This is a genomic window from Streptococcus mitis (assembly GCF_946190065.1).
GTDB classification, from domain to species: domain Bacteria; phylum Bacillota; class Bacilli; order Lactobacillales; family Streptococcaceae; genus Streptococcus; species Streptococcus mitis_DE.
In genome coordinates, this window is record NZ_CAMHZD010000001.1 from 57,672 (window position 1) to 115,342 (window position 57,671).

At 39.8% G+C, this 57,671-nt stretch carries 51 protein-coding genes, 1 tRNA gene and 1 riboswitch (2 of these 53 cut by a window edge); of the genes, 43 read left to right on the plus strand and 9 right to left on the minus strand.

The genetic code is table 11. The features are described from left to right. Both OCF96_RS00300 and OCF96_RS00305 read left to right on the plus strand, forming a co-directional pair. Positions 1-172: the 3' portion of a type II toxin-antitoxin system RelE family toxin gene (locus OCF96_RS00300; RefSeq protein WP_004239453.1), read on the plus strand. It extends 83 nt beyond the left edge of the window; the window shows 172 of its 255 coding nt (coding positions 84-255); its start codon lies off the left edge, out of view; it ends in the stop codon at positions 170-172. 42 nt (positions 173-214) lie between these two features. Further along, positions 215-892: a potassium channel family protein gene (locus OCF96_RS00305; RefSeq protein ID WP_000566124.1), complete on the plus strand. Its 678-nt coding sequence runs from the start codon at positions 215-217 to the stop codon at positions 890-892. A gap of 37 nt (positions 893-929) precedes the next feature. On the opposite strand, the gene OCF96_RS00310 is transcribed toward OCF96_RS00305, so the two are convergent. Both OCF96_RS00310 and OCF96_RS00315 read right to left on the minus strand, forming a co-directional pair. Continuing rightward, complete coding sequence (locus tag OCF96_RS00310) at positions 930-1,277, minus strand: DUF6568 family protein (RefSeq protein WP_000434630.1); 348 nt, start codon at positions 1,275-1,277, stop codon at positions 930-932. A 111-nt stretch (positions 1,278-1,388) separates the two neighbouring features. Beyond that, positions 1,389-3,107, minus strand: a complete 1,719-nt coding sequence (locus OCF96_RS00315; RefSeq protein WP_261444600.1) for a phospho-sugar mutase — start codon at positions 3,105-3,107, stop codon at positions 1,389-1,391. A gap of 152 nt (positions 3,108-3,259) precedes the next feature. On the opposite strand from OCF96_RS00315, the gene OCF96_RS00320 reads away from it, so the two are divergent. The 9 genes from OCF96_RS00320 (at position 3,260) to OCF96_RS00360 (ending at position 17,339) form a co-directional block, all read left to right on the plus strand. Further along, complete coding sequence (locus OCF96_RS00320) at positions 3,260-5,161, plus strand: ABC transporter ATP-binding protein (RefSeq protein ID WP_261444602.1); 1,902 nt, start codon at positions 3,260-3,262, stop codon at positions 5,159-5,161. Positions 5,162-5,224: 63 nt separating this feature from the next. Further along, entirely contained in the window at positions 5,225-7,183 is a 1,959-nt protein-coding gene (gene ligA, locus OCF96_RS00325; RefSeq protein WP_261444603.1) for an NAD-dependent DNA ligase LigA, read from the plus strand. A 116-nt stretch (positions 7,184-7,299) separates the two neighbouring features. Next, positions 7,300-9,579, plus strand: coding sequence for a type I pullulanase (gene pulA, locus OCF96_RS00330; protein WP_143952050.1), 2,280 nt, complete (start codon positions 7,300-7,302; stop codon positions 9,577-9,579). 313 nt (positions 9,580-9,892) lie between these two features. Then, positions 9,893-11,821 carry a 1,4-alpha-glucan branching protein GlgB gene (glgB, locus tag OCF96_RS00335; RefSeq protein ID WP_049550961.1) on the plus strand — a complete coding sequence of 643 codons (1,929 nt, stop codon included), beginning with the start codon at positions 9,893-9,895 and terminating at the stop codon, positions 11,819-11,821. Next, complete coding sequence (locus OCF96_RS00340; RefSeq protein WP_049550962.1) at positions 11,811-12,953, plus strand: glucose-1-phosphate adenylyltransferase; 1,143 nt, start codon at positions 11,811-11,813, stop codon at positions 12,951-12,953. Before glgB ends, OCF96_RS00340 begins: the two co-directional genes overlap by 11 nt. Continuing rightward, positions 12,943-14,082: a glucose-1-phosphate adenylyltransferase subunit GlgD gene (glgD, locus tag OCF96_RS00345; protein ID WP_049550963.1), complete on the plus strand. Its 1,140-nt coding sequence runs from the start codon at positions 12,943-12,945 to the stop codon at positions 14,080-14,082. The genes OCF96_RS00340 and glgD overlap by 11 nt, the downstream gene beginning before the upstream one ends. Continuing rightward, positions 14,079-15,512 (plus strand): glycogen synthase GlgA, encoded by a 1,434-nt coding sequence (glgA, locus tag OCF96_RS00350; protein ID WP_049544250.1) that lies wholly within the window; start codon positions 14,079-14,081, stop codon positions 15,510-15,512. Before glgD ends, glgA begins: the two co-directional genes overlap by 4 nt. Before the next feature lie 58 nt (positions 15,513-15,570). Next, positions 15,571-16,215 (plus strand): phosphoserine phosphatase SerB, encoded by a 645-nt coding sequence (serB, locus tag OCF96_RS00355; protein WP_261444604.1) that lies wholly within the window; start codon positions 15,571-15,573, stop codon positions 16,213-16,215. Positions 16,216-16,223: 8 nt separating this feature from the next. Continuing rightward, positions 16,224-17,339: a glycerate kinase gene (locus OCF96_RS00360; RefSeq protein WP_261444606.1), complete on the plus strand. Its 1,116-nt coding sequence runs from the start codon at positions 16,224-16,226 to the stop codon at positions 17,337-17,339. Here the strand turns inward: OCF96_RS00360 and OCF96_RS00365 are convergent. Further along, entirely contained in the window at positions 17,336-17,782 is a 447-nt protein-coding gene (locus tag OCF96_RS00365; RefSeq protein ID WP_049550966.1) for a YueI family protein, read from the minus strand. The two genes, OCF96_RS00360 and OCF96_RS00365, sit on opposite strands and share 4 nt — an antisense overlap. 163 nt (positions 17,783-17,945) lie before the next feature. Here OCF96_RS00365 and eno point away from each other — a divergent pair, with 163 nt between their 5' ends. From eno to OCF96_RS00395, 6 genes are all read left to right on the plus strand, one after another. Continuing rightward, the gene (gene eno, locus OCF96_RS00370; protein WP_000022824.1) at positions 17,946-19,250 is read left to right on the plus strand and encodes a surface-displayed alpha-enolase; all 1,305 of its coding nucleotides are present in this window, start codon (positions 17,946-17,948) and stop codon (positions 19,248-19,250) included. Positions 19,251-19,517: 267 nt separating this feature from the next. Further along, positions 19,518-20,777: a UDP-N-acetylglucosamine 1-carboxyvinyltransferase gene (locus OCF96_RS00375; protein WP_261444607.1), complete on the plus strand. Its 1,260-nt coding sequence runs from the start codon at positions 19,518-19,520 to the stop codon at positions 20,775-20,777. Positions 20,778-20,792: 15 nt separating this feature from the next. Then, positions 20,793-21,344 carry a GNAT family N-acetyltransferase gene (locus tag OCF96_RS00380; protein WP_261444608.1) on the plus strand — a complete coding sequence of 184 codons (552 nt, stop codon included), beginning with the start codon at positions 20,793-20,795 and terminating at the stop codon, positions 21,342-21,344. Continuing rightward, positions 21,337-22,614 (plus strand): CBS-HotDog domain-containing transcription factor SpxR, encoded by a 1,278-nt coding sequence (gene spxR, locus OCF96_RS00385; RefSeq protein ID WP_261444609.1) that lies wholly within the window; start codon positions 21,337-21,339, stop codon positions 22,612-22,614. Before OCF96_RS00380 ends, spxR begins: the two co-directional genes overlap by 8 nt. Positions 22,615-22,629: 15 nt before the next feature. Continuing rightward, a complete protein-coding gene (locus OCF96_RS00390) occupies positions 22,630-23,490 on the plus strand; it encodes a methionyl aminopeptidase (RefSeq protein WP_261444610.1) in 861 nt (286 codons plus the stop codon). A gap of 260 nt (positions 23,491-23,750) precedes the next feature. After that, positions 23,751-24,668 carry a bifunctional riboflavin kinase/FAD synthetase gene (locus OCF96_RS00395; protein ID WP_261444611.1) on the plus strand — a complete coding sequence of 306 codons (918 nt, stop codon included), beginning with the start codon at positions 23,751-23,753 and terminating at the stop codon, positions 24,666-24,668. Between the two features lie 87 nt (positions 24,669-24,755). Here OCF96_RS00395 and OCF96_RS00400 read toward each other — a convergent pair whose 3' ends face one another. Next, the gene (locus tag OCF96_RS00400; RefSeq protein WP_261444612.1) at positions 24,756-25,604 is read right to left on the minus strand and encodes a YitT family protein; all 849 of its coding nucleotides are present in this window, start codon (positions 25,602-25,604) and stop codon (positions 24,756-24,758) included. A 140-nt stretch (positions 25,605-25,744) separates the two neighbouring features. Between OCF96_RS00400 and OCF96_RS00405 the strand changes: the two genes are divergently transcribed. From OCF96_RS00405 to OCF96_RS00440, 8 genes are all read left to right on the plus strand, one after another. Continuing rightward, positions 25,745-26,584: a DegV family protein gene (locus tag OCF96_RS00405; RefSeq protein WP_084927289.1), complete on the plus strand. Its 840-nt coding sequence runs from the start codon at positions 25,745-25,747 to the stop codon at positions 26,582-26,584. A gap of 107 nt (positions 26,585-26,691) precedes the next feature. Continuing rightward, positions 26,692-26,967: an HU family DNA-binding protein gene (locus tag OCF96_RS00410; RefSeq protein WP_001284640.1), complete on the plus strand. Its 276-nt coding sequence runs from the start codon at positions 26,692-26,694 to the stop codon at positions 26,965-26,967. Positions 26,968-27,179: 212 nt separating this feature from the next. Continuing rightward, a complete protein-coding gene (ccdA2, locus tag OCF96_RS00415; protein ID WP_261080663.1) occupies positions 27,180-27,887 on the plus strand; it encodes a thiol-disulfide oxidoreductase-associated membrane protein CcdA2 in 708 nt (235 codons plus the stop codon). A 10-nt stretch (positions 27,888-27,897) separates the two neighbouring features. Then, on the plus strand, positions 27,898-28,464 hold the full coding sequence (gene sdbB, locus OCF96_RS00420) for a thiol-disulfide oxidoreductase-associated lipoprotein SdbB (RefSeq protein ID WP_261444613.1): 567 nt from the start codon (positions 27,898-27,900) through the stop codon (positions 28,462-28,464). A 122-nt stretch (positions 28,465-28,586) separates the two neighbouring features. Further along, positions 28,587-29,978, plus strand: a complete 1,392-nt coding sequence (locus tag OCF96_RS00425) for an APC family permease (RefSeq protein WP_261444614.1) — start codon at positions 28,587-28,589, stop codon at positions 29,976-29,978. A gap of 295 nt (positions 29,979-30,273) precedes the next feature. After that, positions 30,274-31,191: a zinc-binding lipoprotein AdcAII gene (adcAII, locus tag OCF96_RS00430; RefSeq protein ID WP_261444616.1), complete on the plus strand. Its 918-nt coding sequence runs from the start codon at positions 30,274-30,276 to the stop codon at positions 31,189-31,191. Between the two features lie 7 nt (positions 31,192-31,198). Next, positions 31,199-34,324, plus strand: a complete 3,126-nt coding sequence (locus tag OCF96_RS00435) for a pneumococcal-type histidine triad protein (RefSeq protein ID WP_261444617.1) — start codon at positions 31,199-31,201, stop codon at positions 34,322-34,324. Positions 34,325-34,534: 210 nt separating this feature from the next. Further along, a complete protein-coding gene (locus OCF96_RS00440; RefSeq protein WP_261444618.1) occupies positions 34,535-38,080 on the plus strand; it encodes a pneumococcal-type histidine triad protein in 3,546 nt (1,181 codons plus the stop codon). A gap of 35 nt (positions 38,081-38,115) precedes the next feature. Here the strand turns inward: OCF96_RS00440 and pepT are convergent, their stop codons facing one another. Further along, entirely contained in the window at positions 38,116-39,339 is a 1,224-nt protein-coding gene (gene pepT, locus OCF96_RS00445; RefSeq protein ID WP_049550976.1) for a peptidase T, read from the minus strand. Between the two features lie 153 nt (positions 39,340-39,492). On the opposite strand from pepT, the gene hemH reads away from it, so the two are divergent. After that, the gene (hemH, locus tag OCF96_RS00450; protein ID WP_261444620.1) at positions 39,493-40,587 is read left to right on the plus strand and encodes a ferrochelatase; all 1,095 of its coding nucleotides are present in this window, start codon (positions 39,493-39,495) and stop codon (positions 40,585-40,587) included. A 41-nt stretch (positions 40,588-40,628) separates the two neighbouring features. Here hemH and mscL read toward each other — a convergent pair whose 3' ends face one another. Both mscL and OCF96_RS00460 read right to left on the minus strand, forming a co-directional pair. Beyond that, positions 40,629-41,006 carry a large conductance mechanosensitive channel protein MscL gene (gene mscL, locus OCF96_RS00455; RefSeq protein WP_261444621.1) on the minus strand — a complete coding sequence of 126 codons (378 nt, stop codon included), beginning with the start codon at positions 41,004-41,006 and terminating at the stop codon, positions 40,629-40,631. A gap of 65 nt (positions 41,007-41,071) precedes the next feature. After that, complete coding sequence (locus OCF96_RS00460) at positions 41,072-41,524, minus strand: GtrA family protein (RefSeq protein WP_261444622.1); 453 nt, start codon at positions 41,522-41,524, stop codon at positions 41,072-41,074. 28 nt (positions 41,525-41,552) lie between these two features. Beyond that, positions 41,553-41,649: riboswitch (PreQ1 riboswitch) on the plus strand. On the opposite strand from OCF96_RS00460, the gene OCF96_RS00465 reads away from it, so the two are divergent. The 4 genes from OCF96_RS00465 to dapA all read left to right on the plus strand — a co-directional run bounded on the left by OCF96_RS00465 (position 41,647) and on the right by dapA (position 44,948). Continuing rightward, positions 41,647-42,156, plus strand: a complete 510-nt coding sequence (locus tag OCF96_RS00465; RefSeq protein ID WP_261444624.1) for a QueT transporter family protein — start codon at positions 41,647-41,649, stop codon at positions 42,154-42,156. (Overlaps the previous riboswitch by 3 nt.) 99 nt (positions 42,157-42,255) lie before the next feature. Further along, positions 42,256-42,328 (plus strand) — tRNA-Thr (locus OCF96_RS00470). A 551-nt stretch (positions 42,329-42,879) separates the two neighbouring features. Next, positions 42,880-43,956 (plus strand): aspartate-semialdehyde dehydrogenase, encoded by a 1,077-nt coding sequence (locus tag OCF96_RS00475; protein WP_000542462.1) that lies wholly within the window; start codon positions 42,880-42,882, stop codon positions 43,954-43,956. A 56-nt stretch (positions 43,957-44,012) separates the two neighbouring features. Next, the gene (dapA, locus tag OCF96_RS00480; protein WP_049532598.1) at positions 44,013-44,948 is read left to right on the plus strand and encodes a 4-hydroxy-tetrahydrodipicolinate synthase; all 936 of its coding nucleotides are present in this window, start codon (positions 44,013-44,015) and stop codon (positions 44,946-44,948) included. A gap of 44 nt (positions 44,949-44,992) precedes the next feature. On the opposite strand, the gene mnmE is transcribed toward dapA, so the two are convergent. Both mnmE and OCF96_RS00490 read right to left on the minus strand, forming a co-directional pair. After that, positions 44,993-46,366 (minus strand): tRNA uridine-5-carboxymethylaminomethyl(34) synthesis GTPase MnmE, encoded by a 1,374-nt coding sequence (gene mnmE / locus OCF96_RS00485; RefSeq protein WP_261444629.1) that lies wholly within the window; start codon positions 46,364-46,366, stop codon positions 44,993-44,995. A gap of 137 nt (positions 46,367-46,503) precedes the next feature. Then, positions 46,504-46,686 (minus strand): 4-oxalocrotonate tautomerase, encoded by a 183-nt coding sequence (locus OCF96_RS00490; RefSeq protein ID WP_001117401.1) that lies wholly within the window; start codon positions 46,684-46,686, stop codon positions 46,504-46,506. Between the two features lie 123 nt (positions 46,687-46,809). Between OCF96_RS00490 and OCF96_RS00495 the strand changes: the two genes are divergently transcribed. The 13 genes from OCF96_RS00495 to dcm form a co-directional block, all read left to right on the plus strand. Continuing rightward, a complete protein-coding gene (locus OCF96_RS00495; RefSeq protein WP_261444630.1) occupies positions 46,810-47,400 on the plus strand; it encodes a thymidine kinase in 591 nt (196 codons plus the stop codon). Next, positions 47,397-48,476, plus strand: a complete 1,080-nt coding sequence (prfA, locus tag OCF96_RS00500; protein WP_001028815.1) for a peptide chain release factor 1 — start codon at positions 47,397-47,399, stop codon at positions 48,474-48,476. Before OCF96_RS00495 ends, prfA begins: the two co-directional genes overlap by 4 nt. Continuing rightward, a complete protein-coding gene (prmC, locus tag OCF96_RS00505) occupies positions 48,476-49,312 on the plus strand; it encodes a peptide chain release factor N(5)-glutamine methyltransferase (RefSeq protein WP_261444632.1) in 837 nt (278 codons plus the stop codon). Before prfA ends, prmC begins: the two co-directional genes overlap by 1 nt. After that, entirely contained in the window at positions 49,296-49,898 is a 603-nt protein-coding gene (locus OCF96_RS00510; protein ID WP_261444633.1) for an L-threonylcarbamoyladenylate synthase, read from the plus strand. Before prmC ends, OCF96_RS00510 begins: the two co-directional genes overlap by 17 nt. A gap of 1 nt (position 49,899) precedes the next feature. After that, entirely contained in the window at positions 49,900-50,331 is a 432-nt protein-coding gene (locus OCF96_RS00515) for a GNAT family N-acetyltransferase (protein ID WP_261444634.1), read from the plus strand. Positions 50,332-50,380: 49 nt separating this feature from the next. Further along, positions 50,381-51,637: a serine hydroxymethyltransferase gene (gene glyA, locus OCF96_RS00520; protein ID WP_261444636.1), complete on the plus strand. Its 1,257-nt coding sequence runs from the start codon at positions 50,381-50,383 to the stop codon at positions 51,635-51,637. 7 nt (positions 51,638-51,644) lie between these two features. After that, entirely contained in the window at positions 51,645-52,619 is a 975-nt protein-coding gene (locus OCF96_RS00525) for a nucleoid-associated protein (RefSeq protein WP_261444643.1), read from the plus strand. After that, positions 52,619-53,233, plus strand: a complete 615-nt coding sequence (pmp23, locus tag OCF96_RS00530; protein ID WP_261444646.1) for a cell wall hydrolase Pmp23 — start codon at positions 52,619-52,621, stop codon at positions 53,231-53,233. Before OCF96_RS00525 ends, pmp23 begins: the two co-directional genes overlap by 1 nt. Before the next feature lie 73 nt (positions 53,234-53,306). Beyond that, a complete protein-coding gene (locus tag OCF96_RS00535) occupies positions 53,307-54,281 on the plus strand; it encodes a DUF1002 domain-containing protein (RefSeq protein ID WP_001227752.1) in 975 nt (324 codons plus the stop codon). A 74-nt stretch (positions 54,282-54,355) separates the two neighbouring features. Next, on the plus strand, positions 54,356-55,717 hold the full coding sequence (gene rlmD, locus OCF96_RS00540; protein WP_261444647.1) for a 23S rRNA (uracil(1939)-C(5))-methyltransferase RlmD: 1,362 nt from the start codon (positions 54,356-54,358) through the stop codon (positions 55,715-55,717). Positions 55,718-55,925: 208 nt separating this feature from the next. Further along, positions 55,926-56,099 carry a hypothetical protein gene (locus OCF96_RS00545; protein ID WP_153199089.1) on the plus strand — a complete coding sequence of 58 codons (174 nt, stop codon included), beginning with the start codon at positions 55,926-55,928 and terminating at the stop codon, positions 56,097-56,099. Then, on the plus strand, positions 56,096-56,875 hold the full coding sequence (locus OCF96_RS00550; protein WP_261444648.1) for a replication initiator protein A: 780 nt from the start codon (positions 56,096-56,098) through the stop codon (positions 56,873-56,875). The genes OCF96_RS00545 and OCF96_RS00550 overlap by 4 nt, the downstream gene beginning before the upstream one ends. Before the next feature lie 98 nt (positions 56,876-56,973). Next, on the plus strand, positions 56,974-57,671 hold the 5' portion of the coding sequence (dcm, locus tag OCF96_RS00555) for a DNA (cytosine-5-)-methyltransferase (RefSeq protein ID WP_261444649.1). It continues 661 nt past the right edge of the window; only the first 698 of its 1,359 coding nucleotides appear in the window; the start codon lies at positions 56,974-56,976; its stop codon lies off the right edge, out of view.

The window sequence follows — 57,671 nt, forward strand, 5'->3', positions numbered from 1 at the left end:
TTTACAAACCAATGTTTTGGAAGACCCAAGACGACACGGAAAGGCTTTGGTTGGTAATCGCGTTGGTCAATGGCGCTATAGAATTGGTAATTATCGAGTTATCGTACAAATTGTAGATGATGAATTAGTCATTGCTACTTTAGAAGTTGGTCATCGGAGAGATATTTATTGAATTAAAGTTGAGTATATTCTGGTATTACTTGGATTTGCTGAGATGATTGATTTAGACAGTCCTCCATACAGTATTATTGACTTGCTACTTTGGTTTGTGTTTGTGGTAGATTATGGTTGGCGGTTCTTTTCAAGTAAAGCAAAATGGAGGTTTATACTTGAAAATATCTTTGACTTGTTAGCTATCCTTCCTTTAAATGCTATTTTTACAGTATTGCGATTAGGGCGTATCTTCCGCTTAGCAAGGCTGACAAAATTACTGAAACTGACTCGTTTACTTAGAATAATTGGACTTACAGGTAAATTAGAAAGAAAAATTAGTAGATTCTTACGGACAAATGGCCTGATTTATATCTTGTATGTTAATATTTTTATTGTTCTAGTAGGAAGTTCAATTTTATCTGTAGTTGAAGAAAAATCTTTCTCAGATAGTCTTTGGTGGGCTCTTGTGACAGTAACCACTGTTGGTTATGGTGATATTGTTCCAGTTTCCCTTTTTGGGAAATGGCTAGCTTTTTTATTAATGTTGGTAGGGATTAGTACAATAGGAATGTTAACAAGTGCCTTGACGAACTTTTTTGTAAAAGATAATCCAGATGAACAGATAAAACTTGATAAACTCCAAGACGAATTATCGGGCCAAAGAATATTAATAGAGAAACAATCTGAGAAAATCGAAGAACTGCATCGGATGATACAAGATTTGCTTGAAAAAACGTAATTTTGACCATTTAAAAACCACTCGATGAGTGGCTTTTTTACAATCCAGCGAAATCTTTGATTTCTTGTGCTGACATTGAAGAGTCGCAACGGACATTGATTTGTCCATCCGCAATGTGAACAAATCCTGGTACAGTTGGGATTCCGTAGCGTGAGCGGAATGCTTGCAACTCATTGAGTTGGCTTGGTTCTTCACTGTTGATGAAGTAGATGTGAGCTTTAGTGTCAGCTACGACACCTGCCAAGGTACCAGCAAATTTACGGCAGTAAGGGCAAGTTTTGCGACCGATAAAGAAGGTTGCAGTTTCTTTTTTATCAAGAGCTTCTTCCGCACGTGCTACTGTAGTGACTTCAAGGTCTTTGATATTATCTAAAAATTGTTCCATGAGATTACCTCGCTTTCATTGATAAGTCTAGTATGCCATAAAGTTTCTAAAATTGCTTAGATTTGATACGAAAAAAAGATGAGATTGGTTGGTCTCATCTTTTATAGGGCTTTATTTTACAAAAGCATTGATTTCTGCTTCGATGTTAGCGATTTTAGCTTGTGATTCTTCGTTGGTTTCACCTACAACTGCAATGTAGAACTTGATTTTTGGTTCTGTACCTGAAGGGCGAACAGCAATCCATGAACCGTCAGCAAGTGTGTATTTCAAAACATCACTTGGAGGAGTTGTCAAATTTGTAACAGTACCGTCAGCAGCAGTGGCAGTTTGAGCCTTGAAGTCTTCTACTACAGTGATAGCTGTTGCATTCCATTCTTTTGGAGCGTTGTTACGGAATTTAGCCATAATCGCTTTGATTTGTTCAGCACCATCAACACCTGAAAGGGTAACAGAGATAGTTTTTTCTGCGTAGTAGCCGTATTCTTTGTAGATTTCTTCGATACCGTCAGCAAGTGTCAAACCACGAGAACGGTAGTAGGCAGCAAGTTCAGCAACGACAAGAACGGCTTGAATAGCGTCTTTATCACGTACGAAAGGTTTAATCAAGTAACCGAAGCTTTCTTCAAATCCCATCATGTATGTGTGATTGTGTTTTTCTTCGAATTCTTGGATTTTTTCAGCGATAAATTTGAAACCTGTCAAAACGTTGAACATAGTTGCGCCGTAGCTTTCAGCAATCTTCGTTACCAAGTCAGTTGATACGATAGATTTGCAGAGGGCTGCATTTTCAGGAAGAGTTCCAGCGTTTTTGTGGGCTTCCAAGATGTATTTAGCCATGATGGCACCGATTTGGTTACCTGAAAGGTTGAGGTAGCTACCATCTTTTTGAAGAACTTCAACACCAACACGGTCAGCATCAGGGTCAGTTGCGACAAGAACGTCTGCACCAACTTGACGACCAAGTTCTTCAGCAAGTGCAAAGGCTGCTTGGCTTTCTGGGTTTGGCGATTTTACAGTTGAGAAGTCTGGGTCAGCAGTTGCTTGCGCTTCAACGACTTGAACAGAGTCAAATCCTGCTTGGGCAAGAGCACGACGAGCCAACATTTCACCAGTACCATGAAGTGGTGTGTAGACAATCTTCATGTCTTTACCGAATTCTTCAATCAAGGCTGGGTTGATGTTTACGTCCTTAACCTCTTTAAGGTATTCTACGTCAACAGCTTCGCCGATAACTTCAATCAAGCCAGAAGCTTTTTCAGCTTCCACATCAGCAACTTCTACCGCAAATGGATTTTCGATTGCACGGATATAAGTAGTCAAAGCGTCTGCGTCGTGTGGGGGCATTTGTCCACCGTCTTCACCGTAAACCTTGTAACCGTTAAATGGTGCAGGGTTGTGGCTGGCTGTGACCATGATACCCGCGAAACAGTTGAGGTGACGAACTGCAAATGATAGTTCTGGAGTTGGACGAAGGCTTTCAAATACATAAGATTTGATGCCGTGTTTAGCAAGAACTGCCGCAGATTCAAAGGCAAACTCTGGTGAGAAGTGACGGCTATCGTAGGCGATTGCGACACCACGTTCTTTTTCGTTTCCACCTTTTGACTCAATCAAACGAGCCAAACCTTCAGTAGCTTGGCGAACAACGTAGATGTTGATGCGGTTTGTACCAGCACCAATCAAGCCACGCATACCTGCAGTACCAAATTCAAGATTTGTATAGAAGGCATCTTCCTTTATTTTTTCGTCCATATTTTCCAAATCTTGACGAAGGTAGTCAGGAAGCTCCGCAAAATCAACCCATTTTTGGTAATTTTCTTGGTAAGACATTAAAATTCTCCTTTTGTAAATTGTTTTAACCGTTCACATTATAGCATTTTTTAGCATTTTAGTAAAACCTTAGCATAATTTTCAGAATAGTGGTGACATATGCCGGTTTATCAAGTCTTGAATGCCTTAGGGAAACATGCTATACTACTTGTATGATTATTTTACAAGCTAATAAAATTGAACGTTCTTTTGCTGGAGAGGTTCTTTTTGATAATATCAACTTGCAGGTTGATGAACGAGATCGGATTGCTCTTGTTGGGAAAAATGGTGCAGGTAAGTCTACTCTTTTGAAGATTTTGGTTGGAGAAGAGGAGCTAACTAGTGGTGAAATCAATAAGAAAAAAGATATTTCTCTATCTTACCTAGCCCAAGATAGTCGTTTTGAGTCTGAAAATACCATCTACGATGAGATGCTTCATGTCTTTGATGACTTACGTCGGAATGAGAACCAACTTCGTCAGATGGAATTGGAGATGGGTGAAAAGTTTGGTGAAGATTTAGAGAAACTGATGTCAGATTACGACCGCTTATCTGAGAATTTTCGCCAAGCAGGTGGCTTTACCTATGAAGCTGATATCCGAGCGATTTTAAATGGATTCAAGTTTGACGAGTCTATGTGGCATATGAAAATTGCTGAGCTTTCTGGTGGTCAAAATACTCGTTTGGCTCTAGCCAAAATGCTACTTGAAAAGCCAAACCTCTTGGTCTTGGACGAGCCAACCAACCACTTGGATATTGAAACGATTGCCTGGCTAGAGAATTACTTGGTAAACTATAGCGGTGCCCTTATTATTGTCAGCCACGACCGTTATTTCTTGGATAAGGTTGCGACGATTACGCTGGATTTGACCAAGCATTCTTTGGATCGCTATGTGGGGAATTACTCTCGTTTTGTTGAGTTGAAAGAGCAGAAGCTAGCTACTGAAGCAAAAAACTATGAAAAGCAACAAAAGGAAATCGCTGCTCTGGAAGACTTTGTCAATCGCAATCTAGTCCGAGCTTCAACGACCAAACGTGCCCAATCTCGTCGTAAACAACTGGAAAAAATGGAACGTCTGGACAAGCCTGAAGCTGGTAAAAAAGCAGCCAACATGACCTTCCAGTCTGAAAAAACGTCGGGCAATGTTGTTTTGACTGTTGAAAATGCGGCTATTGGCTATGATGGGGAAGTACTGTCAGAGCCTATCAACCTAGACCTTCGTAAGATGAATGCTGTCGCTATTGTTGGTCCCAATGGTATTGGCAAGTCAACCTTTATTAAGTCTATAGTGAACCAGATTCCGTTTATCAAGGGAGAAAAGCGATTTGGGGCTAATGTTGAGGTGGGTTACTATGACCAAACCCAAAGTAAGCTGACACCAAGTAATACTGTATTAGATGAGCTCTGGAATGATTTTAAACTGACACCAGAAGTTGAAATCCGTAACCGTCTAGGTGCCTTCCTTTTCTCTGGTGATGATGTTAAAAAATCAGTCGGCATGCTGTCAGGTGGCGAGAAAGCTCGTTTGCTTTTGGCTAAATTGTCTATGGAAAACAATAACTTCTTGATTCTGGATGAGCCAACCAACCACTTGGATATTGATAGCAAGGAAGTGCTAGAAAATGCCTTGATTGACTTTGATGGAACTCTTCTATTCGTCAGTCATGACCGTTACTTTATCAATCGTGTGGCAACTCATGTTTTGGAATTGTCTGAGAAGGGTTCGACTCTTTACTTGGGAGATTACGACTACTATGTTGAGAAGAAAGCAGAAGTAGAAATGACTCAGGCTGAGGAAGATTCAACTCACAATCAAGTAAAAGAATCAAGTCCAGTCAATGACTATCAGGCCCAGAAAGAAAGTCAAAAAGAAGTTCGCAAACTCATGCGACAAATCGAAAGTCTAGAAGCTGAAATTGAAGAGCTAGAAAGTCAAAGCCAAGCCATTTCTGAACAAATGTTGGAAACAAACGATGCCGACGAACTCATGGAATTGCAGGCTGAGCTGGACAAAATCAGCCATCGTCAGGAAGAAGCCATGCTTGAATGGGAAGAATTATCAGAGCAGGTGTAAGATTTCTAAGTTTTCTGCCCTTCTCCATTGTGAGGAGGGCTTAATTTATGGTAAAATGGTTTTATGAATAAAAGAATGAATGAGTTAGTCGCCTTGCTCAATCGCTATGCGACTGAGTATTATACCAGCGATAATCCGTCGGTTTCAGACAGTGAGTACGACCGCCTTTACCGAGAGTTGGTTGAGTTAGAAACTGCCTATCCAGATCAAGTGCTAGCAGACAGTCCTACCCATCGTGTCGGTGGCAAGGTTTTAGATGGTTTTGAAAAATACAGTCATCAGTATCCTCTTTATAGTTTGCAGGATGCTTTTTCACGTGAGGAGCTTGAAGCTTTTGATGCGCGTGTTCGTAAGGAAGTGGCTCATCCGACCTATATTTGTGAGCTGAAAATCGATGGCTTATCTATCTCGCTGACTTATGAAAAGGGGATTTTCGTTGTTGGGGCAACGCGTGGAGATGGTTCTGTTGGGGAGAACATCACAGAAAACCTCAAGCGTGTTAAGGACATTCCTTTGACCTTGCCAGAAGAACTAGATATCACAGTTCGTGGGGAATGTTACATGCCACGCGCTTCTTTTGACCAGGTTAACCAAGCTCGCCAAGAAAATGGAGAGTCTGAATTTGCCAATCCTCGTAATGCGGCAGCAGGAACTCTGCGTCAGCTGGATACAGCAGTAGTAGCCAAGCGTAACCTTGCCACTTTCCTCTATCAAGAAGCCAGTCCGTCAACTCGTGATAGCCAAGAAAAGGTTTTGAAGCACCTAGAACAACTAGGTTTTGTGGTTAATCCTAAGCGAATTCTGGCTGAAAGCATGGATGAGATTTGGGATTTTATCCAAGAAGTAGGACAGGAACGGGACAATCTGCCTTATGATATCGATGGGGTGGTGATTAAGGTCAATGACCTAGCAGGTCAAGAAGAACTTGGCTTTACCGTTAAGGCTCCAAAGTGGGCTGTAGCCTACAAGTTTCCTGCTGAGGAAAAAGAAGCTCAGCTTCTATCAGTTGACTGGACTGTGGGGCGTACTGGTGTTGTGACCCCAACTGCCAACCTGACTCCTGTTCAGCTTGCTGGTACAACTGTTAGCCGTGCGACCCTACACAATGTGGACTATATTGCTGAAAAAGATATCCGAAAAGACGATACGGTTATCGTTTATAAGGCTGGGGACATCATCCCTGCCGTTTTACGTGTGGTAGAGTCCAAACGGGTTTCTGAAGAGAAACTAGATATCCCTACAAACTGCCCAAGTTGTGGTTCTGACTTGTTGCACTTTGAAGATGAAGTGGCCCTTCGTTGTATCAATCCGCGTTGCCCTGCCCAAATCATGGAAGGTTTGATTCACTTTGCTTCTCGTGATGCTATGAATATTACAGGCCTTGGTCCATCTATTGTTGAGAAGCTCTTTGCTGCTAATTTAGTCAAGGATGTGTCAGATATTTATCGTTTGAAAGAAGAAGATTTCCTCCTTTTAGAGGGGGTTAAGGAAAAGTCCGCTGGTAAACTTTATCAGGCCATCCAAGATTCAAAGGAAAATTCTGCTGAAAAGCTCTTGTTTGGACTAGGGATTCGCCATGTCGGAAGCAAGGCCAGTCAGCTGTTACTTCAACATTTTCACTCGATTGAAAATCTGGCCCAGGCAGATCCAGAGGAAGTGGCTAGTATTGAGAGTCTGGGTGGTGTGATTGCCAAGAGTCTTCAGACTTACTTTGCTACAGATGGATTTGAAATTCTCCTCAGAGAATTGAGAGAAGCTGGGGTCAATTTGACCTATAAAGGTCAGACTGTAGCAGCAGACGCAGCCTTGTCAGGTTTGACCGTTGTATTGACTGGAAAATTGGAACGGCTCAAGCGCTCAGAAGCTAAAAGCAAACTAGAAAATCTGGGTGCCAAGGTAACAGGCAGTGTTTCTAAAAAGACCGACCTCGTCGTTGCAGGAGCAGATGCTGGAAGCAAACTGCAAAAAGCACAAGAACTTGGTATCGAAGTTCGAGATGAAGCTTGGCTAGAAAGTTTGTAATGATCGTTTAAAAACAGAGTTTAGATAATATGACTATGTTTATTAATTGAGACGAGATTGACAAAAAATTATTAGTGAAATAGAAAGAAAATAGAAGTAAAAAGGAAAAATAAACAATGTATAACTACCCTATGCGCATTCATTACCATCGCAAGAATGGAGAATATGACACTTGCTCTTTTGTAAAAAGTCAGGACCAGCGAATTGATTTGCTGACCTACAAAGAAGATTATTTTGGTGCCTTATTTAGTTTTGAACACCCAAGTGCTTATGCCCTAGAAAGCTTGAATTTTGTGGTTCATACAGGTCAAACCAGTAAGGAATATGCTATCCGTTTTAATCACTATCCTCTTTTAACAGAGGTCTGGATTTTGGAAGGGGATGATAGGATTTATTATTCTGAAAATCCTGCTATTGCAAGTCCTTTCTATAAAAATCAAAATCCTTTTGCCTTTGATAAGGCTATTAACAGTGCCAGTTTTGACCATCATTGGGGTTACCAAGGGGAATTGGGGTGCCATGTAGAGGATAATCAAGCTCATTTTGCTCTCTGGGCTCCAACAGCGACAGAAGTGCAGGTTGTCGTTTATGAATCAGCCGCTAATGATGCTCCTGTTTGGAAGACATTTGAGATGGAGAGAGGCAATAGCTATTCCTATAATCATAAGGACAATACAATCGGTGTCTGGAGTTTGGATGTTGAGGAAGATTTGACTGGAAAAACTTATCAGTATCAGGTCCAATTCCCTCACCACCAAACACTGACACGCGATCCTTATACCATCGCGACCAGTCCTGATGGCAAACGTTCAGCTATTCTGAGTCATGAAGAGAAGCAAGTTGCAAACTTCGAGGTTAAGCATGGTTCTGATGCTACTTGGCGCTTGGCAAATCCATGTAAGGCAGTTATTTGTGAAATGCACATTCGTGATTTGACCAAATCACCGACCTCGGGTGTAGATGAACATCTTAGAGGAACTTTCTTGGGTGCTGCTCAGACTGGAACGGTTAACCAGTACGGTCAGTCAACTGCTTTTGATTACATCAAGAAGATAGGCTACAATTATGTTCAATTGCAACCAATTGCAGACCGTCATAAAGAATATGATGAGGACGGGAAAGTAACCTATAACTGGGGGTATGATCCACAAAACTATAACGCACCAGAGACGAGCCTTTCTACTAATCCAAATGATCCAGCTCAGGTTATTCGCGATTTGAAGACCATGGTTCAAGCTTACCACGATGCGGGAATTGGTGTTATTATGGATGTGGTCTATAACCATACCTTCTCAGTTGTTGATGCACCTTTCCAAACAACAGTCCCTGATTACTATTATCGTATGAATCCAGACGGTACCTTCCAGAATGGAACGGGTGTTGGAAATGAAACTGCCAGCGAACATGAAATGTTCCGCAAGTATATGATTGATTCTCTTCTATACTGGGTGCAGGAATACAATATTGACGGCTTCCGTTTTGACTTAATGGGGATTCATGATGTCAAGACCATGCAGATGATTCGTCAGAGCTTGGATGAAATCGACCCTAACATTATCCTTTATGGAGAAGGATGGGATATGGGAACAGGTCTTGCGCCTTATGATAAGGCCAAGAAAGACAATGCCTACCAGATGCCAAATATTGGTTTCTTTAATGACAATCAGCGTGATGCTGTAAAAGGTGGAGAAGTTTATGGTGCTATCAAGTCAGGTTTTGTTAGTGGTGCTGCGACAGAGCCAATTCTAGCCAAAGCAATCCTAGGAAGTCGTGAATTAGGAACCTATACACATCCAAATCAAGTGCTTAACTATGTAGAGGCCCATGACAATTACAATCTTCACGATTTGTTGGCAACCCTACATCCAGACCAAAGTTCAGAGCAAATCATGCGCAAGGTTGAGACAGCCACAGCTATGAACCTACTCATGCAAGGGATGGCCTTTATGGAAATCGGTCAAGAATTTGGTCGTACCAAACTGGTTGCGACTGGTGAAAATGGTGAACTGACCCATGATGATAGAGAACGTGCTATGAATAGCTATAATGCTCCAGACAGTGTGAACCAAGTGAACTGGGACTTGATTAATGAGCGTCAAGATAGTATTGCATTTATCCGTCAGATGATTCGATTGAAGACAGAAAGCAGTGCCTTTTCTTACCCAACTTATGATGAAATTTACCATCATGTTTTTGTTCATTCAGCAAATGAACATAGTGGTTTGATTGTCTATGAGATTCAAGGGGAAGACCATTTACTGGTTGTATTTAATGCTAAAGGGCAAGACTTCCAGTTTGAAAATGCTGGAAATCTAGAACTATTAGTGACCAATAGCCATTTAAGTGATAAAGACATGGTTGGTGGCGTCAGTGCCAGCGTCTTTAAAGTTTTGTAGAATAGATTTACAATTTAAATTCATTTATGGTGCTTTATCTGTTAATAAAATCAGGAGATTCGTTTCCTGATTTATTTTTTTACTTAAAATTATATTTTTGTTAGCTAAATAACGAACTTTATGATAGTATTATAAAAAAACAATTCGTTTTCAAAGCGTTTCTGAAAATTTCTTGATTTACAAGTGAACACATCAGTGAATTTGTTGAAGACTTTCAAAAGATTTTTTTGCAAATTCCGTAATTTACTTGAATCTTCCCTAAAAAGGTAGTATAATAAATCTATAGAAAACGCTTACAGAAATAGGAGGGTGTATGGATAAGAATAATGCTTTAAAAACCTTTATGACAGGTGAAAATTTTCACCTCCAGCACTATCTGGGAGCTCATAGGGAAGAAAAAAATGGAGAGTATGGCTATACTTTTCGTGTGTGGGCGCCTAATGCTCAGGCTGTTCACTTGGTAGGGGATTTCACCAATTGGGTTGAACATCAAATTCCGATGGAACGGAATGAATTTGGAGTCTGGGAAGTCTTTACCAGTCTTGCTCAAGAAGGCCAAATTTATAAGTACCATATCACACGTTCAAATGGTCATCAGCTGATGAAGATTGACCCTTTGGCTGTACGATATGAGGCACGACCTGGGACTGGTGCTATTTTAACAGATATTCCAGAAAAGAAATGGAAGGACGGTCTCTGGCTAGCTCGTAGAAAACGTTTGAGCTTTGAAGAGCGTCCTGTCAATATTTACGAGGCTCATGCTGGCTCTTGGAAGAGGAATCCTGATGGCAGCCCCTATAGTTTTGCTCAATTGAAAGATGAACTCATTCCTTACTTGGTTGAGATGAATTATACTCACATTGAGTTTATGCCCCTGATGTCTCACCCACTAGGTTTGAGTTGGGGCTATCAGCTTATGGGTTACTTTGCTTTAGAGCATGCCTATGGTCGTCCTGAAGAGTTTCAAGATTTTGTTGAGGAATGTCACTTAAACAATATAGGCGTTATCGTAGACTGGGTACCTGGTCACTTTACTATTAATGATGATGCCTTGGCTTATTATGATGGAACACCGACTTTTGAATACCAAGACCATAATAAGGCTCATAACTACGGTTGGGGAGCTCTCAATTTTGACCTTGGAAAGAATGAAGTCCAGTCTTTCTTGATTTCTAGTATTAAGTTTTGGATTGACTTTTACCATTTGGACGGTATTCGCGTGGATGCAGTTAGCAACATGCTCTATCTTGACTACGATGATGCTCCATGGACACCTAATAAAGATGGTGGCAATCTCAACTATGAAGGATATTATTTCCTTCAACGCTTGAATAATGTGATTAAACTAGTTCATCCAGACGTGATGATGATAGCTGAGGAAAGTTCATCAGCTACTCAGATTACTGACACTAAGGATTCAGATGGTCTAGGATTTGACTACAAATGGAATATGGGTTGGATGAATGACATCCTCCGATTCTACGAAGAAGATCCGATTTATCGTAAATATGACTTTAACCTAGTGACTTTCAGCTTTATGTATGTCTTCAAGGAGAACTATCTCTTACCATTCTCACACGATGAAGTGGTTCATGGCAAGAAGAGTATGATGCACAAGATGTGGGGAGATCGTTATAATCAATTCGCAGGCTTGCGTAATCTCTACACTTACCAAATTTGTCACCCTGGTAAGAAATTGCTTTTCATGGGTAGCGAATACGGCCAATTCCTAGAATGGAAATCTGAAGAACAGTTGGAATGGTCTAACCTAGAAGACCCAATGAATGTGAAGATGAAGTATTTTACATCTCAGCTAAACAAGTTCTACAAAGACCACCGCTGTCTGTGGGAAATTGATAACAGCTATGATGGTATTGAAATCATCGATGCGGATAATAGAGACCAGAGTGTTCTTTCCTTCATCCGTAAGGGTAAGAAGGATGATATGTTAGTCTGTATCTTTAACATGGCACCTGTTGAACGAAAAGATTTTACAATCGGACTTCCTGTTGCAGGGATTTACGAAGAGGTCTGGAATACTGAGTTAGAAGAGTGGGGAGGCGTTTGGAAAGAACATAATCAAACTGTGCAAACGCAAGAAGGGCTATGGAAAGATTATGAGCAGACCTTGACCTTTACCCTACCGGCTATGGGAGCAAGTGTTTGGAAAATCAAACGTCGCTTGAAACCTACTAAAACCGTCACAAGTAAAAACCAAAAAGGAGTAGAAAATGAAGAATGAAATGTTAGCTTTGATTCTTGCTGGTGGGCAAGGAACTCGTCTCGGTAAACTCACTCAAAGCATTGCAAAACCAGCTGTGCAATTTGGTGGGCTCTACCGTATCATTGACTTTGCTCTTTCAAACTGTGCCAACTCAGGCATCAACAATGTTGGAGTCATTACCCAGTACCAACCACTTGCTCTCAACAACCATATCGGGAATGGTTCAAGCTGGGGACTAGATGGTATCAATTCTGGTGTCTCTATTCTTCAACCTTATTCTGCAAGTGAAGGAAATCGTTGGTTTGAGGGGACTAGCCACGCTATTTACCAAAATATCGACTATATCGACAGTGTCAACCCTGAGTATGTCTTGATTCTATCTGGGGACCACATCTATAAAATGGACTATGATGATATGCTCCAGTCTCACAAAGATAATAATGCTAGTTTGACAGTCGCAGTTCTTGATGTTCCTCTTAAAGAAGCTAGCCGTTTTGGTATCATGAACACAGATGCCAATAACCGCATTGTTGAATTTGAAGAAAAACCAGCTCAACCTAAATCGACCAAAGCTTCTATGGGGATCTATATCTTTGATTGGCAACGTCTCCGCAATATGCTTGTTGCTGCTGAAAAGAGCAATGTCGATATGTCAGACTTTGGTAAGAATGTCATTCCAAATTACCTTGAGTCAGGTGAAAGTGTCTATGCCTATGAATTTAATGGTTACTGGAAAGACGTTGGTACGATTGAATCGCTTTGGGAAGCTAACATGGAATATATTTCACCAGAAAATGCCTTGGATAGCCGTAACCGTCAATGGAAGATTTACTCAAGAAACTTAATTTCACCACCAAACTTCCTCGGGGCAAATGCTCACGTGGAAGATTCCTTGGTTGTTGATGGCTGTTTCGTAGATGGAACTGTTAAACATTCTATCCTCTCAACAGGTGCGCAAGTTCGCGAAGGGGCAGAAGTAGTAGATTCAGTTATCATGAGTGGTGCAATTGTTGGTCAGGGAGCTAAAATCAAACGTGCCATTATTGGTGAAGGCGCAGTTATTTCTGATGGTGTCGAAATTGATGGAACAGAAGAAGTACAAGTTGTAGGATATGATGAAGTAGTGGGGGTAGCAACAGATGAAGATTGATAAATATTCTGCCATTTTAGGAAACACAGTTGGTTTTCATGATATGTCAACATTGACCGACCACCGTCCAGTAGCTAGTTTGCCATTTGGTGGTAAATATCGTTTGATTGACTTCCCGCTTTCAAGTCTTGCTAATGCTGGTGTCCGTAGTATTTTTGGTATTTTCCAACAAGACAATATCAGTTCAGTCTTTGACCATATCCGTTCTGGTCGTGAGTGGGGATTGTCAACTCTTCTTAGCCACTACTATCTAGGTATTTACAATACCCGTGTGGAAAGTAGTACAGTTGGAAAAGAATACTACCAACAGCTTCTTACTTATTTGAAACGTTCCGGCTCAAACCAAACAGTGTCACTTAACTGTGATGTTTTGATTAATATTGATCTGAACCAAGTATTCCACCTACACACTACAACAAAAGGTCCAATCACTGTAGTTTATAAAAAACTACCTAAAAAAGATATTTCAGAAGTAAATGCAATCTTAGAAGTGGATGAAACAGACCATGTCCGTTCTCATAAACTCTTTGATAGTAAATCATCAGATGAAGTTTACAATATGTCCACAGATATCTTTGTCGTCGATACACCTTGGTTGATTGAACGCTTAGAAGAAGAAGCTAAGAAAGAACATCCAGAGAAATTGCGTTATGTTTTACGGGATTTGGCGGTAAAAGAAGGGGCTTTTGCCTACGAGTACACAGGTTATCTGGCAAATATTCATTCTGTAGAGTCTTATTACAAAGCTAATAAAGATATGCTTGAATCTCAAAAATTCTACTCTCTCTTCTCACCAAATCAAAAGATTTATACAAAGGTCAAAAACGAAGAACCAACTTATTATGCTAATACATCTAAGGTAAGCACTTCTCAGTTTGCCTCTGGTAGTATCATTGAAGGTCAAGTGGCTAATTCTGTTTTATCACGTAATATTCATGTCCATAAGGATAGCTTGGTTAAAGATAGCATCTTATTCCCTCGTGTTGTTATTGGAGAAGGTGCTCAGGTAGAATATGCTATCTTGGACAAGGGTGTTGAAGTTGCGGATGGAGTTGTGATCCGTGGAACTGCAGAACATCCAGTCGTCGTTAAGAAAGGTGCTAAAGTAACAGAGGATATTCATTCATGAAAATTTTATTTGTAGCAGCTGAGGGTGCGCCCTTTTCAAAAACAGGTGGTTTGGGAGACGTCATTGGCGCTCTTCCTAAATCACTGGTAAAAGCGGGCCATGAAGTTGCAGTAATTTTACCCTACTATGACATGGTAGAGGCTAAATTTGGAAATCAGATTGAAGATGTTCTTCATTTTGAGGTGAGTGTTGGTTGGCGCAGACAGTATTGTGGGATTAAGAAAACAGTCTTAAACGGTGTGACCTTCTACTTTATTGACAACCAATATTATTTCTTCCGTGGTCATGTTTACGGCGATTTTGATGACGGAGAACGCTTTGCTTTCTTCCAACTAGCTGCCATTGAGGCTATGGAAAGGATTGACTTTATTCCTGATCTTCTCCATGTTCATGACTACCATACAGCTATGATTCCTTTCTTGTTGAAGGAAAAATACCGTTGGATTCAAGCCTATGAGGGCATTAAAACTGTTTTAACCATTCATAATTTGGAATTCCAAGGACAATTTTCAGAAGGAATGTTATGGGATTTGTTTGGAGTTGGCTTTGAGCGTTATGCTGATGGTACCCTTCGCTGGAATAACTGTCTGAACTGGATGAAGGCTGGTATTCTCTATGCGGATCGTGTTTCAACCGTTTCGCCTAGCTATGCTCATGAAATTATGACTAGTCAGTTTGGATGTAACTTGGATCAGATTCTTCGAATGGAGTCTGGTAAGGTCTCTGGTATCGTAAATGGGATTGATGCTGACCTTTATAATCCTCAGACGGATGCCCTTTTAGACTATCATTTTAATCAGGAAGATTTGTCTGGGAAGGCCCAGAATAAGGCAAAATTGCAAGAAAGAGTTGGCTTACCCGTTAGGACTGATGTTCTACTGGTGGGAATTGTTTCTCGTTTGACACGTCAAAAAGGTTTTGATGTGGTGGTGGAAAGTTTGCACCATATCTTGCAAAATGATATTCAGATTGTTCTTTTGGGAACTGGAGATCCAGCCTTTGAAGGAGCTTTCTCATGGTTTGCTCAAATCTACCCAGACAAGCTATCAGCAAATATCACTTTTGATGTCAAACTAGCTCAAGAAATCTACGCTGCTTGTGACCTCTTCCTTATGCCAAGTCGTTTTGAACCATGTGGTTTGTCTCAAATGATGGCTATGCGTTACGGAACCTTGCCATTGGTCCATGAAGTTGGTGGGTTGCGAGATACCGTTAAAGCCTTTAATCCAATTGAAGGAAGCGGTACTGGCTTTAGCTTTGACAATCTATCTCCTTACTGGTTGAATTGGACTTTCCAAACAGCTTTGGACTTGTATAGAAACCATCCTGATGTTTGGAGAAGTCTACAAAAACAAGCTATGGAGTGTGATTTCTCATGGGATACAGCCTGCAAGTCATACCTTGACTTGTACCATAGTTTAGTTAATTAATAGATAAAATCGTATGATGATTTCATACGATTTTTGGGCTATTTAGAGAGGAGGAGTGATGTCTCAAGTAAAAGGATTGTGTGTTATGGATGTTGATGGAACCTTAATCCTAGAAGAAGTAATTGATCTTTTGGGTAGAGAGGCAGGTCGTGAGGAAGAAATTTCGCAGATTACAAGTCGGGCAATGAGAGGAGAGTTGAACTTTGAAAGTAGTTTAAGAAAAAGAGTTTCCTTCTTGGAAGGCCTTCCTGTCTCTGTATTTGATAAATCTTTCGACTCTATTCATCTATCGCCAAATGCACAGATATTTATCTCTATTCTCCAAAAGAACGGAATCCTAGTTGGTCTGGTGTCTGGGGGCTTTACACCAATAGTTGCGAGATTAGCAAAATTCCTTAGTATTTCCTATTTCTCTGCCAACCAACTTGAAGATAAAGACGGCCATCTAACAGGAAAATTGATTGGAGAAATTATCAGTCCAGAGGTTAAAAAAGAGACTCTAGAACAATGGAGAGAGGAACTAAAACTTTCTAAAGAAAGAACAGTCGCAATCGGTGACGGGGCCAATGATCTATTAATGTTGAAGTCAGCAGGACTGGGAATTGCTTTTTGTGCCAAAGAGGTACTCAAAAAAGAAATACAACATCATGTTGACAAGAGGGATTTTTTAGAAGCTCTACCTTTGATTGACTGTTTAGAATGAGGGAAAATATGAAGATTGTAATTGCACCAGATTCGTTTAAGGAAAGCTTGTCCGCTCAACAGGTGGCTGAAGCAATAAAAAGAGGCTTCCAACAATCAATAGCAGATGTAGAATGTCTTCTCTGCCCTGTTGGTGATGGTGGCGAAGGTACAGTAGATTCCATTCGACATTCTCTTGACCTTGAAGAAAAATGGATCCAAGTGACAGGACCTTTTGGACAAAAAGAAGCAATGCGCTATTTTCAAAAAAGTCAACTGGCACTATTTGAAGTTGCCGACTTGGTTGGCCTTGGAAAAATTCCGCTAGAGAAACGAAATCCACTGCAAATCCAAACTTGTGGTATTGGAGAGTTGATTCGCCACCTCATTGTTAAAGGGATTAAAGAGATCTATATCGGTGTTGGTGGCACAGCCAGTAATGATGGAGGACTGGGGATTGCTACTGGTTTAGGCTATCAATTTTATGATAGGGATGGAAATGTCTTGCCTGCATGCGGTCAATCTTTACTAAACTTAGCTTCTGTATCAACAGAAAATCGCTATGAAATTCCTGAAGGTGTTCAAATTCGTATTTTGGCAGATGTCGTGAGTCCCTTATGTGGTCCTCAAGGTGCGACTTACACTTTTGGCAAACAAAAAGGCCTAGATCCTACTATGTTTGAGGCCGTAGATCAGGCAATCCAAGATTTTTATGAAAAAGTTTCACCTGCAACATTAGAAATTAAAGGAGCAGGAGCTGGTGGAGGAATTGCTGGCGGTTTGTGTGCCTTTGCTCAGGCAAATATCGTGTCTGGAATTGATACCTGCTTGGACTTAATCAACTTTGATAAGAATGTTTCAGATGCTGATTTGGTTATCGTTGGCGAAGGTAGACTGGACAGTCAAAGCTTTGCTGGGAAAGCGCCGATAGGCGTAGCAAAAAGAACCCCTGTCGGAGTTCCTGTCATTGCTATTTGTGGTAGTATTGCTGAGGATTTACCTTCCCTACCATTTGAGAATATCCAAGCGGCTTTTTCAATTTTGGAGAAAAGTGAACCTCTAGAAGATAGTTTGAAAAATGCCAGTCTCTATTTGGAGCACACGGCTGCCAATATAGGGCATTTATTAAATATGCGTAAGATTTAGCCAAACCATTTCTTCCAGATGGATGTTTTGGCTGGTTCTTCCTTTTTATCTTCCCAAAGTTTTGCAAAAGCAAGTCGAAGATCCTTTTCTTCTACTTGTACTGGTGCATTGCTATGGATAATCAGTCCGAAAGGAGAAGAAGCATGCTCTTCAGATACAATGGTAGCTTGACTATCAGTTTCTTTAGCTTCCTTTAAGTAGAAAACTTGCTTGTCAAATTCGATATTTGGAGAAATCTTTACAAATAGTGGCTCTGCTTTTTCTTGAAGGTTTTCTAAAATAGATAAAAAACCTTTTTCTAACTGAGGGCTATTTGCTGTGTCAATATCTGCATATCCAAGGACTCTTTCTTCAAAAGTACCAAGATAACGTCTTTGCTCATCCGGATTTATTTTTGGCCCACCATGAGCTTTTTCAAGTAATTGTTTTGATAAATCTGTCATGAAAACAGTATATCATAAAAGTTAGAATAAAACAGACAAAAGAAAGCGATTACTTCATAAAGTTAAGGAAAATTTGCACAAAGATAACGTTTTTTCTTGAAAAATGAGGGCTTTTAAGGTATTATAGAGGTGTAAAAAATTTAACTCATAAGGAGAGTAAAAAATGTCAATTATTACTGATGTTTACGCTCGCGAAGTCCTAGACTCACGCGGTAACCCAACACTTGAAGTAGAAGTTTACACTGAATCAGGTGCTTTCGGACGTGGTATGGTTCCATCAGGAGCTTCTACTGGTGAACACGAAGCAGTTGAACTTCGCGACGGTGACAAATCTCGTTACGGTGGTCTTGGTACACAAAAAGCTGTTGACAACGTAAACAACATCATTGCTGAAGCAATCATCGGCTACGATGTACGTGACCAACAAGCTATCGACCGTGCTATGATCGCACTTGACGGTACTCCTAACAAAGGTAAATTGGGTGCTAACGCAATCCTTGGTGTGTCTATCGCTGTAGCTCGTGCTGCTGCTGATTACCTTGAAATCCCACTTTACAGCTACCTTGGTGGATTCAACACTAAAGTTCTTCCAACTCCAATGATGAACATCATCAACGGTGGTTCTCACTCAGATGCTCCAATCGCTTTCCAAGAGTTCATGATCGTACCTGCTGGTGCACCTACATTCAAAGAAGCTCTTCGTTGGGGTGCTGAAATCTTCCACGCTCTTAAGAAAATCCTTAAATCTCGTGGTCTTGAAACAGCCGTAGGTGACGAAGGTGGATTCGCTCCTCGTTTCGAAGGAACTGAAGACGGTGTTGAAACTATCCTTGCTGCTATCGAAGCTGCTGGATATGTTCCAGGTAAAGACGTATTTATCGGATTTGACTGTGCTTCATCAGAATTCTACGATAAAGAACGTAAAGTTTACGACTACACTAAATTTGAAGGTGAAGGAGCTGCTGTACGTACTGCTGCAGAACAAATCGACTACCTTGAAGAATTGGTAAACAAATACCCAATCATCACTATCGAAGATGGTATGGATGAAAATGACTGGGACGGATGGAAAGCTCTTACTGAACGTCTTGGTGGTAAAGTTCAATTGGTTGGTGACGACTTCTTCGTAACAAACACTTCATACCTTGAAAAAGGTATCGCAGAAGGCGCAGCTAACTCAATCCTTATCAAAGTTAACCAAATCGGTACTCTTACTGAAACATTCGACGCTATCGAAATGGCTAAAGAAGCTGGTTACACTGCCGTTGTATCACACCGTTCAGGTGAAACTGAAGATTCAACAATCGCTGACATTGCAGTTGCAACAAACGCAGGACAAATCAAGACTGGTTCACTTTCACGTACAGACCGTATTGCTAAATACAACCAATTGCTTCGTATCGAAGACCAACTTGGTGAAGTAGCTGAATACCGTGGATTGAAATCATTCTACAACCTTAAAAAATAAAATAGTTCAGTGAACTATTTTATCCTGAACCTTGAAATTCAAAAGTTCGGCTGTTGATTTAACAACGTTTTAAGCCCCTCGGATTTGATCCGAAGGGCTTTTTTCTGTTCAGGGGGCAAAAAAGGGGCATAACTTTTTAAAAAAGGTAAGTTAATACAAATACGATTCAGCTAATATAATTGAAAATGATGGAAAAAAAGCTGAATTTATGGTATACTTTAACGTAGGACCTTTTTAGAAATTTTGAAAGAGTATTAAAAATTTAAAATGAGAAAAATTGTTATCAATGGTGGCTTGCCCCTGCAAGGTGAGATTACCATTAGTGGTGCAAAAAATAGTGTTGTAGCTTTAATTCCAGCTATTATTTTGGCAGATGATGTTGTGACTTTAGATTGTGTACCTGATATTTCTGATGTTGCTAGTCTTGTCGAAATCATGGAGTTAATGGGTGCTACAGTTAAGCGTTATGACGATGTATTGGAGATTGATCCAAGAGGTGTTCAAAATATTCCAATGCCTTATGGGAAAATCAACAGTCTTCGTGCATCCTATTATTTTTATGGAAGTCTTTTAGGTCGCTTTGGTGAAGCCACAGTTGGCTTACCTGGAGGATGTGACCTTGGGCCTCGTCCGATTGACTTACACCTTAAGGCTTTTGAAGCTATGGGTGCTACTGTTAGCTACGAGGGAGATAACATGAAGTTATCTGCTAAAGATTCAGGACTCCATGGTGCAAGTATTTACATGGATACGGTTAGTGTCGGTGCGACGATTAATACGATGATTGCTGCTGTTAAAGCAAAGGGGCGTACTATTATTGAAAATGCAGCCCGTGAACCTGAGATTATTGATGTTGCCACTCTCTTAAATAATATGGGTGCTCATATCCGTGGTGCTGGAACCAATATTATCATTATTGATGGTGTTGACAGATTACACGGAACGCGTCATCAGGTGATTCCAGATCGTATTGAAGCTGGAACATATATTTCTTTAGCTGCTGCAGTTGGTAAGGGAATTCGTATTAATAATGTACTATACGAGCACTTAGAAGGTTTCATTGCGAAGTTGGAAGAAATGGGAGTTCGAATGACTGTATCTGAAGACAGCATTTTTGTCGAGGAACAGTCTAATTTGAAAGCAATCAATATTAAGACAGCTCCTTATCCTGGTTTTGCTACTGACCTGCAACAACCAATTACTCCTCTCTTGTTAACATCGGAAGGGCGTGGTACTATTATTGATACCATTTATGAAAAACGTGTAAACCATGTTTTTGAACTAGCAAAGATGGACGCGGATATTACGACTACAAACGACCATATTTTATATACCGGTGGACGTAGTTTACGTGGAGCAAATGTAAAAGCTACTGATCTTAGGGCTGGGGCCGCACTTGTCATTGCTGGTTTGATGGCTGAAGGTAAAACTGAAATTACAAATATTGAGTTCATCTTACGTGGTTATTCAGATATTATTGAAAAATTACGTAATCTAGGAGCGGATATTACACTTGTTGAAGAATAAACCGTAGAGGTGTTTATGAATATTTGGACCAAATTAGCAATGTTTTCTTTTTTTGAAACGGATCGCTTGTATTTGCGTCCTTTCTTTTTTAGTGATAGTCAGGACTTCCATGAGATAGCTTCAAATCCAGAAAATTTACAATTCATTTTTCCAAGTCAAGCTAGTTTGGAAGAGAGTCAATATGCACTGGCCAATTATTTTATGAAGGCTCCTTTGGGAGTATGGGCTATTTGTGACAAGAAAACAGAAAAAATGATTGGTTCAATTAAATTTGAAAAGATAGATGAAATTAAAAAAGAAGCAGAACTTGGTTATTTTTTGAGAAAAGATGCATGGTGTCAAGGTTTTATGACAGAAGTTGTTAAAAAACTTTGTCAGCTTGCTTTTGAAGAATTTGGTTTAAAACAATTAGCCATCATTACTCACCTTGAAAATGAAGCTAGCCAACGGGTTGCTCTTAAGGCTGGATTTCGATTGATTCGTCAGTTTAAAGGAAGTGATCGCTATACAAGGAAAATGCGTGATTATCTTGAGTTTCGCTTTGTAAAGGGAGAAATTAATGAGTAAACACCAAGAAATTCTAAGTTATTTGGAAGAATTACCTGTTGGTAAAAGGGTCAGTGTTCGAAGCATTTCCAATCATCTGGGAGTCAGTGATGGAACGGCCTATCGGGCTATCAAGGAAGCTGAAAACCGTGGAATTGTAGAGACTCGCCCAAGGAGTGGTACTATCCGTGTTAAATCTCAGAAAGTTGCTATAGAAAGATTAACTTTTGCTGAAATTGCAGAAGTGACTTCTTCTGAGGTTCTAGCTGGTCAAGAAGGTTTAGAGAGAGAATTTAGTAAGTTCTCAATCGGTGCGATGACTGAGCAAAATATCTTATCTTACCTTCATGATGGGGGGCTCTTGATTGTCGGAGACCGGACTCGTATTCAATTATTAGCGCTGGAAAATGAAAATGCAGTTCTGGTTACAGGTGGATTTCAGGTTCATGATGATGTGATTAAACTGGCTAACCAAAAAGGAATTCCTGTTTTAAGAAGCAAACATGACACTTTCACCGTTGCGACTATGATCAATAAAGCCTTGTCAAATGTTCAAATCAAAACAGATATTTTGACAGTTGAGAAGCTGTACCGTCCGAGTCATGAATATGGTTTTCTGAGAGAGACCGACACTGTTAAAGATTATTTGGACTTGGTACGCAAGAATCGTAGTAGTCGTTTTCCGGTTATCAATCAACATCAGGTTGTTGTGGGCGTTGTAACCATGAGAGACGCTGGTGATAAGTCACCAAGTACCACAATTGATAAGGTCATGTCCCGCAGTCTATTTTTAGTTGGATTATCGACAAACATTGCCAATGTGAGTCAACGGATGATTGCCGAAGACTTTGAAATGGTACCAGTTATTCGAAATAATCAAACCTTGCTTGGCGTTGTAACTAGACGAGATGTCATGGAGAAGATGAGTCGTTCCCAAGTTTCTGCTCTACCTACTTTTTCTGAGCAGATTGGACAAAAACTTTCTTATCATCATGATGAAGTAGTCCTTACAGTGGAACCCTTTATGCTTGAGAAGAACGGTGTTTTGGCTAATGGTGTATTGGCAGAAATTTTGACCCACATGACCCAAGATTTAGTTGTTAATAGTGGTCGAAATCTCATTATTGAGCAGATGCTGATTTACTTTTTACAGGCTGTTCAGATAGATGATATACTGCGCATTCAAGCACGAATTATTCATCACACTAGACGGTCAGCGATTATTGATTATGATATTTATCATGGTCACCAGATTGTTTCAAAAGCAAATGTGACCGTTAAAATTAATTAGAAACTAGGAGAAAAAATGATAACATTAAAATCAGCTCGTGAAATCGAAGCTATGGACAAGGCTGGGGATTTTCTAGCAAGTATTCATATCGGCTTACGTGATTTGATTAAGCCTAGCGTAGATATGTGGGAAGTTGAAGAGTATGTCCGCCGTCGTTGTAAGGAAGAAAATTTCCTTCCGCTTCAGATTGGTGTTGACGGTGCTATGATGGACTATCCTTATGCTACCTGCTGCTCTCTTAACGATGAAGTAGCTCACGCTTTTCCTCGTCACTATATCTTGAAAGATGGAGATTTGCTCAAGGTTGATATGGTTTTGGGAGGTCCTATTGCTAAATCTGATCTGAATGTCTCAAAACTAAACTTCAACAATGTGGAGCAAATGAAAAAATACACTCAGAGCTACTCTGGTGGTCTAGCAGACTCTTGTTGGGCTTATGCTGTTGGTACACCGTCCGAAGAAGTGAAAAAATTGATGGATGTAACCAAAGAAGCCATGTACAAGGGAATCGAGCAAGCTGTTGTTGGAAATCGTATCGGTGATATTGGTGCAGCGATTCAAGAATACGCTGAAAGTCGTGGTTACGGTGTAGTACGTGATTTGGTTGGTCATGGTGTTGGTCCAACCATGCACGAAGAACCAATGGTTCCTAACTATGGTATTGCTGGTCGTGGGCTTCGCCTCCGTGAAGGAATGGTATTGACCATTGAACCAATGATCAATACAGGTGACTGGGAAATTGATACAGATATGAAGACTGGTTGGGCGCATAAGACCATTGACGGTGGTTTATCTTGTCAATATGAACACCAATTCGTGATTACGAAAGATGGACCTGTTATTTTGACTAGCCAAGGTGAAGAAGGAACTTATTAATAAAAAGTGAAAAGGCTGCTGGATGTTCATTTTGAAAAATTGAGTAGATCGGTTCATATTAAATTAAATAAACGCATTGTATCAAGTTTTAGATAGCTGATATGATGCGTTTTTCTGATTTTAAGATTTTTAATTCAATCTCTTGTTCTTTATTAAGATTTCAAAAACAAAATTCTTCTAAACTGCTACACTTCAGGTTAAAAAAGGACATTTCAGATTTTCTGGTTCAGAAATAGCTATCACTATGATATAATTATTTTATGATTATTACTATTCCTATAAAAAACCAAAAAGATATTGGCACACCATCTGATTCAGTCGTTGTTTTAGGCTATTTTGATGGTATACATAAGGGACATCAAGAATTATTTCGTGTTGCCAACAAGGCTGCGAGAAAGGATTTATTGCCTATCGTAGTTATGACCTTTAATGAATCTCCAAAGATTGCTTTAGAGCCTTATCATCCTGATTTGTTTTTACATATTTTGAATCCTGCTGAACGTGAGAGGAAATTAAAGCGTGAAGGTGTAGAAGAATTATATCTTCTTGATTTTAGTAGTCAATTTGCTAGTCTCACGGCAGAAGAATTTTTTGCAACTTATATAAAGGCTATGAATGCCAAAATTATTGTTGCAGGATTTGATTATACATTTGGTTCTGACAAAAAAACAGCAGAAGACTTAAAGGATTACTTTGATGGAGAAGTTATCATTGTCCCCCCTGTAGAAGATGAGAAAGGAAAGATTAGTTCAACTCGTATCCGTCAAGCTATTTTAGAAGGAAATGTGAAAGAAGCAGGAGAACTTTTGGGGGCACCTCTTCCATCAAGAGGTATGGTGGTTCATGGTAACGCTCGTGGTCGTACGATTGGTTATCCAACGGCTAATTTGGTGCTTTTAGACCGTACTTATATGCCGGCAGATGGCGTTTATGTGGTTGATGTTGAGATTCAAAGACAGAAATATCGTGCTATGGCTAGTGTCGGTAAAAATGTGACCTTTGATGGAGAAGAAGCACGTTTTGAAGTCAACATTTTTGATTTTAATCAAGATATTTATGGGGAAACCGTCATGGTTTATTGGCTTGATCGCATTCGAGATATGACCAAATTTGACTCAGTTGACCAATTAGTAGACCAGTTAAAGGCAGATGAAGAAGTAGCTCGGAATTGGTCTTAAGAAATTGAGTAAACAAAAAAAGAGGTTGTCTGTAACCCAAAAGATAGAAGATTTAGTCTAACTTTTGAGGTCACTACAAGACCTCTTTTATTCTTTTTCAAAGGTAAATCCTTCTCCAAGTATTTCGTGGGCTTCTGTGATCGTGATAAAGGCTTGAGGATCGATTCGATGAATCATTTCCTTCATTTTCACAATTTCATTTCTTCCGACAATACAGTAAATGATTTTTAAATCTTCTTGACTATAATAACCTTGCCCTGAGATGAAAGTAACGCCTCTTCCTAGGTCATCATTAATCGCCTTTGCAAGTTGGTCAGGACGTTTTGTGATAATCATAAAACCTTTACCAGCATAGCCTCCTTCACCAATCAAATCAATCACACGAGAAACGATAAAATCAAATAAGAGCGTGTAGGAAACCAATCTCAAATCCTTGAAGATTAGGAGAATAAGCATGAGAATACAAAAATCTAAGATAAAGAGTAGTTTTCCCATGGATATATGAGTGTATTTATTGAGAATACGAGCTACAATATCAGTTCCACCAGTTGTCCCACCAGCATTGAAGATAATCCCGAGCCCAATTCCCAATAGAATTCCAGCTATGAGGGCTGTAATCAGTAAATCACCTTGCAGATCAATATGAAGGGGAATCCGCTCAAAAATAGCCAACCAAGCGGACAAAGCTAAGGTTCCTAGTAAACTAGAATAGAGGGATTTGGCTCCAAAGATTTTCCAAGCTAGGATGAAAAGGGGAATATTAATCAGCAAGTTCATGAGAGAAACAGGGATTTTAAAAAGATAAAAGGTGATGAGGGTAATACCTGTCGCCCCTCCTTCAAAGAGATGATGGGGAACTACAAAATAAGTCAGCCCAAAAGCATAAATAGCAGCACCTAGTAAAATGGTTAAAACGGGATAAATTTTTTTAATCATAGGAACCTCTTTTCTTATAAGTAGATTATATCAAATTTTTAAGGAAAATTTGAATGACTCCATTAGGATTTTTAATCTTTTTTTGATATAATTAAGAGTAAGAAAACCAATCTGAATCCTAAAATAGAAAGATTGCAACTATGACAAAAATTAAGATTGTAACCGATTCATCTGTTACTATTGAACCAGAACTAGTAAAACAATTAGATATCACTGTTGTTCCACTATCTGTAATGATTGATAATGTTGTTTATTCTGATGCTGATTTAAAAGAAGAAGGTAAATTTCTTCAGTTGATGCAAGAAGCTAAAAATCTTCCTAAGACAAGCCAGCCACCTGTAGGTGTCTTTGCTGAAGTGTTTGAAGAACTATCTAAGGATGGTAGCCAGATTCTTGCTATTCATATGTCTCATGCCCTTTCAGGTACTGTAGAAGCAGCACGCCAAGGTGCTAGTTTATCTACTGCCGACGTGACGGTGATTGATAGTTCCTTCACTGATCAAGCCTTGAAATTCCAGGTAGTTGAGGCTGCGAAGTTAGCTCAAGAAGGCAAAGATATGGAGGAAATTCTAACTCGTGTAGAAGCAGTTAAAAACAACACAGAACTCTATATTGGCGTTTCAACTTTGGAAAATTTGGTAAAAGGTGGTCGTATTGGTCGTGTAACTGGATTGTTGAGTTCACTTCTCAATATACGTGTTGTTATGCAAATGAAAGACCATGAATTGCAGCCAATTGTTAAAGGTCGTGGAGCTAAAACCTTTAAAAAATGGTTAGATGAGTTAATAGCAACTCTCTCTGAACGTTCTGTAGCAGAGATTGGAATTTCATATTCTGGTAGTGCTGATTGGGCAAAAGAGATGAAAGAAAGTTTACAAGCTTATGTCGAAAAGCCAATTTCTGTTTTGGAAACGGGTTCCATTATTCAAACTCACACGGGTGAGAACGCTTGGGCTATTTTGGTACGTTACCACTCCTAAAAAAATAAATAAAATGGGAAGAAATAGTGTTTTTAACTTGACCTAAAAGGGATTTTAGGATATGATTATATTTGTTAATTAGAAATTAAATTGGAGGAATCGTTAACATGGCAAACAAACAAGATTTGATCGCTAAAGTAGCAGAAGCTACAGAATTGACTAAGAAAGACTCAGCAGCAGCAGTTGAAGCTGTATTCGCAGCAGTAACAGAGTACCTTGCAGCTGGTGAAAAAGTTCAATTAATCGGTTTTGGTAACTTTGAAGTTCGTGAGCGTGCTGCACGTAAAGGTCGCAACCCACAAACTGGTAAAGAAATCAAAATTGCAGCTTCTAAAGTTCCAGCATTCAAAGCTGGTAAAGCTCTTAAAGACGCTGTTAAATAATTTGAATTTTAAAAGCCTATTGCATCAGCTTTCTAGCTTGGTCAGTAGGCTTTTTTTGTGTTTAGGGGGCAAATAGGGGGCAGAATATGAATGAACTAGTACTGAAAAAATCTTTCAAATACAAGCTAATTCAATTTGCGTAGCAGAAATCATACAAATAAAATTGATTATAGTAAAATAGGATTAGAATTATTAAGAAAGTTGGTTCTTTATTGGAAACGATAGTATTTTCAACCTCCGTTTTTTTAGCAGGGATCTTGTCCTTCTTTTCCCCTTGCATTTTTCCTCTGTTACCTGTCTATACTGGAATTTTATTGGATGATCAGGAAAGTGCAAAAAGTTTTTCTTTGTTTGGGAGAAAGGTTGCCTGGTCAGGTCTAATTCGAACTCTTTGCTTTATCGCAGGCATTTCACTCATTTTCTTTATTCTAGGATTCGGTGCGGGTTACTTTGGTAATATTCTCTATGCCAATTGGTTTCGATATACCATGGGAACAATTATTATCATTTTAGGCCTTCACCAGATGGAAATTTTTCATTTTAAGAAATTAGAGGTTCAAAAAAGCTTTACTTTTAAGAAATCAGAAGCCAATCGTTATTGGTCAGCCTTTTTACTCGGTATTACCTTTAGCTTTGGTTGGACGCCTTGTATTGGTCCAGTTTTAAGTTCTGTTTTAGCGCTTGCGGCTTCTGGAGGCAATGGTGCTTGGCAAGGAGCGATCTATACCTTAATTTACACTCTGGGGATGGCCATTCCTTTCTTGGTCTTGGCTCTAGCTTCAGGAATAGTGATGCCTTATTTTGGCAAAATCAAGCGCCATATGATGCTACTGAAGAAAATTGGTGGTTTGCTCATTATTTTAATGGGAATTTTGTTACTATTAGGACAAGTAAATGTTCTAGCTGGAATTTTTGAATAAAGGAGAAAAGATGAAAAAACTAATGTTTGCTGGCTTAAGCCTCTTGTCACTAGTTGTATTGATGGCTTGTGGTGAGGAAGAGACTAAAAAGACTCAAGCACCAGAACAATCCCCAAAACAACAGCAACAAACGCCTGTACAACAAATTGCTGTTGGAAAAGAGGCTCCAGACTTTACCTTGCAATCAATGGATGGCAAAGAAGTCAAGTTATCTGATTATAAGGGGAAAAAAGTCTATTTGAAGTTTTGGGCTTCATGGTGTGGTCCATGTAAGAAAAGTATGCCCGAGTTGATGGAATTAGCGGCGAAACCAGATCGTGATTTTGAAATTCTTAGTGTCATTGCACCAGGAATTCAAGGTGAAAAAACTGTTGAGCAATTCCCACAATGGTTCCAAGATCAAGGTTATAAGGATATCCCAGTTCTTTATGATACCAAAGCAACCACCTTCCAAGCTTATCAAATTCGAAGCATTCCTACAGAATATCTAATTGACAGTCAAGGAAAGATTGGAAAGATACAATTTGGTGTTATCAGCAATGCGGATGCAGAAGCAGCCTTTAAAGAAATGAACTAGAATAGATAAAAATCTGATTACAAGAGAGTAGTCAGATTTTTTTAGAAAATTATTTTATAAATATTCACAAATATCCTATATTTATGGTAAAATAGAATCATCATTTTATTTTGGAGTCAAAGATGAATATATTTAGAACAAAGAATGTTAGTTTGGATAAAACGGAGATGCACAGGCATTTGAAGTTATGGGATTTGATTTTGTTAGGTATCGGAGCCATGGTAGGGACGGGTGTCTTTACTATAACAGGTACTGCAGCCGCAACTCTAGCGGGTCCAGCGCTAGTGATTTCAATCGTCATTTCTGCCTTGTGTGTGGGATTATCAGCCCTCTTTTTTGCAGAATTTGCTTCACGAGTACCCGCTACAGGTGGTGCCTATAGCTATCTCTATGCCATCTTAGGAGAATTCCCAGCCTGGTTGGCAGGTTGGTTAACCATGATGGAGTTCATGACAGCCATATCGGGTGTGGCTTCTGGTTGGGCAGCGTATTTTAAAGGGCTTCTCTCTCAATACGGGATAGCCCTTCCTCAGGCTTTAAATGGTACCTTTAATCCTCAAGCAGGGACGTTTGTTGATTTATTACCTATTCTTGTCTTGGTCTTGGTGACCTCGCTTGTTCTACTTAATGCGAAAGCCGCCTTACGCTTTAATTCAATTCTAGTTATTTTGAAATTTTCTGCTTTAGCTCTCTTTGTTTTAGTAGGAATCTGGCATATCAAACTTGATAATTGGAGCAATTTTGCTCCTTATGGTTTTGGACAAATCTATGGCGCTAGTACTGGTATTATGGCTGGTGCGTCCTTGATGTTCTTTGGATTTTTAGGATTTGAATCTATCTCTATGGCTGTAGATGAAGTCAAGACTCCTCAAAAAAATATTCCTAGAGGGATTGTCTTATCACTTTCTATCGTAACCATTCTTTATGCCTTGGTGACGCTTGTTTTGACTGGTGTTGTCCATTACAGTCATCTAAATGTCGATGATGCCGTTGCCTTTGCTCTTCGTAGCGTTGGGATTAGTTGGGCAGCTAACTATGTGTCATTAGTGGCTATCTTGACCTTGATTACAGTTTGTATTTCGATGACCTATGCTTTATCTCGTATGATTTACAGTTTAGCTCGTGACGGCTTAATGCCTTCCGCCTTTAAAGAATTAACAAAAACAAGCAAGGTACCCAAAAATGCTACTATCTTGACGGGTTTAGCTTCAGCAGTAGCAGCAGGAATCTTCCCACTAGCTAGTATTGCAGCCTTCTTAAATATTTGTACCCTAGCCTACTTAATCATGCTGGCATATGGCCTGATTCGATTACGAAAAGAAAAAGGAATGCCCAAATCTGGGGAATTTAAAACACCATTGGTACCCCTGTTACCCATTTTATCAATCATCATTTGTTTATCCTTTATGTTGCAGTATAATTTGGAAACTTGGATTGCTTTCCTAGTTGCTTTGTTGATAGGAAGTCTTATTTACTTTACTTATGGTTATAAGCATTCTACCATAGAAGAATAATACTCTTCGAAAATCTCTTCAAACCACGTCAGCTTCGCCTTGCCGTATATATGTGACTGACTTCGTCAGTCTTATCTACAACCTCAAAACAGTGTTTTGAGCAACCTGCGGCTAGCTTCCTAATTTGCTCTTGGATTTTCATTGAGTATATAAAGTGAGAATCTGTTGAGTTGTTGAAACTCAGCAGATTTTTGTATGTGAAAGAAATTTCAAATTTTTTCTAAAAATATCTTGACAGATTAAATTTTTAGGAGTAGAATGTTTACCAGTTAATTAAATAGTTAAGGGGTTGTTTATGAAGAAACAAAGTTTATTTTTAGTATTGTTAAGTGTTTTCCTTTTGTGCTTAGCTGCTTGTGGCCAAAAGGAGAGTCAGACTGGAAAAGGGATGAAAATTGTAACCAGTTTTTACCCTATTTACGCTATGGTCAAGGAAGTATCTGGTGACTTGAATGATGTTCGGATGATTCAGTCAAGTAGTGGGATTCACTCCTTTGAACCTTCGGCAAATGATATCGCAGCCATTTATGACGCGGATGTCTTTGTTTACCATTCGCATACACTTGAATCTTGGGCAGGAAGTCTGAATCCCAATCTAAAAAAATCCAAAGTTAAGGTTTTAGAGGCTTCTGAAGGAATGACTTTAGACCGCGTTCCTGGGCTAGAAGATGTGGAAGCAGGGGATGGAGTTGATGAAAAAACGCTTTATGACCCTCACACTTGGCTAGATCCTGAAAAAGCTGGAGAAGAAGCCCAAATTATTGCTGATAAACTTTCAGAGGTTGATAGTGAGCATAAAGAGACTTATCAGAAAAATGCGCAAGCCTTTATCAAAAAAGCTCAAGAATTGACTAAGAAATTCCAGCCTAGATTTGAAAAAGCGAGTCAGAAAACCTTTGTAACACAACATACAGCCTTTTCTTATCTAGCGAAGCGATTTGGACTCAATCAACTTGGAATCGCTGGTATCTCTCCTGAACAGGAACCAAGTCCAAGACAACTAACAGAAATTCAGGAATTTGTGAAAACCTATAAGGTTAAAACGATTTTTACAGAAAGTAATGCTTCTTCAAAAGTAGCTGAAACTCTTGTCAAATCAACAGGTGTGGATCTTAAAACTCTGAATCCTTTAGAGGCAGACCCACAAAATGACAAGACCTACCTAGAAAACCTTGAAGAAAATATGAGTGTATTAGCTGAAGAATTAAAGTGAGGCAAATATGAAAATCAATAAAAAATATCTAGCGGGTTCAGTGGCAGTTCTTGCCCTAAGTGTTTGTTCCTATGAACTTGGTCGTTACCAAGCTGGTCAAGTTAAGAAAGATTCTAATCGAGTAGCTTATATAGATGGTGATCAGGCTGGTCAAAAAGCAGAGAACTTGACACCAGATGAAGTCAGTAAGAGAGAGGGAATCAACGCCGAACAAATTGTTATCAAGATTACGGATCAAGGTTATGTGACCTCTCATGGAGATCATTATCATTACTATAATGGCAAGGTTCCTTTTGACGCTATCATCAGTGAAGAACTGCTGATGAAAGATCCGAATTATCAGTTGAAGGATTCAGACATTGTCAATGAAATCAAGGGTGGTTATGTGATTAAGGTAGACGGGAAATACTATGTTTACCTCAAGGATGCCGCCCATGCGGACAATATTCGTACAAAAGAAGAGATTAAACGTCAGAAGCAGGAACATAGTAGTAATCACGGGGGTGCTTCTAATGATCAGGCAGTAGTTGCAGCCAGAGCTCAAGGCCGTTATACAACGGATGATGGTTATATCTTTAATGCCTCTGATATCATTGAGGATACGGGTGATGCCTATATCGTTCCTCATGGCAATCACTTCCACTATATTCCGAAGAGTGATTTGTCTGCCAGCGAATTAGCTGCTGCCCAAGCCTTCTTATCTGGAAAAGGTGATCAATTAAGTACAGTTGAATATCGTTCAAGCAGAGCTGAAACAAGATCTAGTGTGAGAACAAGTCAATATGAGTCTCCTCAAAATCCTGCAGCAGCTCCTGAGAGTCAAAATGAGGATTTGGATAGTCTCCTCCAAGAATTGTACGCTTTGCCACTTAGCCAACGTCATGTGGAGTCTGATGGATTAGTATTTGACCCAGCACAGATTACAAAACGTACTGCCAATGGTGTGGCAGTTCCTCACGGAGATCATTTCCATTTCATTCCTTATTCGCAAATGTCTGCTTTGGAAGAAAAATTGGCTCGAAATCTACCAATTGGAGGTCAGCCAGTTCAAAGTCATTCTAATAATACGAAACCAAGCAGTCCTGAGAGAACAAGTTCAACACCAAGTTCAACCATTAAACCAAACTTTAATCTCAATACGCCGGCACCGAATCGAGGAACTGGAGGAGCTTATACAACGGATGATGGGTATGTCTTTAGTCCGACAGATGTGATTGAAGATACAGGTGACGCTTTTGTTGTACCGCATGGAAATCATTTCCACTATATTCCTAAGAGTGATTTGTCAGCAGGAGAATTGGCTGCTGCTCAAGCCTATTGGAATGGGAAGCAGGGCTCACATTCTGCCACAAGCTCAAGTAAACCAAGTAGTGATAATGCTAAACCAGCCCAACCAAGTTTGACAGAGACTCCAAACCTGACTGTCACACCAACATATCATCAAAATCATGGGGAAGACATTTCAACACTTTTAAGTGAATTGTATGCCAAACCTTTGTCAGAACGCCATGTGGAATCGGATGGCTTAGTCTTTGATCCGGTACAAATCATCAAACGTACAGCTAATGGTGTTGCAGTGCCTCACGGAGACCATTATCACTTTATCCCTTATTCACAAATGTCACCTTTGGAAGAAAAATTGGCTCGTATGGTAGCTGTCAAGGGACAAAATGGCAGTGTTTTGCCAAGCGTCACTCCACTGAAGCCAGCGCCTACTACCAAACCTCAAGCGCCAGCGGAAAATAAACCGACTGAATTTGATGTCAACCAGGTTGTTAGAAAAGTTGGCGACGGATATATTATAGAGGATAAGGGCGTTAGTCGTTATGTTCTAGCTAAAGATTTGGCCAAGGATAAGATTGATGCTATTGAAAATCTCTTGTCTAAGAAAACTCAAGAGACGCATGCCCTAGTTGCGAAGAAAGAAAATGTCGCTCCTCGTGATCAAGAATTTTATGATAAAGCATATAATTTATTGGCTGAGGCTCATAAAGCCTTGTCTGAAAATAAGGGTCGTACTTCTGATTTCCAAGCCTTAGACAAATTAGCAGAACGTTTGAATGATGAATCGACTAATAAAGGAAAATTGGTAGATGATTTATTAGCTTTCCTAGCACCAATTACTCATCCAGAGCGACTTGGTAAACCAAATTCTCAAATTGCTTATACAGACGATGAAATTAAATTAGCGAAATTAGCAGGTAAGTATACTACAGAAGATGGATATATCTTTGACATTCGTGATATTAGCAGTGATGAGGGAGATGCTTATGTAACTCCGCATATGACCCATAGTCATTGGATTAAGAAAGAGAGCTTGTCTGAAGCTGAAAGAGTGGCAGCCCAGGCTTATGCTAAAGAGAAAGGTTTGACACCTCCTCCAACAGAGAATCAGGGTTCAGGAAATACTGAGGTTAAAGGAGTAGAAGCAATCTATAATAAAGTGAAAGCAGCTAAGAAGGTTCCACTTGATCATATTCCTTACAATCTACAACATACTGTTGAAGTTAAAAATGGTAGCTTAATTATACCTCATTACGACCATTACCATAACATTAAATTTGGTTGGTTTGACGAAGGACTCTATGAAGCACCTAAGGGTTATAGCCTTGAGGATCTCTTTGCGACTGTAAAATATTATGTTGAACATCCTGAAGAACGTCCTCACTCAGATAATGGTTGGGGAAATGCCAGCGACCATGTTCGTAAAAATAAGGCAGACAAAGACAGTAAACTTGATGAAGATAAGAAACATGATGAAGTAAGTGAACCAACTCGCCCTGAATCTGATGAAAAAGAGAATCACGCAGGTTTAAATCCTTCAGCAGATAATCTTTATAAACCAAGCACTGATACGGAAGAGACAGAGGAAGAAGCTGAAGATACTACAGATGAGGCTAAAGTTCCTCAAGTAGAGACTGAAAAAGTAGAAGCCAAACTCAAAGAAGTAGAAGCTCTACTTGATACAGTAACCGATGCTAGTTTGAAAGACAATGTGGCAGAGAGTCTAGCTGGTTTACGAAATAATTTGAACCTCCAAACTATGGATAATAATGGTATCATGGCAGAAGCAGAGAAACTACTTGCTTTGTTAAAAGGTAGTGAGTCAGTTACGACGAAACCAGAAGCATAAGTTTATCCTATTAAATCAAAATGATGTAAGAGTCAGTAGCAATACTGGCTTTTATTTTTTAAAATGTAATAAAAATCTTGACAGATAAGCTTAAAAAAGGTAAACTATTTACTGGTTAATTAATTGGTTAAATAACCAGTTTAGGAAAAACTGTTTAACCGAGAAAAGAAGTTAAGAAAAAGCTTCATCATTTATTGAAATGAGGGATTTATGAAATTCAGTAAAAAATATATAGCAGCTGGATCAGCTGTTATCGTGTCTTTGAGTCTATGTGCTTATGCATTAAATCAGCATCGCTCGCAGGAAAATAAGGACAATAATCGGGTCTCTTATGTGGATGGTAGTCAGTCAAGTCAGAAAACTGAAAATCTGACACCAGACCAGGTTAGCCAAAAAGAAGGAATTCAGGCTGAACAAATTGTTATCAAGATCACAGATCAGGGCTATGTGACTTCACACGGTGACCACTATCATTACTATAATGGGAAAGTTCCCTATGATGCCCTCTTTAGTGAAGAACTCTTGATGAAAGATCCAAACTACCAACTTAAAGAAACTGATATTGTCAATGAAGTTAAAGGTGGTTATATCATCAAGGTTGATGGTAAATATTATGTTTATCTGAAAGATTTAGCTCATGCTGATAATGTTCGAACCAAGGATGAAATCAACCGTCAAAAACAAGAACACATCAAAGATAATGAGAAGGTTAGCTCAGATGTTGCTGTAGCAAGATCTCAGGGACGCTATACGACAGATGATGGTTATGTCTTTAACCCAGCTGATATTATCGAAGATACTGGTGATGCTTATATTGTTCCTCACGGTGGTCACTATCATTATATTCCAAAAAGTGATTTATCTGCTAGTGAGTTGGCAGCAGCAAAAGCTCATCTAGCGGGCAAAAATTCGCAACCGAGTCAGTTAAGTAATTCTTCAACAGCTAGTGATAATAATACTCAATCTTCAGTACAAGGATCAACTAGCAAGCCAGAAAGCAAAGTTGAAAATCTCCAAAGTCTATTGAAAGAACTCTATGATTCACCTAGCGACCAACGTTACAGTGAATCAGATGGCCTGGTCTTTGACCCTGCTAAGATTGTCAGTCGTACGGCAAATGGAGTTGCGATTCCGCACGGCGACCATTATCACTTTATTCCTTACAGCAAGCTCTCTGCTTTAGAAGAAAAGATTGCCAGAATGGTGCCTATCGGTGGAACTGGTTCTACAGTTTCTACAAATGAAAAACATAATGAAGTAGTGTCTAGTCTAGGAAGTTTTCCAAGTAATCCATCTACATTGAATCATACTTCATTGACTTCTAATAAGGGAATTTCTGCAACATCTGATGGTTATATCTTTAATCCAAAAGATATCGTTGAAGAAACAGCTACAGCCTATATCGTCAGACACGGTGATCATTTCCATTACATTCCAAAATCGAGCCAAATTGGACATCCGACTCTTCCAAGCAATGGTCTAACAACACCTTCGCCATCTCTTTCAGTCAATCCTGGTGTTTCACATGAGGAACACGAAGAAGGTGGACACGGCTTTGATGCCAATCGTATTATTGCTGAAGATGAAGCAGGATTTATCATGAGTCACGGAGACCATAATCATTACTTCTTCAAGAAGGACTTGACTGCTGATCAAATCAAGGCAGCGCAAGACCACTTGAAAGGGGCAAATACAGCAACACCAAATCCAGCTCATGATGACGATCACGATGAAGATCATCATGGCCACAAACATGATGAAGACCATGATCACGGTTTTGATGCCGATCGTGTCATCAGTGAGGATGAACAAGGCTTTGTCATGAGTCACGGCGACCACAATCATTACTTCTTCAAGAAGGATTTGACAGCTGAGCAAATTAAGGCAGCAAAAGACCATTTAAAAACACATCATGATGCAGAACCTGTAAAACCTCTTGCTAAAACGGTAGAGTCTTTTTCAAGAGATGCTAGCGATGAAGAAAAGATTGCTTACATTTCTAAGACCTACGGCGTTCCACTTGAAGCTATTAGAATTTCAAACGGATTCTTTGTCTTTGGAAACCCAGACCAAGCCTACGATCCAACTCATATCCATCCATATGCTGTTCGTAAAGAACACGTTCGGATTCCTCTTCAAACTGGAAATCCAGAACTTGATTTCTTAAATGAACTCTATACTACTGCCTTACGTGATGGTGTATCTCCATATAGCTTGCAGGTAGAAAATGGCAGTTTTGTGATTCCTCATGGTGACCACAATCACTACATCAAGGTTCAAACTAAGGGCTATGAAGTAGCTTTGAAAAATAAAATTCCAGCTCTCCAATCCAACTATCAACCTGGAGCTTTTGATGAGAAGGAAGTTTTGGCAAAAGTAGATCAACTTCTAGCTGATAGCAGGAGTATCTATAAAGACAAGCCTATCGAACAAAGACAGATTGAGTTAGCTTTAGGTCAGTTTACTGAAAATATGAAAAAACTGGCAACTAACTCTACAGCAGGTTATCTTGCGACACTGGATCTCTTTGATAAGCAATATATCCATATTGATGAAAGTGTTAAACCTGTTGAAACAAGCGCTCTAGATAAGAAATATCAGGCCTTGATTGATAAAATCAATACACTGGATACAGACTCTTATGGCCTTCCTAAGAAAGATCTTCTTGTTCGTCTTCAAGAAGCTAAGTTAGCAAAAGATGAGGCTGCTTTAGCAGCGGTTGAATCACAACTTCAAGCCTTGCAAGACTTTAATGATCGAACAGGTGTTACAACTGTAGAATACATCAAGTATTTCTACGAACACGTAAACGACGGTCGTTTAAATGATGAACTTCGAAACAAAGTGGCTCAGTTGACTTGGACCTTGTATCAATCTCAATCTTTCCTTAAGGCAGCAGAATTGAACAGATTATTCCCAAGCATCTATCAGGCAAAACAAGAAGTGGAAGAAGCTTTGAAAGCTCAACCAACTACTGCTAAATCGACTCAGACAGTTCTAGATACTGAAAAAGTAGATAACCAAACTGCCAAGACAGCTATTTATGGCTTCTTGAAAGAATTGTACGGAGACTTTATGCCTGAAGAACATGTCAATCATGTTAACAAGGAGCAAGTAGAAAGTCTCTTGAACAAGGCAAATCAACTCTTGGAACAAATCCAAGAAGAAGGTATCAGACAATCCTTGGCAGAAGAAGTAGAAAATCTCAAAGCTGCTACAAATAAGGCTGATGCAGATTTGGATGAAGTAAACAGTCAGGTAAAAGATGTCTTGACTCGTATCGCTAGCGCCCTTCAACAAGAGAAGGAAAATGCAGAGCAAGATCCTCAGACACTTGTACTTTATCAAAAACTCTACGATATTCTCATGTCGCTTCACGCATATTTAGAAAACAATAAGGGTTCTGATGAAGACTTTGATAAGGTGGATGCATTACTAGATCAACTTTCTGCTAAGAGTAAAGATAAAGCTGCTTTACTTGAATTGACAAAAACTATCCTAGTCTTGAATCAAGAAATCAAGTCAAAAGCTAGCGCAAGTGAAGAAGCAACTCCAGCAACAAATGCTGAAGCAAATACTAATAAGACCAGTCCCGAAACTGAAGCTTCAACAGCTGCAGAATCAAATAGTGAAACTGCAAGCGATGAAAACAAAGCAAGCAACACAAGAGATTCTAAACCTGCTGAATCATCTTCAGAAAAGGAAACAACAGAATCTACAACAAGTATTGGAAATCAAGAAAAACCAGCAGAATAAAAAGAAAGGCGAAGTAGCTAAGCTACCTCGTCTTTTTATTCTTTATAAGCTACTATACCAATGATGGTATCAACTGCACGTTCCATAGTCTGAAGGCTGACGTATTCAAAACGTCCATGCATATTTTCTCCACCCGCAAAGATATTAGGAGTTGGGATTCCCATAAAGGAAATCTTAGAGCCGTCTGTCCCTCCACGGATTGGTTCGATTATAGGAGTGATACCCAGATCTTCCATAACGGCTTTAGCAATGGTAATTGGAGTCATATCTTTTTCAATGACTTCTTTCATATTGTAGTACTGGTCTGTCAAGTTTAGGCTGACACGGTCGCTACCAAGTTCTTGATTCATCTTATCAGCGATAGACTGCATAGCTGCTTTACGAGCTTCAAAGGCATCTTTTTCAAAATCACGAATGATGTAGCTTGCACGCGCCTCCTCGACACTACCTGTCACATCCATAAGATGGTAGAAGCCTTGGTAACCCTCTGTCAGTTCAGGACGGTCAGTTTCAGGGAGTTGATTATGGAAATCAATTGCTAATTGCAGAGCATTTACCATCTGTCCCTTTGCAGTACCAGGGTGGACATTACGTCCTTGGAAATGCAATTCAGCCCCAGCTGCTGAGAAAGTTTCGTACTGAAGTTCTCCTAGTGGGCCTCCATCAACAGTATAGGCAAAATCCACATCGAAATCTTCTGCATCAAATTTATTGGCACCAACACCGATTTCTTCATCTGGACCAAAACCAACACGAATCTCACAGTGCTTGATTTCAGGATGGGCAGTCAGATATTCAATAGCAGTCATAATTTCAGCAATCCCTGACTTGTCATCAGCACCTAGTAAGGTTGTTCCATCGGTTGTGATGAGCGTTTGTCCTGGATATTTCTCTAGACTCTTAAAGTCAGCTGGATCGAGTTTGAAACCAGAATTTCCAAGTTCAATCACACCACCATCGTAGTTTTCAATTACCTGTGGCTTGACTCCTTCGGCATTAAAATCAGCAGTATCCATGTGGGAGATGAAGCCAATCTTACGTGTTAAAGATGGATCATTGGCTGGCAAGGTTCCAATTGCAAAACCATTTGGTAGATAATAAACATTTTGTAATCCAACACGTTTCATTTCAGGGATAAGAACATTGGTTGCGAAGTCAACCTGACTCTGTGTACTTGGAGTAGTAGTAGAGTGTTCATCAGAGCGCGTGTTGACCTTAACGTAGGTCAAGAAGCGGTCCAAGAGATTGGGGTAAGTCATAAAAAACTCCTTTTGAATTCATTTTTTCCATTGTATCATAGAAAGAAAAGAAAAACAAAAGACAGAAGTTAGAGAAATTCGCTATGTTGGCGTTTACTTATTAATGGATAAATGATAAAATAAACTTGATAAAAATATCACAAGGAAGCGATTATGAAAAAAGCAATTTTAATGATGACTTTCGGTTCACCAGAAGAGATTACCTTTGAAGGTGTGGCTGATTTTTTCACAAATATTCGTCGTGGAGTGAGACCTCAAGACCACGAGATTCAAACACTCTATGATAATTATGTACTTATTGGAGGTACGCCTCTGCAAAGAATTACCCGTGAAGAGGTTGCCTTAGTAGAAGCTAGACTGGGGAATGAGTATAGTGTTTATTTTGCTAATAAGTTTTCTAGACCTTTTATCCCAGATGTGATTGGTCAGATGGAAGCAGACGGAATCGAGCAGTGTATTTGCTTGATTTTGGAGCCCCATTATTCTTTCTACTCTGTCATGGGCTATGAAAAATTTTTAGAAAGCAAACAAATTAAATTTTTAGTCATTAAGGACTGGTATCAAGAAAAAGCGCTATTAAAATATTGGGCAGATGAAATTGCTAAGATTTTAAAAGAAGAAGTAAAGCAGGATAGATTTAAAGTCATCTTTTCAGCCCATAGTGTGCCCATTTTTGCCTTAGATTTTGGTGATCCTTATATCGACCAAATTTTTGAAAATAGCAAGTTAGTTGCTGAAAAACTAGGTTTGAGTTCCGAGCAATATACAAATACCTGGCAAAGTGAGAGTGATATCGGGATTCCATGGATTAAGCCAGATGTCTTGGAGTATCTTAGAGAACAGAAAGAGCATCCAGACCATTATATTTTTGTTCCTATCAGTTTCATCAGTGAGCACATTGAAGTCTTGTTTGATAATGATGTGGAATGTTATGACTTATGTCAGGAATTGGGGGTCAACTACCATCGTCCACCAATGCCGAATACGGATTCTCGTTTGATTGATGCCTTGGTCAATACAGTCAGAGCCAATGAACATCAAGAATTTAAGGAATTTCTCCCAGAAGAAGAAACCTTTGATGAATTAGTTCCTTCAGATGAGACGAAAAATATCTTAGCTGAATCTCAAGATTTACAAATGCCGGAATTTGTAAAAAAATTGATTGAGAAAAAAGGTCGTGAAAATGTTAAGATGCCTTATCTTATCAAGAAAATGCTTGAGAAAGCAGGTAAGTTACCGAAAGAGTAAAGAAAAAAGGATTTAGCTTTGTGCTAGATCCTTTTAATTGATTATTTTTTCTCAAGAAGAGCTTTGATTTCTTGAAGTACTTCCAACTCAGTTGGACCAGCTGGAGCTTCCTCAGCAGCTTCTTTCTTACTAAGGCTTTGAGCTTTTTCAATTCCTTTGATAACGAAGAAGAGAACAGTACCGATAACTAGGAAGTTGATAACAGCGCTCAAGAAGCTACCATAACCAACACCATTCCATGAAAGTTCAGCGATACGCTCAACTTTAGCAGCTTTCAAGGCTGGGTTCAAAATAAGTGGAGTGATGATGTCGTTAACAAGTGATGTAACGATTGCACCAAAAGCAGAGGCAATGATCACACCGACAGCAAGGTCAACAACATTACCACGAAGCAAAAATGCTTTAAGATCTTTTAACATTTTCATAATTTCCTTTCAAAAATTTTTTACACTTAATTATATATTAATTAAGAAGTTCTGGCAAGCTATATGCTTAAATTCTTTCTTATTTTTTTAAAAATAAATACCTTACTAAAAATGTAATTGAGGATAATTATCAAAAATTGTGAAATAACTGTTTCAATACTATTCACCTTGTCAATATTATTATTTACAAATTGTCCGATAATATTAGGAAACTGTGTTACAAATAGAAAAGTTAAAATCAAATCTAAAAGAAAAGTAGAAAGGCGTGCTAGAGTAAATTTCATTAAACGGATTGACCAATTTTTCCTAGCTTGCTTGAATACAATTGTATCGTTTGTAATAAATGCAAACAGAATTCCGATAATATTTGCGAATCCAGTAGCAAGGAGCTCTCTATTAGTTAGTTGATAAATGACTAATCTGGATAGGATAGAAACAAGAGTAGTGGCTATTCCAAAAAAGAGATAGAGTAAAAGCTCATTTTTCACGAGACTTTGAATACGTTTTTTCATGTTTTTAGTATAGCATAAAGCAGTCTATTGTGCTATACTAGTAAGGTTGATTCAATCAACCCTTGGTGCTTAGCTTCTTTCACCAAGCATATTACACGCGGGTAACCGCCAAAGGAGAAAAGATGAAAAAATTAACTATTCGTGATGTTGCAGATATTGCAATTGTTGCTGCTATCTATGTCGTTTTGACTGTCACACCACCCCTAAATGCCATTAGCTACGGTGCTTATCAGTTCCGTATTTCAGAAATGATGAACTTTATGGCTTTTTACAATCCCAAGTACATCATCGGAGTTACCATTGGCTGTATGATTGCTAATTTCTTTAGCTTCGGACTGCTAGATGTTTTTGTTGGTGGTGGATCAACCTTGGTATTCCTCAGTCTAGGTGTTTGGCTTTTTGCAAAATACAGCAAGGATTATCTCTTTAACGGATTGATTCGAAAAGATCATTTCTTCTTTTCAATCCTATTTTCAATTTCCATGTTCACCATCGCTGCCGAGTTGAATATCGTATCGCAATTACCATTTTTCCTTACTTGGTTTACAACAGGAATTGGTGAATTTGCCTCATTAATTGTTGGAGCGATTATTATCGGTAAAATTGGTCGTCGAATCGATTTAAGCAAATAGAAGAAGATAAGCTAGGCAACTCTGATCTGGCTTTTTCTTATGCAAAATTTCTAAGGAAACTTGACAAGTTTTTCTAACTATAGTATACTCTTTAAGTAAGCTGATTTAGCTCAGTTGGCAGAGCGCATCCATGGTAAGGATGAGGTCGCCGGTTCAATCCCGGCAATTAGCATGAAATAGACAGAAAAGCCCTTGATTTACAAGGGTTTTTGTTATGTCTGCCCCAAATCTGCCCCAAATTTTTCAAAGATATTTCTTATGCACCTGTGTAAATGAAATTAATACTTAATGAAAATCAAAGAGCAAACTAGGAAGCTAGCCGCAGATTGCTCAAAGCACTGCTTTGAGGTTGTAGATAAGACTGACGAAGTCAGTAACTATACATACGGTAAGGCGACTCTGACGAAGTTTGAAGAGATTTTCGAAGAGTATAAAGAGTTTCGTCTGTTGACAAAAGTGATTCTCTTTAGTAGAATAGTAGATGCGATGAGTCGATAGGTAGTCTTCGGACTACTATTGAGCATAAGGAGGTCATAACGCAGGAGCGGACCTTGATGAGTTGTGTGAACCTGCTCATCACATGAAGATGCCTCTTAGTCCCTAGTCTAGCGACTGGGGATTTTTATTTTCCAAAAAATGATGAAAAAGCTTTGCAATTCATGGAAAAAGTAGTATAATACTTCTATTATAGAAATTTTTAGAAAATTCCGAAAGAGGTTATTTATGGGATATACAGTTGCTGTAGTCGGCGCGACAGGTGCTGTCGGTGCTCAGATGATAAAAATGTTGGAAGAATCAACACTTCCAATCGATAAAATTCGTTTACTTGCTTCTGCACGTTCAGCAGGCAAGACTTTGAAATTTAAAGATCAAGATATTACGATTGAAGAAACGACTGAAACAGCTTTTGAAGGAGTTGATATTGCTCTCTTTTCAGCAGGTGGTTCTACATCAGCTAAGTATGCACCATACGCAGTGAAGGCTGGCGCGGTAGTAGTAGATAATACATCTTACTTCCGCCAAAATCCAGATGTTCCTTTGGTTGTTCCAGAGGTCAATGCTCACGCACTTGATGCTCACAATGGTATCATTGCCTGCCCTAACTGTTCAACTATCCAAATGATGGTGGCTCTTGAGCCAGTTCGCCAAAAATGGGGATTGGACCGTATCATTGTTTCAACTTACCAAGCAGTTTCAGGTGCTGGTATGGGAGCAATTCTTGAGACACAACGTGAACTTCGTGAAGTTTTAAATGATGGAGTGAAACCACGTGATTTGCATGCGGAAATCTTGCCTTCAGGTGGTGACAAGAAACACTATCCTATCGCCTTCAACGCTCTTCCACAAATTGATGTCTTCACTGATAATGATTACACTTACGAAGAGATGAAGATGACTAAAGAAACGAAAAAAATCATGGAAGATGATAGTATTGCAGTATCTGCAACATGCGTCCGTATTCCTGTTTTGTCAGCCCACTCTGAGTCAGTTTATATCGAAACAAAAGAAGTGGCTCCAATCGAAGAAGTGAAAGCAGCTATCGCAGCCTTCCCAGGTGCTGTTCTTGAAGATGATGTGGCTCATCAAATCTATCCTCAAGCCATCAATGCAGTGGGTTCACGTGATACCTTTGTTGGTCGTATCCGTAAAGACTTGGATGCAGAAAAAGGAATTCACATGTGGGTTGTTTCAGATAACCTTCTCAAAGGTGCTGCTTGGAACTCAGTTCAGATTGCAGAAACTCTTCATGAACGTGGCTTGGTTCGTCCAACAGCTGAATTGAAATTTGAATTAAAATAGTCATATTGTTTAGGAGTTCAGATGAACTCCTTCTTTGAAATAGAGAGGTGTTTCTCATGTCTTATCAAGATTTAAAAGAGTGTAAAATCATCACAGCCTTCATTACCCCTTTCCACGAGGATGGTTCTATCAACTTTGATGCTATTCCAGCCTTGATTGAGCATTTGTTGGCTCACCATACGGATGGAATTCTTCTCGCAGGGACCACTGCTGAGAGTCCAACATTGACTCACGATGAAGAGTTGGAACTATTTGCGGCTGTACAAAAGATTGTCAATGGACGTGTTCCTTTGATTGCGGGTGTGGGTACCAATGATACGCGTGACTCTATCGAGTTTGTCAAAGAAGTAGCAGAATTTGGTGGTTTCGCAGCTGGGCTTGCTATTGTACCTTACTACAACAAACCTTCTCAAGAAGGAATGTATCAGCACTTTAAGGCCATTGCAGATGCTTCTGACCTACCAATTATTATCTATAACATTCCAGGTCGTGTGGTTGTCGAATTGACTCCAGAAACCATGCTTCGTTTGGCTGACCATCCAAATATTATCGGTGTCAAAGAATGTACTAGCTTGGCAAATATGGCTTACTTGATTGAGCACAAGCCTGAAGAATTCTTGATTTATACAGGTGAGGATGGAGATGCTTTCCATGCCATGAACCTTGGTGCGGACGGGGTTATTTCTGTTGCCTCTCATACAAATGGGGATGAGATGCACGAGATGTTTACTGCCATTTCAGAAAGCGATATGAAGAAAGCTGCAGCTATTCAGCGCAAATTCATTCCTAAGGTTAATGCCCTCTTCTCATATCCAAGTCCTGCTCCAGTTAAGGCCGTTCTCAACTATATGGGATTTGAAGCTGGCCCGACTCGTCTACCTCTTGTTCCAGCACCAGAAGAAGATGCCAAACGCATTATCAAGGTTGTCGTAGATGGCGACTACGAAGCAACTAAGGCAACTGTAACAGGTGTCCTTAGACCAGATTACTAAGAAAGATTAGAAAATCCATGACCGAATGAACGATCATGGATTTCTTATTTTCCTAAACAGAATTGGCTAAAAAGTTGAGTGATGAGTTCATCTGGAGCAGCATCTCCAGTGATTTCTCCGAGAATTTCCCAAGTACGGGTCAAATCTACTTGAAGCAAGTCAACTGGCATACCCAGTTCAAGACCTTGGTTAACAGCTTGTAGGCTTTCAACTGCTTTTTCAATCAGGGAAATGTGACGAGCGTTGGATAGGTAGGTAGCATCTTGCTCAACCAAACCAGCATTTTCAAAGAAGAGGTCATTAATGCGTTCTTCAATCTTATCGATATTTTGGTTTTTAAGGACTGAAATGCGGATGACATCTTCTGGAAGTTCCTCGGTTTCGATGGCCTCAGGTAGGTCTGTTTTATTAAGTAGAATAATGCGATTAGTCTCCTGACTAATTTCTAGGAGTTGGCGGTCTTGGGCGGTTAGTGGTTCACTGGCATTTAGCACCAGTAGAACCAAGTCAGCTTCCTTAAGAGCTTTTTTCGAACGCTCAACGCCGATTTGTTCAACGATATCATCTGTTTCACGAATACCTGCTGTGTCAATCAATTTTAGGGGAACACCGTTGATGTTGACGTATTCTTCGATGACATCACGTGTCGTACCAGCAATATCAGTCACGATAGCCTTGTCTTCACGCAAGAGGTTGTTGAGAAGGCTGGATTTCCCAACGTTGGGACGTCCGATGATAGCTGTTGAAATTCCTTCACGAAGGATTTTGCCGCGACGGGCTGTTCTAAGAAGATTGGTTAGTAATTGCTCAAACTCCATAGTCTTCTCTCGGACAACAGCAGTAGTCGCTTCCTCAACATCGTCATACTCAGGATAGTCGATATTGACCTCAACTTGGGCAAGTGTGTTAAGGATTTCTTGACGGGTATTATTAATGAGGTCAGAAAGGGAACCATCCAATTGTTTGACCGCAATGTTCATGGCCTTGTCAGTCTTAGCACGGATGATATCCATCACTGCTTCAGCCTGTGTCAAGTCTACACGACCGTTTAGAAAGGCACGTTTGGTAAATTCACCAGGCTCAGCCAACCGAGCTCCTTCACGAATCGCTAGCTGGAGAATCTCATTGGTCACCGCAATCCCACCGTGGGTGTTGATCTCGATAATATCCTCACGAGTGAAGGTTTTTGGAGATTTCATAGCCCCAACCATAACTTCGTCCATGACTTTATCAGTCAGCGGATCAACAATGTGACCGTAGTTGAGAGTGTGGCTGGCAACCTGGCTCAAGTCTTTTCCTTTAAAAATTTTTTGCGCAATAGCAAAACTGTCTGTCCCGCTCAGTCGGACAATACCAATAGCCCCTTCACCTAGTGGAGTAGAGATAGCAGCGATGGTATCAAATTCACGTGTAATCATAATATTTCCTTTAGTTAATAGCTCTTTTTTTGGAAAATTTTCCAAGTATCCTTTCAGATTGTAACAAATTTAGGCTATTTGTTCAATGAATGATACTTGGAGATTGAAAAAGCCTAAGCAATTCTGCTTAAGCTAGCTTATTTGGTGCGCATTTCCCCTTGTGGGAAGTAAGTTCCTTCTGGCATGTCGTTGATGATGACATGGACAGCAGACTGAGGGGCTCCTGTGTTGCGAACAACAGCTTCTGTTACTTCCTTAGCAAGAGCTTTCTTTTGCTCGAGCGTGCGTCCTTCAAATAAATCGATGCGTACAAATGGCATAATAGCTTCCTCCACTAGTTTTTGATTTCTTCTATTTTACCACATTTTGCCATTTAAAGCTTAAGAAAATTATGATATACTAGAATGTAGCAAAAATTTAGAAATGGACGTGAAGCAAGAAACATGGCACAGTTGTATTATCGTTATGGGACCATGAACTCTGGAAAGACAATTGAGATTCTCAAGGTGGCCTATAACTATGAGGAGCAAGGAAAAGGTGTTGTCATTATGACCTCGGCTCTGGATACGCGTGACGGTGTTGGCTATGTGTCGAGTCGAATCGGTATGAAACGCCCTGCTCTTGCGATTGAGGAGACGACGGATATCTTTGGCTATATTCGAGACCTATCAGAAAAACCTTACTGTGTGCTGGTCGATGAGGCTCAGTTTCTCAAGCGTCACCATGTTTACGACCTAGCTCGTGTTGTGGACGAGTTAGACATACCCGTCATGGCTTTTGGTTTGAAAAATGACTTTCGCAATGAATTGTTCGAAGGTTCCAAATATCTCTTGCTTTTAGCAGACAAGATTGATGAGATTAAGACCATTTGCCAGTATTGTAAAAAAAAGGCGACTATGGTCTTGCGTACACAGGATGGATTGCCTGTTTATGATGGAGAACAGATCCAGATTGGTGGTAATGAAACCTATATCTCAGTTTGCCGTAAACATTATTTTACCCCTGAAATCAATAAGGAGAATGAAGAAAAATGAACATCTATGATCAACTACAAGCTGTAGAAGACCGTTATGAAGAATTAGGAGAATTGCTGAGTGACCCAGATGTAGTATCTGACACTAAGCGTTTCATGGAGCTTTCAAAGGAGGAAGCTTCAACTCGTGATACGGTAACAGCCTACCGTGAGTATAAGCAAGTCCTTCAAAACATCGTCGATGCTGAAGAGATGATTAAGGAATCAGGTGGAGATGCTGACTTGGAAGAAATGGCCAAGCAAGAACTCAAAGATGCCAAGGCTGAAAAAGAAGAATACGAAGAAAAACTAAAAATCTTGCTCCTTCCTAAAGACCCAAACGATGACAAGAATATCATCCTTGAAATCCGTGGCGCTGCTGGTGGAGACGAAGCAGCACTTTTCGCTGGTGACCTCCTAACCATGTACCAAAAGTATGCGGAAGCCCAAGGTTGGCGCTTTGAAGTTATGGAAGCCTCTATGAATGGTGTAGGTGGTTTCAAAGAAGTGGTTGCCATGGTTTCAGGTCAGTCAGTTTACTCTAAACTCAAGTACGAATCTGGTGCTCACCGTGTGCAACGTGTCCCTGTGACAGAAAGCCAAGGTCGCGTACATACTTCGACAGCGACAGTCCTTGTCATGCCTGAAGTGGAAGAAGTAGAATACGATATTGATCCAAAAGACCTTCGTGTTGACATCTATCACGCCTCTGGTGCTGGTGGACAGAACGTCAATAAGGTTGCGACTGCCGTTCGTATCGTTCACTTGCCAACCAATATCAAGGTTGAGATGCAGGAAGAGCGTACTCAGCAAAAGAACCGTGAGAAGGCTATGAAAATCATCCGTGCGCGTGTGGCTGACCACTTTGCTCAGATTGCCCAGGATGAACAAGATGCTGAGCGTAAGTCGACCATTGGTACTGGAGACCGTTCAGAACGTATTCGTACTTATAACTTCCCACAAAACCGTGTCACAGACCACCGTATCGGCTTAACCCTCCAAAAACTAGACACAATTTTATCTGGTAAATTGGATGAAGTTGTGGATGCCTTGGTGCTCTATGATCAAACGCAAAAATTAGAAGAATTAAACAAATAATGAAATTAGCTCAATTATTTTCAGATTTTGAAGAAGAGTTGATAAGACAAGGAGAGGAAGCTGAAAGCCTCTCTTTTGTCTATCGTAGCCTGAAAAACCTCACTTTTACAGACTTTGTTTTTGCCCTCCAGCAAGAGGTAACAGAGGAAGAAAAACAATTTGTAGAGGAAATTTACCAGCAGTTAGCAGCTCATAAACCAGCCCAGTACATTATCGGTCATGCAGATTTCTTTGGAATGCAGTTAACAGTTGATGAGCGTGTTTTGATTCCCCGTCCTGAAACAGAGGAGTTGGTGGAACTTATCCTAGCTGAGAATCCTGAGGAAAATCTTAAGGTCCTAGATATCGGGACTGGAAGTGGAGCTATATCTCTTGCACTCGCTAAAAACAGACCAGATTGGTCAGTGACAGCAGCAGATATTTCTCAAGATGCGCTTGACCTTGCATCCGAGAACTCTAAAAATCAAGAACTTAATATATTTTTTAAAAAATCGGATTGTTTTGCAGAAATTTCTGAAAAATATGATATAATTGTATCCAATCCACCCTATATCTCTCGTGAAGATGAGTCAGAGGTAGGCTTGAATGTTTTGCATTCAGAACCTCACCTAGCCCTCTTTGCAGACGAGGATGGCCTAGCTATTTACCGTAGAATTGCGGAAGATGCAAAGGACTATCTCAAGGATGGTGGTAAGATTTACCTTGAAATTGGATACAAGCAAGGTCAAAGTGTTCCTGAACTTTTTAGGAAACATCTTCCTGAAAAACGAGTACGAACACTCAAGGACCAGTTTGGTCAAGATAGGATGGTTGTCGTTGATGATAAACAAGATTAGACAAGAATTAGAAAAGGGAGGGGCTGTTGTTCTGCCTACTGAGACAGTTTACGGTCTTTTTGCCAAGGCTCTAGACGAAAAAGCAGTTGATCATGTTTACCAGCTCAAACGTCGTCCTAGAGATAAGGCGCTCAATCTAAATATCGCCTCTCTAGAGGACATCTTGCACTTTTCAAAGAATCAGCCAGCTTATCTACCAAAACTTGTCGAGATCTTTTTACCAGGTCCCTTGACCATTATTCTCGAAGCCAATGGCAGAGTTCCCTACTGGGTCAATTCTGGCCTTTCAACTGTTGGATTTCGGATGCCCAGTCACCCTATCACACTGGATTTGATTCGAGAGACAGGTCCCTTGATTGGACCTTCTGCCAATATCTCAGGTCAGTCAAGTGGAGTGTCCTTTGGTCAGATTCTAGAGGATTTTGACCAAGAGGTTCTGGGTCTTCAAGACGATGTTTTTCTAACTGGACAGGATTCAACTATTTTGGACTTGTCTGGAGACAAGGTGAAAATCTTACGTCAAGGAGCCATTAAGCGAGAAGATATTCTTGCTCGGTTACCAGAGATTTCTTTTGAGGAGGAATGAGATGCTAAGAGATTTGCAAGAAACAGATGTGAAAGCTATATGTGACATCAACCAAGAGGCTTTGGGTTATTCTTTTAGTCCAGAGGAAACGGCTAGCCAACTAGCTAGACTGTCTCAGGATTTACATCATTTCCTACTTGGCTATGAGGATGCAGCTAATCATGTCTTACTTGGATATGTCCACGCTGAAGTTTATGAATCTCTCTATTCCAAAGCAGGATTTAATATCTTAGCCTTAGCGGTTTCACCTCAAGTACAAGGTCAAGGTATTGGTAAAAGCTTACTACAAGGGTTGGAGCAAGAAGCAAAAAGACGTGGCTATGGGTTTATCCGCTTAAACTCTGCCGATCATCGTCTGGGTGCTCATGCATTTTATGAAAAAGTTGGTTATACTTGTGATAAAATGCAGAAACGATTTATTCGCATCTTTTAGTTTATTTTCTTAAACTAAAGGACCTGTCACACTATAAAGGAGAAGACCTATGATTTTTGACAAAGACGATTTTAAAGCATACGATGCTGATCTCTGGAATGCTATTGCCAAAGAAGAAGAACGCCAACAAAATAACATTGAATTGATTGCTTCGGAAAACGTTGTTTCCAAGGCTGTTATGGCAGCTCAAGGGTCTATCTTGACGAATAAATATGCCGAAGGCTACCCGGGCCGCCGTTACTATGGTGGAACTGATGTGGTAGATGTGGTAGAAACTCTAGCCATTGAACGTGCAAAAGAAATTTTCGGTGCTAAATTCGCCAACGTCCAACCTCACTCAGGAAGCCAAGCCAACTGTGCTGCTTACATGGCCTTGATTGAGCCAGGTGATACCGTTATGGGGATGGATTTGGCTGCAGGTGGACACTTGACTCACGGAGCTCCTGTCAGCTTCTCAGGTCAAACTTATAACTTTGTGTCTTATAGTGTGGACCCTGAAACAGAACTCTTGGACTTTGATGCTATCTTGAAACAAGCTCAAGAAGTAAAACCAAAATTGATTGTAGCAGGTGCTTCAGCCTATTCTCAAATTATCGACTTCTCAAAATTCCGTGAAATTGCGGATGCTGTTGGGGCGAAGCTCATGGTGGACATGGCTCATATTGCTGGTTTGGTGGCGGCTGGTCTTCACCCAAGTCCAGTACCATACGCTCATATCACTACAACAACTACCCACAAAACCCTTCGTGGACCACGTGGTGGTTTGATTTTGACTAATGACGAAGAACTGGCCAAGAAAATTAACTCAGCAATTTTCCCGGGTATTCAGGGTGGTCCTTTGGAGCATGTTGTTGCAGCTAAGGCAGTTTCATTCAAAGAAGTTTTGGATCCAGCCTTCAAGGAATATGCTACTAATGTTATCAAAAACAGCAAGGCTATGGCAGATGTCTTCTTGCAAGACCCTGATTTCCGTATCATTTCTGGTGGAACTGAAAACCACCTCTTCCTAGTGGATGTAACCAAGGTTGTAGAAAACGGAAAAGTTGCTCAAAACTTGCTGGATGAAGTCAATATTACCCTAAATAAAAACTCAATCCCTTACGAAACCTTGTCACCATTCAAGACAAGTGGTATTCGTATTGGAGCAGCAGCCATTACTGCACGTGGATTTGGTGAAGAAGAAAGTCGCAAAGTGGTTGAACTCATCATTAAAACCCTTAAGAATGCAGAAAATGAAGCTGTCTTAGAAGAAGTGAGAAGTGAAGTCAAAGCGTTGACAGATGCCTTCCCGTTATACGAGGACTAAAATTTTTATGGACATTTATATTAAGAAAGCTATTATCCATCAGTTCAGTCCGGATGATACCGAGCTGTTCTTAGCGGATAAGTTTCTCAATATCACTCCAAAAATCGAAGAATACCTGCGTAAAAAAATTGAACGTGTGTATTCAGATGAAGCTAAGACTGGGATTTTCGAAGAAGAAAATCCCTTCTTCAATCACATCACAGACGATTTGTTGGAGACATCAGTAACACTGGCTAATCTCTGGAAAGAGGAGTTCAGCATTTCCGAAAATCTCAAGACCAATGACTTGATTTTTGTGCAATTTTCTAAAGAAGGTGTAGAACATTTCGCTTTCTTGCGAATTGCCCTGCGGGAGAACTTGACCCACCTCGGAGGAGAAGTTGATAATCCAATCAAGTTGACTCAGAATAACCTGCCTGGATTTGGAACGGGTGCCGACGAAGCCTTGGTGGTTAATCTTCAGAGTCGCAAGTACCATCTGATTGAAAAACGAATCAAGTACAACGGGGCTTTCTTGAACTATTTTTCAGATAATCTTCTTGCTGTCGCTCCTAAGATTTCTCCTAAGAAATCTATCAAAGAACTAGAAAAAACGGCCCAGAGAATTGCTGAGACATTTAATACAGACGATTTTCAATTTCAATCTAAGGTCAAATCAGCGATTTTCAATAACTTAGAAGAAAGCAATGAATTGTCACCAGAAAAATTGGCCAACGACCTTTTTGACAATAATCTGACGGCTCGTTTGAGCTTTATTGATCAAGTCAAGGAAGCTGTACCAGAGCCTGTTCAATTTGATGAAATTGATGCCAGTCGCCAGCTTAAAAAATTTGAAAACCAAAAACTCTCCTTGTCAAATGGAATTGAGCTCATCGTTCCCAATAACGTCTATCAAGACGCCGAATCTGTTGAGTTTATCCAAAACGACAATGGAACCTACTCTATCTTAATCAAAAATATCGAGGATATCCAAAGTAAATAATGTTTAAACGAATTCGAAGAGTGCTTGTACTAGCAGTCTTCCTTTTTGCTGGCTATAAAGCTTACCGCGTTCACCAGGATGTCAAGCAAGTCATGACCTATCAACCCATGGTGCGAGAAATCTTGAGTGAAAAAGACACCCCAGCAAACGAAGAGCTTGTGCTCGCTATGATTTATACTGAAACAAAAGGAAAAGAAGGCGATGTTATGCAGTCTAGTGAGTCTGCAAGTGGTTCCACCAACACCATCAATGATAATGCCTCTAGCATTCGGCAAGGCGTTCAAACTCTGACAGATAATCTCTATCTGGCTCAGAAGAAGGGGGTTGATGTCTGGACGGCTGTTCAAGCCTATAATTTTGGACCTGCCTATATCGATTTTATCGCCCAAAATGGTAAGGAAAATACCTTGGCTCTGGCCAAACAGTACTCTCGTGATACTGTTGCTCCCTTGCTTGGTAATACCACTGGAAAGACTTATAGTTATATTCATCCCATTTCCATTTTTCATGGATCCGAACTCTATGTAAATGGAGGAAACTATTACTATTCTAGACAGGTGCAATTCAACCTTTACATCATCAAATGTTTTACTCTCTTTTCGACATCTGGCTAGCCCAGGTGTTTTTGTTATAAGTTTTCTTTAAGATAGATATATTACTCTAGAAAGGTAAAGGAGGAAAATCCCTATGAGAAAGAAACTCTTTCTGACTAGTGCTGCGGTCTTGTGGGCAGTAACAGCTATGAATAGCGCCCATGCAGCAACAGATGTTCAAAAAGTTATCGATGAAACCTACGTCCAACCTGAATATGTCCTAGGTTCATCATTGTCTGAAGATCAAAAAAATCAAACTCTAAAAAAACTGGGCTACAATGCCTCAACAGATACCAAAGAACTCAAGACCATGACACCTGATGTCTATTCTAAGATTATGAATGTGGCAAATGACTCTAGCTTACAACTGTATTCATCAGCCAAGATTCAAAAACTAGGTGACAAGTCGCCACTTGAGGTCAAGATTGAAACACCAGAAAACATCACTAAGGTGACTCAGGATATGTACCGAAATGCAGCCGTAACTTTGGGTGTGGAACACGCCAAAATCACTGTAGCAGCCCCTATTCCAGTTACAGGTGAGAGTGCTTTAGCAGGGATTTACTATTCGCTAGAGGCTAATGGAGCCAAGGTACCACAAGCCAACAAAGATTTGGCTCAAGAAGAGTTGAAGGCTTTGTCAGATATCAATGCTGAAAACAAGGACAAAACTGGCTATGATGCTAATAAATTGAACGTTGCCCTAGCTGATATCAAATCAGGACTCGCCAAAGCTAAAGAAAGCAAGGGAAATCTGACAGAGGAAGATGTCCGTAAAATTGTTGAAGATACCTTGAAAAATTACAAACTTGATCAGGTTATAACAGGAAACCAGATCAATATTATCATCAATTTTGCTTTGAATCTCTCAAAGAGTGATATCCTCAGCAATACAGACTTCACTAAAACCTTGAATGACCTGAAACAAAGTATTGTTTCACAAGCTGGCGACAGTTTTAAAAATATCAACCTTAACTTTGATGCTGATAAGGCGCTAGAGGACGGTGGTAACTTCTTAAGCTCCCTCTGGCAAGCCATTGTCAACTTCTTCAAGAGTTTTGGTTCTTAAGAAATTTCATGGTATAATAGATGGTAACCGTAACGTTGCCGTCTTTTTTGTCGGCCAATAGAAAGATGAAGAGAATGTTAAAGAAAAATGATATTGTAGAAGTTGAAATTGTTGACTTGACCCATGAAGGGGCCGGGGTGGCCAAGGTAGATGGTTTGGTATTTTTTGTAGAGAATGCTTTACCGAGTGAAAAAATCCTTATGCGTGTCCTCAAGGTCAATAAAAAGATTGGTTTTGGGAAGGTTGAGGAATACCTTGTCCAGTCACCACACCGTAATCAAGATCTAGATTTGGCTTACCTACGTTCAGGAATTGCGGATTTAGGTCATCTTGCCTATCCAGAACAACTCAAATTTAAAACCAAGCAAGTCAAAGACAGTCTCTACAAGATTGCTGGAATTGATGATATAGAGGTTGCTGAAACTTTGGGTATGAAAAATCCAGTCAAGTACCGCAATAAGGCGCAGGTGCCTGTTCGTCGAGTGAATGGTGTCTTGGAAACTGGCTTTTTCCGTAAGAATTCCCATGACCTCATGCCTCTAGAAGATTTCTTTATCCAAGATCCTGTGATTGATGAGGTAGTTGTAGCCCTACGTGACTTGCTCCGTCGTTATGACCTGAAGCCTTACGATGAAAAGGAACAATCTGGCTTGATTCGAAATCTTGTGGTGCGTCGTGGACACTATTCTGGACAAATCATGGTTATCTTGGTTACAACTCGTCCCAAAGTTTTTCGTGTGGAGCAATTGATTGAACAACTAATCAAGCAGTTCCCAGAGATTGTGTCTGTTATGCAAAATATCAACGACCAAAACACCAATGCTATTTTTGGTAAGGAATGGCGCACCCTTTATGGACAAGACTTTATCACTGACCAAATGTTGGGAAATGACTACCAGATCGCTGGACCAGCATTTTACCAAGTCAATACTGACATGGCTGAAAAACTTTATCAAACAGCCATTGACTTTGCTGAATTAAAATCAGATGATATGGTTATCGATGCCTACTCAGGAATTGGAACGATAGGTTTATCAGTCGCCAAGTACGTTAAGGAAGTCTATGGTGTTGAAGTAATTCCAGAAGCGGTTGAGAATAGCAAGAAGAATGCCCAACTGAACCATATTTCAAACGCCCACTATGTCTGTGATACAGCCGAAAATGCCATGAAAAAGTGGCTCAAGGAAGGTATTCAACCAACCGTTATCCTAGTGGACCCACCAAGAAAAGGACTCACCGAGAGTTTTATCAAAGCTAGTACCCAAACAGGAGCAGACCGCATCGCCTATATCTCATGCAATGTCGCTACTATGGCGCGTGATATCAAACTCTACCTAGAATTGGGATATGAATTGAAGAAAGTACAGCCGGTTGATTTATTTCCGCAAACGCATCACGTGGAGTGTGTAGTGTTGCTACAACGAAAAAAAGGGTGAAAATCCTTGATTTTAAGCTATTTTACAAGCATTTTGTCTTTGTAGATAAAGGCAATTTTGACGTCAGAAAAGTCCTAAAAAGGCACATAGATGTATATGTATTTGTAGATGTCGTTTGCGCATCGGAAAAATGAATACAACAATAAATATTTAACTAAAGAGAGAACAATTGTATATTGTTCTCCTTTTTTTATTTTCAGGAGGGAAAATGACAAAAGAATTACAATCATCACGCTATATTGTCATTTCATTTTTAGTACGTGAAATGGGAATAGATATTGTTGAGGCCATATCTCTTATGGCTGATTTAGAAAAAAGTGGCTTGGTTCGATTGGAATCAAGTGGAGATTTAATACTCAAAGAACTAGGAGGAGAGCTATGAAACGAATTACCGCAAATCAATACCAAACTTCAGAACGGTATTACAAATTACCTAAAATTCTTTTTGAGGATGAGAAATATATGGATATGAAACTAGAAGTAAAGGTAGCTTATTCTATTTTAAAAGATCGTTTAGAATTATCTCTCAGTCGTGGTTGGATAGACGAAGAAGGAGCGGTCTATTTAGTATTTTCTAATTCTAAACTGATGAGGCTGTTAGGTTGTTCGAAGTCAAAACTACTATCAATCAAAAAAGTTCTTAAAGAATATGACTTAATTGACGAAGTCCAACAGTCTTCATGTGAGAAAGGGAGACTAGCCAATAAGATTTATTTAGGGGAGTTGTCTTCTACCCCAGTAGCTAGTTCGAACAGGCCTAGTGTTAAAAAAAGACTAGGGCAGGATGAAAATGAAACGGCCCCCGTCTCTTATTCAGCCTCTAGTGAGACTGAAGTTAGTGAGACTAAATATAGTGAGACTGAATCTTTATTTATTGAGGATGAGGAGGAGAGGTATACTCAACCTATCTTGAAAAGAAAAGTAGAAAAGGTCACTAAATATGATCGAGATTATATTTGGGGATTGGTACAAGATCAATTTAGACGAGAAGGTTTTTCTGAAACAGCCAGTGACATTGCTATGACTGATTTTGAGAGAATCTATCAGTATGCTCTTGACAATGTTCGCTTTGTTAGACGAGCGGAAGTACTTGCTGAATTTGTGTTTAACGGCTTGTATTCCGTTTGGAATAACCGTGTTAGAAAAGGAGGTGGTTAAATGTCGCCAATCGAGTGGATATTAGTTATGCTAATTGTCATTTCAAGTGGAGTGACAGTTCTGACAATGATAGTCGATAAGAAAGGGGTGATAAAGAAATGAGATTTATTGATTTATTTTCAGGTATCGGTGGCTTTCGACTTGGAATGGAAAGTGTCGGACACGAGTGTATTGGATTTTGTGAGATTGATAAGTTTGCTAGAGAATCTTATAAGTCCATTTTTCAAACAGAAGGAGAAATAGAATTTCATGACATACGAGATGTTTCAGATGACGAATTTAAAAAACTTAGAGGGAAAGTCGATGTCATCTGTGGGGGATTCCCTTGTCAAGCATTTTCAATCGCAGGAAGACGATTGGGATTTGAAGATACTAGAGGCACTTTGTTCTTTGAAATTGCTCGGGCGGCCAAACAAATCCAACCACGTTTTCTTTTTCTTGAAAATGTTAAAGGCCTACTCAATCACGATAAGGGACGGACGTTCACCACAATCCTTACCACGCTTGATGAATTGGGGTTTGATGTTGAGTGGCAGGTGCTTAACAGTAAGGATTTTGGCGTTCCCCAAAACAGAGAGAGGGTGTTTATTATCGGACATTCTAGAAAGAAAGGTACCAGACTCCTATTTCCTTTCAGACGAGAAGGTCAAGCAACTAACTCTGAGACTTTGAAAGCACTAGGAAATTTAAATCCATCAAGAAGTGGAATGAGTGGTAAAGTCTATTATTCAGAAGGTCTTGCGCCAACTTTAGTTCGTGGAAAAGGAGAAGGATTTAAGGTTGCGATTCCTTGTAT

What these genes read in the sequence shown, in the direction of transcription:
- OCF96_RS00305 (WP_000566124.1), top strand. Translation starts at nt 215, where the DNA reads ATGATTGATTTAGACAGTCCTCCATACAGTATTATTGACTTGCTACTT.
- OCF96_RS00310 (WP_000434630.1), bottom strand. Translation starts at nt 1,277, where the DNA reads ATGGAACAATTTTTAGATAATATCAAAGACCTTGAAGTCACTACAGTA.
- OCF96_RS00315 (WP_261444600.1), bottom strand. Translation starts at nt 3,107, where the DNA reads ATGTCTTACCAAGAAAATTACCAAAAATGGGTTGATTTTGCGGAGCTT.
- OCF96_RS00320 (WP_261444602.1), top strand. Translation starts at nt 3,260, where the DNA reads ATGATTATTTTACAAGCTAATAAAATTGAACGTTCTTTTGCTGGAGAG.
- ligA (WP_261444603.1), top strand. Translation starts at nt 5,225, where the DNA reads ATGAATAAAAGAATGAATGAGTTAGTCGCCTTGCTCAATCGCTATGCG.
- pulA (WP_143952050.1), top strand. Translation starts at nt 7,300, where the DNA reads ATGTATAACTACCCTATGCGCATTCATTACCATCGCAAGAATGGAGAA.
- glgB (WP_049550961.1), top strand. Translation starts at nt 9,893, where the DNA reads ATGGATAAGAATAATGCTTTAAAAACCTTTATGACAGGTGAAAATTTT.
- OCF96_RS00340 (WP_049550962.1), top strand. Translation starts at nt 11,811, where the DNA reads ATGAAGAATGAAATGTTAGCTTTGATTCTTGCTGGTGGGCAAGGAACT.
- glgD (WP_049550963.1), top strand. Translation starts at nt 12,943, where the DNA reads ATGAAGATTGATAAATATTCTGCCATTTTAGGAAACACAGTTGGTTTT.
- glgA (WP_049544250.1), top strand. Translation starts at nt 14,079, where the DNA reads ATGAAAATTTTATTTGTAGCAGCTGAGGGTGCGCCCTTTTCAAAAACA.
- serB (WP_261444604.1), top strand. Translation starts at nt 15,571, where the DNA reads ATGTCTCAAGTAAAAGGATTGTGTGTTATGGATGTTGATGGAACCTTA.
- OCF96_RS00360 (WP_261444606.1), top strand. Translation starts at nt 16,224, where the DNA reads ATGAAGATTGTAATTGCACCAGATTCGTTTAAGGAAAGCTTGTCCGCT.
- OCF96_RS00365 (WP_049550966.1), bottom strand. Translation starts at nt 17,782, where the DNA reads ATGACAGATTTATCAAAACAATTACTTGAAAAAGCTCATGGTGGGCCA.
- eno (WP_000022824.1), top strand. Translation starts at nt 17,946, where the DNA reads ATGTCAATTATTACTGATGTTTACGCTCGCGAAGTCCTAGACTCACGC.
- OCF96_RS00375 (WP_261444607.1), top strand. Translation starts at nt 19,518, where the DNA reads ATGAGAAAAATTGTTATCAATGGTGGCTTGCCCCTGCAAGGTGAGATT.
- OCF96_RS00380 (WP_261444608.1), top strand. Translation starts at nt 20,793, where the DNA reads ATGAATATTTGGACCAAATTAGCAATGTTTTCTTTTTTTGAAACGGAT.
- spxR (WP_261444609.1), top strand. Translation starts at nt 21,337, where the DNA reads ATGAGTAAACACCAAGAAATTCTAAGTTATTTGGAAGAATTACCTGTT.
- OCF96_RS00390 (WP_261444610.1), top strand. Translation starts at nt 22,630, where the DNA reads ATGATAACATTAAAATCAGCTCGTGAAATCGAAGCTATGGACAAGGCT.
- OCF96_RS00395 (WP_261444611.1), top strand. Translation starts at nt 23,751, where the DNA reads ATGATTATTACTATTCCTATAAAAAACCAAAAAGATATTGGCACACCA.
- OCF96_RS00400 (WP_261444612.1), bottom strand. Translation starts at nt 25,604, where the DNA reads ATGATTAAAAAAATTTATCCCGTTTTAACCATTTTACTAGGTGCTGCT.
- OCF96_RS00405 (WP_084927289.1), top strand. Translation starts at nt 25,745, where the DNA reads ATGACAAAAATTAAGATTGTAACCGATTCATCTGTTACTATTGAACCA.
- OCF96_RS00410 (WP_001284640.1), top strand. Translation starts at nt 26,692, where the DNA reads ATGGCAAACAAACAAGATTTGATCGCTAAAGTAGCAGAAGCTACAGAA.
- sdbB (WP_261444613.1), top strand. Translation starts at nt 27,898, where the DNA reads ATGAAAAAACTAATGTTTGCTGGCTTAAGCCTCTTGTCACTAGTTGTA.
- OCF96_RS00425 (WP_261444614.1), top strand. Translation starts at nt 28,587, where the DNA reads ATGAATATATTTAGAACAAAGAATGTTAGTTTGGATAAAACGGAGATG.
- adcAII (WP_261444616.1), top strand. Translation starts at nt 30,274, where the DNA reads ATGAAGAAACAAAGTTTATTTTTAGTATTGTTAAGTGTTTTCCTTTTG.
- OCF96_RS00435 (WP_261444617.1), top strand. Translation starts at nt 31,199, where the DNA reads ATGAAAATCAATAAAAAATATCTAGCGGGTTCAGTGGCAGTTCTTGCC.
- OCF96_RS00440 (WP_261444618.1), top strand. Translation starts at nt 34,535, where the DNA reads ATGAAATTCAGTAAAAAATATATAGCAGCTGGATCAGCTGTTATCGTG.
- pepT (WP_049550976.1), bottom strand. Translation starts at nt 39,339, where the DNA reads ATGACTTACCCCAATCTCTTGGACCGCTTCTTGACCTACGTTAAGGTC.
- hemH (WP_261444620.1), top strand. Translation starts at nt 39,493, where the DNA reads ATGAAAAAAGCAATTTTAATGATGACTTTCGGTTCACCAGAAGAGATT.
- mscL (WP_261444621.1), bottom strand. Translation starts at nt 41,006, where the DNA reads ATGTTAAAAGATCTTAAAGCATTTTTGCTTCGTGGTAATGTTGTTGAC.
- OCF96_RS00460 (WP_261444622.1), bottom strand. Translation starts at nt 41,524, where the DNA reads ATGAAAAAACGTATTCAAAGTCTCGTGAAAAATGAGCTTTTACTCTAT.
- OCF96_RS00465 (WP_261444624.1), top strand. Translation starts at nt 41,647, where the DNA reads ATGAAAAAATTAACTATTCGTGATGTTGCAGATATTGCAATTGTTGCT.
- OCF96_RS00475 (WP_000542462.1), top strand. Translation starts at nt 42,880, where the DNA reads ATGGGATATACAGTTGCTGTAGTCGGCGCGACAGGTGCTGTCGGTGCT.
- dapA (WP_049532598.1), top strand. Translation starts at nt 44,013, where the DNA reads ATGTCTTATCAAGATTTAAAAGAGTGTAAAATCATCACAGCCTTCATT.
- mnmE (WP_261444629.1), bottom strand. Translation starts at nt 46,366, where the DNA reads ATGATTACACGTGAATTTGATACCATCGCTGCTATCTCTACTCCACTA.
- OCF96_RS00490 (WP_001117401.1), bottom strand. Translation starts at nt 46,686, where the DNA reads ATGCCATTTGTACGCATCGATTTATTTGAAGGACGCACGCTCGAGCAA.
- OCF96_RS00495 (WP_261444630.1), top strand. Translation starts at nt 46,810, where the DNA reads ATGGCACAGTTGTATTATCGTTATGGGACCATGAACTCTGGAAAGACA.
- prfA (WP_001028815.1), top strand. Translation starts at nt 47,397, where the DNA reads ATGAACATCTATGATCAACTACAAGCTGTAGAAGACCGTTATGAAGAA.
- prmC (WP_261444632.1), top strand. Translation starts at nt 48,476, where the DNA reads ATGAAATTAGCTCAATTATTTTCAGATTTTGAAGAAGAGTTGATAAGA.
- OCF96_RS00510 (WP_261444633.1), top strand. Translation starts at nt 49,296, where the DNA reads ATGATAAACAAGATTAGACAAGAATTAGAAAAGGGAGGGGCTGTTGTT.
- OCF96_RS00515 (WP_261444634.1), top strand. Translation starts at nt 49,900, where the DNA reads ATGCTAAGAGATTTGCAAGAAACAGATGTGAAAGCTATATGTGACATC.
- glyA (WP_261444636.1), top strand. Translation starts at nt 50,381, where the DNA reads ATGATTTTTGACAAAGACGATTTTAAAGCATACGATGCTGATCTCTGG.
- OCF96_RS00525 (WP_261444643.1), top strand. Translation starts at nt 51,645, where the DNA reads ATGGACATTTATATTAAGAAAGCTATTATCCATCAGTTCAGTCCGGAT.
- pmp23 (WP_261444646.1), top strand. Translation starts at nt 52,619, where the DNA reads ATGTTTAAACGAATTCGAAGAGTGCTTGTACTAGCAGTCTTCCTTTTT.
- OCF96_RS00535 (WP_001227752.1), top strand. Translation starts at nt 53,307, where the DNA reads ATGAGAAAGAAACTCTTTCTGACTAGTGCTGCGGTCTTGTGGGCAGTA.
- rlmD (WP_261444647.1), top strand. Translation starts at nt 54,356, where the DNA reads ATGTTAAAGAAAAATGATATTGTAGAAGTTGAAATTGTTGACTTGACC.
- OCF96_RS00545 (WP_153199089.1), top strand. Translation starts at nt 55,926, where the DNA reads ATGACAAAAGAATTACAATCATCACGCTATATTGTCATTTCATTTTTA.
- OCF96_RS00550 (WP_261444648.1), top strand. Translation starts at nt 56,096, where the DNA reads ATGAAACGAATTACCGCAAATCAATACCAAACTTCAGAACGGTATTAC.